Source organism: Bradyrhizobium sp. PUT101 (genome assembly GCF_052043945.1).
Lineage (GTDB): Bacteria > Pseudomonadota > Alphaproteobacteria > Rhizobiales > Xanthobacteraceae > Bradyrhizobium.
This window is the reverse complement of the sequence record NZ_CP197207.1, coordinates 7,377,814-7,434,103: the sequence shown is the minus strand read 5'-3', so window position 1 is coordinate 7,434,103 and position 56,290 is coordinate 7,377,814. Positions and strand designations below refer to the sequence as shown.

The following is a 56,290-nucleotide window of genomic DNA, read 5'->3' as shown; positions in this document are numbered from 1 at the left end:
GTCGGCCGAGGCGCGAATGTCCGCCAGCGTATCCATCTCGCCCTTGGGCGTGCGAACGTCGGCGTTGTGGACGCCGGCGCGCGACAGCCGCTCGTGGATCGGGGCGAGCTGGCGCTTGTCGCTGTCGGTCGCGATCAGCCGTCCCTTGCCCTGCATCATGGCCGCGAGCGCCAGCGTCTTGCCGCCAGCACCGGCGCAGAGATCGATCACCTGCTCGCCGGGCTTTGCCGCGGTAAACTGGGCCGCAAGCTGCGATCCCTCATCCTGCACTTCAATTGCGCCCTTGATGAAATCCTCTTCCGCCTGGATGCCAGGGTTGCGCGCATCGGCCGAAAGCTCGATGCGCAGGCCCGTTGCCGACCACGGCGTCGGTTTCGCATGAAGATGAGCAAGTGCACGCAGCACCTTGTCGCGATTGGACTTTAGCGTGTTGACGCGCAAATCGAGCGGCGCCCGGCTCGCCATCGCGGCCGCTTCCGCCGCGCGGTCCTCACCGAACACTTTTGCCAGATGCGGATCGAGCCATTCGGGATAGTCGCCGGCGACCGCGGCCGGCGCGTCCTTGAGGGAGCGCGAGGCGAGCGCGGCCTGCTCGGCCTCGGTCAGCGGCGCCGGCGCAAACCGGCTGCCGTCGAACAGCGCGGCCATGGTGGCCGTGTCCATATTGCGCTCGAGGCGGAGCATGCCGATCAGCCGCGCCCGCGCGGTATCGGAATCCATCAGGAACGCGCTCGAGGCATAGCGGCGCAGCACGTCCCAGACGAGACCGGCGATCGCGGCGCGGTCGCCCGAGCCGGCGAAGCGGTGCGCGGTGCCCCACTCCTTCAGCGCCTTGGCCGCGGGCACGCGGTCCCTCTCGATGGTGTCGATCAGTTCGATGGCTGCGGACAGCCGGGCAGCGGGGGTCATTTGAATTCTTTCAAGCGGCGCGCAAGCGCCTAGATCAGCAGCAAAAGCTTCAGCGCGAAGTACATCCACATCGCCAGCAGCACCAGCACGCCGGCAACCCAGACGGTGGAGCGCCGGCCCAGATCGTTCGAGGACACGAAGATCCCGGCATGGGCAAAGCGCGTCACGACGAACACCCAGGACATCAACACGATGAAGAGATCGGCGCGGCGCAAGGGCAACGCCAGCGCGATCAGGACGTAGAACAGCACCGGCAGCTCGAACTGGTTGCGGTAGCAATTGGCGATTTGTGTGGCGCCCTTCGGCCAGTTCGGCTCGCCCAGCGCAATGTCGCGAATCCTGGTTTCGCCGGAGACCAGCGTCTTGCGGCGCGCGACGACCATGCCGATCAAGAGCGCGAAGGTGAGAGCGACCTGCACGAAGACCGGCAGCAAAACCATTTGAACGGACATCGGAACTTTCCCGGCGGGCGAAATGCCTCCGACCGTCATTAGCCGCGCCTTCTGGCGCTGACAATGAACGACTTGAACCGACGTTCCCGGCCTTGCGACCAACCGCCGATAGCCAAAGCGATTTCGGCCCCTGGCACCTCGCCGACCGCATTGCCTCCCCGGTCGCGGGCGCCGTCGCACCGCAGGACGGCTACACGATCCGCTACCGCGTGCTTTAAACTTTGTTCGTTGCGATCCGTGCCCGCGCCGTCATCGTTCCGACGCGCGACGACGGGTAGGATGATCGCATGCCCGAATTTCACCTGACCCAGATTTCCGACACCCATCTCGGCCGGCGCTTTCCCGGCCTGATCGCCAACTTCCACCGCATCAGCGAGCACATCGACGCCGACAGGCCCGATCTCGTCGTCAACACCGGCGACGTCTCGTTCGACGGGCCGACCAGCCGCGACGACGTCGAATTCGCGAAAGGCCTGCACGACGCCCTGCCCGTCGCCTGCCGCTACCTGCCCGGCAATCACGACATCGGCGACAATCCGACCGCGATCGGGCCGGCGCCGAAGCCGCCGGTCAGCCCGGCTCACCGCCGGCAATTCTGCGACATCATCGGCGAAGACCATTGGTCATTCGAGGCCGCGGGCTGGCGCTTCATCGGCCTCAACTCGCTGGTGATGAATTCGGGGCTTGGCTTCGAGGCCGAGCAGTTCGACTGGCTCGCCTCCGAGATATCGCGCACGAACGGCAGGCCGGTCGCGCTGTTCCTGCACAAGCCGCTGTTTCTCAACCTGCCCGACGACCCCGAGACGCCGGAGACCTCGATCCGCTATGTGCCGCAGCCGGCGCGGGCGCGGCTGATCGAGATGTTCGGAAACGTCGACCTGCGTCTCATCGCCAGCGGTCACGTGCATCAGCGCCGCGACTTCACCTGGCGCCACACCCGCCACGTCTGGGCGCCCTCGGCGGGTTTCGTCATCAACGATCGGCGCCAGGACCGGATCGCGATCAAGGAAGTCGGGCTCGTCGAATACCGCTTCCAGCCCGACAATCTCGAGGTTCGCCACGTCCGCGCGGCGGGCCAGGTGGACGTCGACATCGAGGAGCTGCTCGCTCAGATGGGCGGCGAGCATTAGCTCGCGACTGGTTCTCAGGCGACGCTCTTGAGATCCTGCTGGATCGCGGCGAGCAAGGATTGCAGCGCCTCGCTGTTCACTGGTTTGGCCGCCAGATCATTGGCGGGCGGGTGCCCGGCAGCTTGCGCAACCTTGACCGGGCGCTTCGGGAACGGCGGCGGCGCCGGCATCGCGGCTTGCGTGAAATCGCCCCCGTCGTCGACGTGGACGAACTTGCCATGGATGACGTCGTCGCGACGGCCCATGACGAACATGGTCGCCCAATAGGCGGCGGCCAGCACAATGACGCAGAAAATACCAATCTCTAACATCGCAACACCTGAAATATGCGCGATGATTCAATGCCTTCATCGGCCCGTCAATCGACCGGCGTTCACACCTGCGGCTTTTGCGAGCAGGTGTGGCCGATCGGTGACTCTTTCTTAACCATTTCCGGCCCGCCGGGGACCGGAAACGGCGGCTCAGGCCTTGTCCGGCCCGACCCGCACCAGCTGCTTGCCGAAATTGGCGCCCTTCAGGAGGCCCATGAACGCGTCAGGCGCGCTCTCCAGGCCCTCGGTGACGAACTCCTTGTACTTGACCTTGCCCTCGCGGACCCAGGTGGACATGTCGCGAAGGAAGTCGCCATGGCGGGCGGCGAAGTCGGAAACGATGAAGCCGCGGAAAGTCAGCCGCTTGGTGAGGATGTTGCGCATCATCGCGCCGGCCCATTTCGGCGGCTTGGCCTCGGTGTCGTTGTAATGGGCGATCAGGCCGCAGACCGGCACGCGCGCGAACGGATTGAGCAGCGGGAACACGGCTTCGAACACGGCGCCGCCGACATTCTCGAAATAGACGTCGATCCCCTTCGGGCACGCCTCCTTGAGCCTGGCGGCGAGATCGGGATCGCGGTGATCGATACAGGCATCGAAGCCGAGCTCCTTCACCACGTAATCGCACTTGTCCTTGCCGCCGGCGATGCCGACCGCGCGTGCGCCCTTGATCTTGGCGATCTGGCCGACGGCCGAGCCGACCGCGCCGGAGGCGCCGGCCACGACGATGGTCTCGCCGGGTTGCGGCTTGCCGATGTCGAGCAGGCCCGTGTACGCCGTCATGCCAGGCATGCCGAGCACGCCGATCGAAGTCGAGATCGGCCCGAGCTTGGGATCGACCTTGATCAGGCCCTTGCCGTTCGAGATCGCATGCGTCTGCCAGCCGGAGCGGATGCGCACGATGTCGCCGACCGCGAAATCGGGATTGTTGGAGGCTGCGACCTCGCTGACCGCCTCGCCTTCCATCACCCCGCCGATCGGCACTGGTGCAGCGTAGGACGGCCCCTCGCTCATGCGTCCACGCATATAGGGATCGAGCGACAGCCAGATCGTGCGCAGCAGGACTTCACCCTGCCCGGGCGTCGGAACTGCGAATTCCTCCAGGCGAAAATCAGACGGCTTGGGCTCGCCGACCGGACGCGCGGCGAGAACGATGCGTTTGCCTTGGGACATGATGGCTTCCTCCAAATTTGCTTCGGCGCGAACGGAAGCGGAGGGAGCGAAGCGCGTCAATACAAAAGCGAAGGCGTGGACGGTCGCCGAGCCACGCGGCTCTCGTGTCCCGGCTCTGCGGCGCATCACCGAAGAGGTGCTGCGCTGCGTCCAGGGCACGAGACCGAGAACTAACCCCCGCCCGGATAATTCGGGCTCTCGCGCGTGATCGTCACGTCGTGGACGTGGCTTTCGCGCAGGCCGGCACCGGTGATGCGGACGAACTGGGCCTTCTCATGCAGCTCCTTCATGTCGCGTGCGCCGACATAGCCCATCGCGGCGCGCAGGCCGCCGGCGAGCTGGTGCATGACGTGGCCGACGGCGCCCTTGTAGGGCACCTGGCCCTCGATGCCTTCAGGCACGAGCTTGAGCGTGTCCTTGATGTCCTGCTGGAAATAGCGGTCGGCCGATCCGCGCGCCATCGCGCCGACTGAGCCCATGCCGCGGTAGGCCTTGTAGGAGCGGCCCTGCCACAAGAACACTTCGCCGGGCGTCTCGTCGGTGCCGGCGAGCAGCGAGCCCACCATGGCGATGTCGGCACCGGCGGCAAGCGCTTTCGCAAGGTCGCCGGAGTATTTGATGCCGCCGTCGGCGATGACCGGGATATCGGACTTCTTCGCCGCTTCCACCGCATCCATGATCGCGGTGAGCTGGGGAACGCCGACGCCGGCGACGATGCGGGTGGTGCAGATCGAGCCCGGGCCGATGCCGACCTTGATGCAATCCGCGCCTGCGTCGATCAGCGCCTGCGCGCCTTCGGTGGTGGCAACGTTGCCGGCGACGACCTGCACCGAGTTGGACAGACGCTTGATGCGGTTCACCGCGTGCAGCACGTGACGGGAATGGCCGTGCGCGGTGTCGACGACGACGAGGTCGACGCCGGCATCGATCAGGCGCTCGGTGCGCTCGAAGCCGGTATCGCCGACGGTGGTGGCCGCAGCGACGCGCAGGCGCCCTTGCGCGTCCTTGCAGGCGAGCGGATGGGCGACCGCCTTCTCCATGTCCTTCACGGTGATGAGACCGACGCAGCGATATTGCTCGTCGACGACGAGCAGCTTCTCGATGCGGTGCTGGTGCAGCATCCGCCGCGCCTCGTCCTGGCTGACATTCTCACGGACCGTGACGAGGTTTTCGTGCGTCATCAGCTCGGAGATTTTTTGCTGGCGATTGGTCGCAAACCGCACGTCACGGTTGGTGAGAATGCCGACCAGCTTGCCGGGGGTCGACTTGCCGGCGCCGGTGACGACGGGAATGCCGGAAATGCCGTGATCGCTCATCAGCTTCAGCGCGTCGTCGAGCGTGGCCTCGGGGCTGATGGTGAGCGGGTTCACCACCATGCCGGACTCGTAGCGCTTGACCTGCCGCACCTGGGCGGCCTGCCCTTCGGGATCGAAATTGCGGTGGATGACGCCGAGGCCGCCGGCCTGCGCCATGGCGATCGCCATACGGGCCTCGGTGACCGTGTCCATGGCGGAGGCCATGATCGGAATGTTGAGCGGAATGGCGCGGGTGACGCGGGAACGGATGTCGACCTCGCCCGGCATGACGTCGGACAGGCCCGGCTTCAACAGCACGTCGTCGAACGTAAAGGCTTCGCGGATGCCTTGAAGTTGCACCGTGGCCATATGCCAACTCCTTCCTGCGGCCCTGCCGCAAATGCTTATGGATGAGCGCCGCCCTCGGCGTACCTTGCGGCATCGCCGGAGAATCGGAGCCCATCGGTGGGGTTGACGCGGGTCGATAGCACGGCCGCGTGACGAATCAAAGCAATTCAGGCCGCCGGCCAGCCATGCACAGGCTTTTTACGTAAATTCGGCGGGGATAGCCCGTGCGCGGCCCACCCGCTGCCATTCCGGGGCGCGACGAAGTTGCGAACCCGGAATCCCACAGCGGCCCCGCGGCGCAATGGATTTCGGGCTGGCGCCAAGCGGCGCGCCCCGGAATGACGGAGACGGAGGGTCACACCGTTGTTACGCGGGATTTAGGTGCCATGCGTCGATCCGCAATGGTCTCCGCCTGGTGGCGGTGATAAGCCGCAACTCCGCCCTTCCTCCCGATTTCATTACCAATCCGTCATGGTCGAGAAGCAACGCGTCATTCCGCTGATCGTGGCCACTGCTCTCTTCATGGAGAACATGGACTCGACGGTGATCGCCACCTCGCTGCCGGCGATCGCGGCCGACATCGGCACCAGCCCGCTGACGCTGAAGCTCGCGATCACCTCCTATCTGCTGTCGCTCGCAGTGTTCATTCCGGCGAGCGGCTGGACCGCCGACCGCTTCGGCGCGCGCATGGTGTTCGCGATCGCGGTCGGGGTGTTCATGGTCGGCTCGGTCGGCTGCGCGCTCTCGACTTCGGTCACCGACTTCGTGTTCGCGCGCATCCTGCAAGGCATGGGCGGCGCGATGATGACGCCGGTCGGACGCCTCGTCCTGCTGCGCTCGGTCGACAAAAGCGCGCTGGTCAATGCCATGGCCTGGGTGACGGTCCCTGCCCTCATCGGCCCCGTGATCGGCCCGCCGCTCGGCGGCTTCATCACCACCTACGCGTCCTGGCACTGGATCTTCCTGATCAACATCCCGATCGGGCTGCTCGGCATCTTCATGGCGCTGCGCTTCATCGATCCGATCAAGAGCGACGAACGCGAGCCGTTCGATCTCTACGGCATGGTGCTCGCGGGCATCGGACTCGCAGGCATCGCCTTCGGCCTGTCGGTTGCGGGCCTCAATCTGCTGCCGTGGAGCACCGTCGCAGCGTTGATCGCGGGCGGTGCGATCTCGATGACGCTCTACGTCATCCACGCCCGGCGGACGGGATCGCCGGTGCTGGATTTCTCGCTTCTGAAGCTGCCGACGCTGCGCGCGGCCGTGTTCGGCGGCTTCCTGTTCCGGCTGGGCATCGGCGCGCTGCCGTTCCTGCTGCCGCTCTTGATGCAGATCGGCTTCGGCCTGTCGCCGTTCCATTCCGGCCTCGTCACCTTCGCCTCCTCGCTCGGCGCCATGGGCATGAAGACGCTGGCGGCGCGGATCATCCGCACCTTCGGCTTCCGCAATCTGATGACGGTGAATGCGATCGTCAGCGCGTTCTTCCTAGGCGTCTGCGCCCTGTTCACGGTGACGACGCCGCTGCTCATCATCATGGTCATCCTGGTGGTCGGCGGCTTCTTCCGCTCGTTGGAGTTCACCGCGATCAACACGGTCGCCTATGCCGACGTCGAGACCGCCCAGATGAGCCGTGCCACCACCCTCGTCAGCGTCAACCAGCAGCTCGCGGTCTCGGCCGGCGTCGCCGTCGGCGCAGCCTGTGTCGAGACGACGATGTGGTTCAGCCATGTCAGCGAGCTCAACGCCACCGTGTTCGCGCCCGCCTTCGTCGTGGTCGCGCTGACCTCGGCCGCTTCGAGCTGGTTCTTCTGGCAGATGCCCGCCGACGCCGGCAACGAGATCTCCGGCCGCAAGGCCGTGGAGATCGCGAGCCGCAAGGGCGCCGGCAAAGGCGCGGCGAAAGCCGCCGTCAAGGCGGCAAGCGAGGATACGCAGGACGTGCGGGATCAGCGGCTGGGATGATTGGCGACGAATGACACCACGCATTCAGTGTCGTCGCTTCGAACGCAGGGACCCATAACCACAGAAAGGAGTCGTAGTGCGAGGCTCCCACTCCGAGTTTTCGCCAAGCTTCTCCCTGTGGATGGATCCCGGATCGGCGCTCCGCTCCAAGCAGCGCTTCGCGTTGCCTGGAGCTACGCTTGTCCGGGACGACATCGAGATTGGCTCAGGTCCCGCCCCGAAATCCCGTCGCCAGCACGTAGCGCTCCGAGGAATCCTGCCGGCTCGCGGCGGGCTTGACGTGGCGCACCGTCGCAAAGTCGCGCTTGAGCTGGGCCAGCAGCTCGGCGTCGGCGCCGCTCTGGAACGTCTTGGCGAGGAACGCGCCGCCGGGCTTGAGCACGTCGCAGGCAAACGCTGCGGCGATTTCGACCAGGCCGACGATGCGGAGCTGGTCGGTCTTGCGGTGACCGGTCGTGTTGGCGGCCATGTCGGACATCACGACGTCCGCCTTGCCGCCGAGCATCGCGGTGAGCTTTTCCGGCGCGTCATTGTCCATGAAGTCGAGCTGCGCGAAATCGACGCCGGGGATCTCGGGCATCTCCAGCAGGTCGATCGCGACGACCCTGCCCTTGCCCTCCGCGGAGCCGACGCGCTTGGCGGCGATCTGGCTCCAGCCGCCGGGCGCGGCGCCGAGGTCGACCACGGCCATGCCGGGCTTCAACAGCCGATATTTGTCGTCGATCTCCAGGAGCTTGAACGCCGCGCGCGAGCGATAACCTGCCGCCTTGGCTTTCGCGACATAGGGATCGTTGAGCTGCCGCTCCAGCCAGAGCTTGGACGACAATTTGCGCTTGCCGCCGGTCTTGACCTGGACGTGCAAGCGGCCGGTGGTGTCCTTGGCCATCTCACCAGCTCCTGAGCGCGCCGTCCTCGCGCATCATCTCGACCAGCATGCCTTCGCGCAGGCCCCGGTCGGCGACGCGCAGGCGCGGTAGCGGAAAGGCGCGGCGGATGGCATCGAGGATGGCGCAGCCGGCGAGCACGAGGTCGGCGCGCTCGACGCTGATGCAGCTGTTGTTCGCGCGCTCCTCGTAGCTCATGCCGAGCAGCTTGTTGATGGTCGCGGTGATGTCCGTATCGTTCATCCAGATGCTGTCGATACGGCGGCGGTCGTAGCGCGGCAGGTCGAGATGGATGCCGGCGAGCGTCGTCACCGTGCCGGACGTGCCGAGCAGGTGCATGTCGGTGAGATCGCGGCCGTGCTCCTCCGCGAACGGGGCGACGTGGCGCGCAACCTCCTGCTCCATCGCGGCATAGATCTCGGTCGTCACGTCGCGGCCGCCGAACTGCTCGGCGAGCGTGACCACACCGTACGGGATCGACATCCAGGCCTTGATGCGCGGCTCCGGATTTGCGGGATCGCGCTCGATCCGCACCAGTTCGGTCGAGCCGCCGCCGATGTCGAACAGGATCGCGCCGCGTCCTCTGGGGTCGACCAGCGGCGAGCAGCCGAGCACGGCGAGCGAGGCCTCGGTCTCCCGGTCGATCACCTCGAGCTCGATGCCGGTCTCGGCCGCGACGCGGCTCCGAAAGCCTTCCGCGTTCGAGGCCGCGCGGCAGGCTTCGGTCGCGATCAGCCGCAACCGCCGCGCCTTCCGCAGATTGATCTTGTCGCGGCAAATGCTGAGCGCCGCAATGGCGCGCTCGATCGCGGCCTCGCTGATGCACCCGGTCGCGGAGACGCCCTCGCCGAGCCGGATGATGCGCGAGAAAGAATCGACCACACGAAAACCGTCGTGGGTCGGACAGGCGATCAGCAGCCTGCAATTGTTGGTGCCGAGGTCCAGCGCCGCATAGACGCCGGTTCCCGGCGCTCGCGCGCCAACGGCCGGATCAGCGGCCAACGCCACCGCCGCCATCGACCCCTCCAGCTCGCCGTGCGGCCCATGGCCGTCGCGGAGCCGCGTGTGGTCATTCATACAAACTGTCTTTCCGCGGCCGGTCGGGCCGGTCTGGAATTGATTTTTCGCCTGAAACATTAGCAGCGCGGCAGGCCTGCGCAACAACGCATCACATGGGACCATGCCCATTCGTGCGTTGTCGTGAACGGGGTGGTGGGTTATCTGAAGGACTCCGGTCCCCCGCTGCCGCGAAAAATGCGCAAATACCGGCTTTTCAGGTCAATTCCATGCAAGAACACACCAAATCGTCCACGCTCGAGAACGCTATTGCACTGCAAAAATATGGCGTCGGGCAACCGGTCCGCCGCAAGGAGGACGACACGCTGGTGCGCGGCAAGGGCCGCTACACCGACGATTTCAACCTGCCCGGCCAGGCCCATGCCGTAATCGTCCGCTCCACCCACGCCCACGGCGTCATTCGCGGCATCAACAGCGAGGCCGCCAAGGCGATGCCGGGCGTGCAGGGGGTGTGGAACGGCAAGGATCTCGATGCCGCCGGTTATGGCCCCTTCACCTGCGGGCTGCCTCTGAAGAGCCGTGACGGCTCGCCCCTGCTCCAGACCAACCGCCAGCCGCTCGCGACCGACAAGGTCCGCTTCGTCGGCGATCCCGTCGCCTTCGTGGTCGCGGAGACGCTGGCGCAGGCGCGCGACGCCGCCGAGGCGGTCGAGCTCGACATCGAGCCGCTGCCCGCGGTGACGGATCCCGAGGACGCCGCCAAGCCCGGCGCGCCGCAGCTTTACGACCACATCCCTGATAACGTCGCGCTCGACTACCATTATGGCGACATGGACAAGGTCAACGCGGCCTTTGCCAGCGCCGCCCATGTCACCAAGCTCGACATCGAGAACACCCGCGTCGCCGTGGTCTCGATGGAGCCGCGTGTTGGCCTTGCCTCCTACGACAAGAAGACTGAGCGCTACACACTTCAGGTGCCGACGCAGGGCGTCGCCGGCAATCGCGCCAATCTCGCCAAGAACCTCAACGTGCCGAATGAGAAGGTGCGCATCCTCACCGCCAATGTCGGCGGTTCCTTCGGCATGAAGAACATCAACTATCCCGAATACATGTGCATCCTGTACGCGGCCAAGGCGCTGGGGCGTCCGGTGAAGTGGCTGGATGAGCGCTCCACCAGCTTCCTCTCCGACAGCCACGGCCGCGCTCAAAAGATTCATGGCGAGCTCGCGCTCGATGCCGAAGGGCATTTCCTCGCGGCGAAGCTTTCCGGTTACGGCAATCTCGGCGCCTACATCACCGGAGTCGCGCCGGGGCCGCTCTCGCTCAACACCGGCAAGAATTTCTCCAGCGTCTATCGCACGCCGCTGATGGCGGTCGACATCAAGACGGTGCTGACCAACACCACGTTGATGGGCGCCTATCGCGGTGCCGGCCGGCCCGAGGCGAACTACTACATGGAGCGGCTGATCGACCGCGCCGCCGACGAGATGGGCATCGACCGGCTGACCTTGCGCAAGCGCAACTTCATCAAGCCGAACCAGATGCCGTTCCCGGCCTCCTCCGGAGTCACCTATGACAGCGGCGACTTCCAGGCCGTGTTCGACAAGGCGCTCGAAATCTCCGACCACGAGAATTTCACCAAGCGCAAGAAGGAGAGCAAGAAGGCCGGCAAGCTGCGCGGCATCGCGATCGGCTCCTATCTCGAGGTCACCGCGCCGCCGAGCCCCGAGCTCGGCAAGATCGTGTTCGATCCGGACGGCACCGTGCAGCTCATCACCGGCACGCTCGACTACGGGCAGGGTCATGCGACGCCGTTCGCGCAGGTGCTGTGCCAGCAGCTGGGCGTCCCCTTCGAGAGCGTCAAGCTCGTACAGGGCGACAGCGACATCGTCCACACCGGCAATGGCACCGGCGGCTCGCGCTCGATCACCGCGAGCGGCATGGCGATCGTGGGCGCCGCCAAGCTCGTGATCGAGAAGGGCAAGCGCGCCGCCGCGCATATGCTGGAGGCCTCCGAAGCCGACATCGAATTCGCCGACGGCAGCTTCACCATCGCCGGCACCGACCGCAGCATCGACATCATGGAGCTGGCCAAGCGCCTGCATGACGGCAAGGTGCCGGAGGGCGTGCCCGACAGCCTCGACGTCGACCATACCAGCGAGCCGGTGCCGTCGGCCTTCCCGAACGGCTGCCACGTCGCCGAGGTCGAGATCGATCCCGAGACCGGCGTTGTGCAGATCGTGCGCTATAGCGCAGTCAACGACTTCGGCACGGTGATCAATCCGCTGCTGGTCGCGGGCCAGCTCCATGGCGGTGTGGTCCAAGGCATCGGCCAGGCGCTGATGGAGCACGTCCGCTACGACGAGAGCGGCCAGCCGATCACGGGTTCGCTGATGGACTACGCCCTGCCCCGCGCCGAGGACGTGCCGAACATGACGGTCGGCGACCACCCGGTGCCGGCCACGACCAATCCGCTCGGCAGCAAGGGCTGCGGCGAGGCCGGCTGCGCCGGCAGCCTGTCGACGGTGGTGAATGCGGTGATCGATGCTCTCTCGGAGTACGGCATCAAGCACATCGACATGCCGCTGACTCCGGAGCGCGTGTGGCGCGCGATCCAGGAGGCCAGGAGGAACGCGGCGTAAGGGCCGCGCTTTTTCTCGGTCGTCATGGCCGGGCTTGTCCCGGCCATCCACGCCTTACCACGAGGCATGAAGAACGTGGATGCCCGGGACAAGCCCGGGCATGACGATGTGGCGACGGGCGTGCCCCTTCCGCTACGCCGCCGCCTGCTCACGCGGCTGGTAGATCGCGGTGTGCTGGCAGTGCGCGAGCGGCGTCGTGCCGTTGGCGACGACCAGTGCGTCGAGCTCGACGAAGCGGTGGCCCTTCTTTTCGTAGTTTGCGATTACCCTGGCCCGCGCAGCGATCTCGTCACCGACGCGCGCGGCTGACAGCAGCTGCATGCGGCTGCCGACATGAATCCAGGGCCCCAGAATGGTGTTGTCGACGAGGACGCGGTTCATGACGCGCTGGATCAGTCCGGGATGGCCGAGGTCCTCGCGCGTGAAGATCGGGTCGGTCTCCCTGATGTCGGCGAGATAATCATTGGCGTCCTGCCCGGCCCAGCGTCGGGGCGTCGTGCCGAGCCATTTGCCTGTTTCGAACGTCGCGGGGCTGACCGGCTTGCGCTCGGCGACGGCTGGGACCGCAACATAGTCACTCAATGACACCGCAGGCGCCTTCGCCGGCAGCGACGCCGTCCCCGTGGCGCACAGCTCGGTGCGACTGAACACCTCGATTGTGAGCAGGCCGTTGTGCTCGGTGGCATCGACATCGGCGGTCTCGCCGTCATAGACCGGCTTGATGAAGCGGGCCTCGACCAGCCCGCGCGACAGAAAATCGCGCCCCCAGCGCGCGATCGGCACGTGCATCATGTAGGCGAACACATCGACGCCGGGGACCAGTCCGCCGGAAAAGCCGAAGCGGCGTGCCACCGTGTCGTCATGCATCTTGTTTTCGGACTGCTTGGCGGTGTTGTAGGCCTCGACGCGGTAGGTCTCGAGACGGTTCGGCATGGGCATCTTCCCTGTTTTCTTGTTGTTCAGGGCGATCGTAGGGCCTGAGGAACCAGGGTCAATCCCCTCGCCTTTGGGGCCCGAATGGGGTACCACGCGGCGAATGACTGACACCCCCACCCGCATTTATGTCGACGCCGACGCCTGTCCGGTGAAGGACGAGATCTACCGCGTCGCGCTCCGGCACGGCGTGCCCGTGAGCGTCGTCGCCGGCAATTTCATTCGCGTCCCACAGGACCCGCTGATCGAGCGCATCGCCGCGGGTGCCGGCATGGACGCCGCGGACGACTGGATCGCGGAGCGCGCCAGGCCCGGCGACGTCGTCGTGACATCCGACATTCCGCTGGCGAGCCGGTGCGTGAAGGCGGGCGCCGACGTGATCGCGCCGAACGGCAAACCGTTCACGGAAGAATCAATCGGGATGACACTGGCGGTGCGCAATCTGATGACTGACCTGCGATCGGCCGGCGAAGTCACCGGCGGACCGCGATCGTTCGCGCCGCGTGACCGCTCCGCCTTCCTCTCGGCGCTCGACCAGACGCTGCGCCGGATCCAGCGCCGCCGCACGGATGCGGCCGCCACGAGTCAGGGCTGACCATGGCGCCGCCGCTGATCCAGTTGAAAGACATCAGGCTGACCTTCGGCGGCACGCCGCTGTTGTCAGGCGTGGAGCTCAACGTCGCGCCATCCGAGCGCGTCTGCCTGATCGGCCGCAACGGCTCAGGCAAATCGACGCTGCTCAAGATCGCGGCCGGCCTCGTCGAGCCCGACTCCGGCACGCGCTTCGTGCAGCCGGGCGCCACGGTTCGCTACCTGCCGCAGGAGCCCGACTTTGGCGAGCACAAGACCGTCCTTGCCTATGTCGAGGCCGGCCTCGCCCCCGGCGACGATCCTTACCAGGCGCGCTATCTGCTGGAGCAGCTCGGGCTGACCGGCAACGAGAACCCGCACAATCTCTCCGGCGGCGAGGCCCGCCGCGCGGCGCTGGCGTATGTGCTCGCGCCCTCGCCCGACATCCTGCTGCTGGACGAGCCGACCAACCATCTCGATCTCGCCACCATCGAGTGGCTGGAAAAGGAGCTCGACAGCCGCCGCAGCGCGCTGGTGATCATCAGCCACGACCGCCGCTTTCTCAGCAATCTCTCGCGCTCCACCGCCTGGCTCGACCGCGGCAAGATCAAGCAGATCGACCGCGGCTTTGCCTCGTTCGAGACGTGGCGCGACGAGGTGCTCGCGGAAGAAGAGCGCGACCAGCACAAGCTGGACCGCAAGATCGTCGACGAGGAACACTGGCTGCGCCATGGCGTCTCCGGCCGCCGCAAGCGCAACGTCAAGCGGCTCGGCAATCTGCACGCGCTGCGTGACCAGCGGCGCAATTATCGCGGCACGGCGGGCACCGCCAGCCTCGCCGCCGCCGAAGCGGAGCAATCCGGCAAGCTGGTGATCGAGGCGAAATCCATCACCAAGGCCTATGGCGAGCGCATCATCGTCGACCATTTCTCGACCCGCATCCAGCGCGGTGACCGGCTCGGCATCGTCGGGCCGAACGGCGCCGGCAAGACTACGCTGGTCAACCTGCTCACCGGCGGCATGCAACCTGATTCCGGTACGGTGCGGTTGGGTGCCAATCTGGAGATGGCGACGCTCGACCAGCACCGCGAAAGCCTCGATCCCAAGTCGACGCTGGCGGAAGCGCTGACCGGCGGCCGCGGCGACCAAATCATGGTCGGCGGCAAGCCGAAGCATGTCGTCGGCTACATGAAGGACTTTCTGTTCGCGCAGGAGCAGCGCGGCACGCCGCTCGAAGTGCTCTCGGGCGGCGAACGCGGCCGGCTGATGCTGGCGCGCGCGCTGGCAAAGCCATCGAACCTCCTGGTGCTGGACGAGCCGACCAACGATCTCGATCTCGAGACGCTCGACGTGCTCGAGGAGATGCTCGGCGATTACGAAGGCACAGTGATCCTGATCAGCCACGACCGCGATTTTCTAGACCGCGTCGTCACCTCCGTGATCGCGCCTGAGGGCAACGGCAAGTGGGTCGAATATGCCGGCGGCTACAGCGACATGCTGGCGCAGCGCGGCGCCGACCTCAAGCGTGAGACGGCGAAGGCGCAAGCCCCGGCGGAGAAGAAAGAGGAGCGGCCTGCTGCTGCCTCATCGGCGCCGAAACGGAAGCTGAGCTTCAACGAGAAGCACGCGCTGGAAACGCTGCCGAAGAAGATGGAGACGTTGCAGGCCGATATTGCAAGATTGCAGCGCGTGCTCGACGATCCCGATCTCTACACCAGGGATCGCGGGAAATTCGACGACACCTCCGCCGCGATCGCCAAGGCGCACGAAGAACTGTCCGCCGCCGAAGAGCGCTGGCTCGAACTCGAAATGCTCCGCGAAGAGATTGAACAGGCTTAAATCATGACCACGCCCCTCGCCGCCAAAATCGCCCGCGAATACGGCACGCCCTGCGCCGTCATCGACATGGACAGGGTCGAGCGCAACATCGCGCGCATCCAGAAGGCCTGCGACGACGCCGGCATCGCCAACCGCCCCCACATCAAGACGCACAAGAATCCGACGATCGCCAAGATGCAGGTCGCGGCCGGTGCAAAGGGCATCACCTGCCAGAAGCTCGGCGAAGCCGAGATCATGGCCAATGCCGGCATCGACGACATCCTGATCAGCTATAACCTGCTCGGCGAGGAGAAGATGGCGCGCCTCGGCGCGTTGCAGGCGAAGGCCAACATGACGGTGGCCGCCGACAATTCGACCGTCGTCGCCGGCCTGCCGAAGGCTGCGGCGGCGTCGGGCCGCCCGCTTTCGGTCGTCGTCGAATGCGACACCGGCCGCAAGCGTGCGGGTGTCGAGACGCCGGCCGAGGCGATTGCGCTGGCGCGTGAGATCGCAGCCTCCAAGGGACTCGAGTTCGCCGGCTTCATGCTTTATCCGACCGAGACCGGCTGGGCTGAGGCACAGAAGTTTTATGACGAGGCGCTGGCCGGCGTGCGGGTGCACGGGCTCGATGCCAAGATCGTCTCGACCGGCGGCACGCCGAATCTCGTCAATATCGGCAAGCTCAAGGGCGGCACCGAGCATCGGTTCGGCACCTATATCTACAACGACCGCATGCAGGTTGCCGCCGGTGTCGCCAGCTGGGACGATTGCGCGCTGCACATCTATTCGACCGTGGTGAGCCGCGCCGCGCCCGAGCGTGGCATTCTCGACGCCGGCTCCAAGACGCTGACGTCAGATACCGGCGGCCTCGATGGCCACGGCCTGATCCTGGAGCATCCCGAGGCCAAGATCGCGAAGTTCGCCGAGGAGCACGGCTTCCTCGACCTCTCCCGCAGCAACACGCGGCCGAATGTCGGCGACGTCGTCCGCATCGTGCCGAACCATGTCTGCGTCGTCGTCAACATGATGGACGAAGTGGTGCTGGTGCGCGGCGAGGAGATCATCGGCACGCTGCCGGTGGCCGCGCGAGGGAAGCTGCGATAGGCGCGCTGCTCCCACAGCCGTCATTGCGAGGAGCCCGCGACCAAAATTGCGAAGCAATCCAGACCAGCTCCGAGAGGGATTCTGGATTGCTTCGCTGCGCTCGCAACGACGATGGTTAGCGGCTGAGCCAGTCCAATACGCCCCTTCCCGCTGCAGCTCCCGTCGCGAACGAGGCCTGCAGCAGATAGCCGCCCGTCGGCGCTTCCCAGTCCAGCATCTCGCCGGCAGCGAACACGCCGGGCGATTTGCGCAGCATGAAATGCTGGTCGAGCTCATGGAAGGCAATCCCGCCCGCGGTCGAGATCGCGCGATCGATCGGGGCGACGCCGGTGAGCCGAACCGGAATTGCATTGATCAGGCGCGCGAGCTCGGCCGGTGAGAACGACGCCAGCGGCCGGCCGGATGCGATGGCCGCCTCCTGCATCAGGCCGATTCCGACCGGCGACAATTGCGCCGCCTTGCGCAGGAAGTTTGCCAGCGATTGCTTGCCGCGCGTGCCCGACAGGCGCGTCGTCAGGTCGGCGACGGCAAGGTCCGGCCGCAGTGCGATCATCAGCGTCGCCTGCCCGAGACCCAGCACCGCCTCGCGCAGCTCGGCCGACAGCGCGTAGATCGCACCGCCTTCGATGCCGCTGCGCGTAATCATCGCTTCGCCGCGGACCGTGTGTGCATCAATCGTCAGCGCCACGCCCTTGAGCGGCTGGCCCTCGAAACGGTCGCGAAACACATCGGACCAAGCCACAGTGAAGCCGGAATTCGCCGGCCGCAGCTTCGAGACGGCAATGCCCTTTGCGGCGAGAAGATCGACCCAGCCGCCGTCCGATCCGAGCCGCGGCCAGCTTGCGCCGCCGAGGGCGAGCACCGCTGCCCTGGCCTCGATCGACCGCTCGCCGCCGCCGGTACGAAACAGCAAGCGGCCGTGCTCGTCCCAGCCGATCCAGCGATGACGAAAAGCAAAGCGCACGCCGGCGGCATCGAGCCGCCGCAGCCAGGCGCGCAGCAAGGGCGAGGCCTTGAACGCTTTCGGAAACACCCGACCGCTGGAGCCGACGAAGGTCGGTTCGCCCAGCGCCTCGCTCCAGGCGCGCAGCGCGTCCGGCGGGAACGCCTCGATCGCCGCTTGCAGCCTCGGTGCCGCCTCGCGATAGCGTGCCATGAACTGCGGCAGCGGCTCGCTGTGGGTGAGATTGAGGCCGCCGCGGCCGGCCATCAGGAATTTGCGGCCTGCCGATGGCATGGCGTCATAGACGGTGACGCGGATGCCGTCCTGCGCCAGCACCTCCGCCGCCATCAGCCCGGCAGGACCGGCGCCGATGATGGCGACGTGGGGTTCAGATGAGGTCATGGCGGGAGTTTAGGCCAAGCTGGACACCAAGGAACAGGTCGTCATGGCCGGGCTTGTCCCGGCCATCCACGAAAGCCACGCGCGTGGTGCCAAGAACGTGGATGGCCGGGACAAGCCCGGCCATGACGGAAGGTACGTTCCGGGCCAGCCGTTCGCATCGCCCGGGAATGACGGCGTGGCTAAAGCTTGATCCCCGCCCTTGCCGCGGCCTGCGCCACATATTTCTGCGTCTGCTCGAACGCACCCGTCAGCGCCCTGGCCTTCGACATGTCGCTGATCTCGGCGAAATGCGCAGCGACCGCATCGGGCGTCCACTCGCTCTCCGGCAGGTTGATGCCTTCGCTCTCCAGAATCTTGATCACGGCGAAGGAGCCGGCGCCGGCGCCCATGATGGTGCGGGTTGGCGCATCCTCGCTGAGCATATACTCGACCGCCGGCGTGATCGCGTTCGGCTTCATCAGTTGCAGCGCCTGTGGCGGCAGCAGCTCTTCGGTCATGCGGGTCGCCGCCGTCGGCGAGATGATGTTGACACGGATGTTGTTCTTGCGGCCCTCCTCGGCGAGCACGTTCATGAGGCCGACCATGCCGGATTTCGCCGCGCCGTAGTTGGCCTGGCCGAAATTGCCGTAGAGGCCGGAGGACGACGTCGTCAGCACGATGCGGCCGTAGTTGCGGTCGCGCATACCGGCCCAGGCCGCCTTGCAGCAATAGAAAGTACCGAAGAGGTGCACGTCGAGCACCTTCTGGAAATCGGCTACCTCCATCTTGCCGAACGACTTGTCGCGCAAAATGCCGGCATTGGCGCACAGGAGATCGACGCTGCCCCACTCCTTGGTGGCGCGCTCGACCATGGCGGTGACCTGCTCAAAATTCGACACGTCCGCGCCGTCGGCCATCGCGGTGCCGCCGGCTTTGCGGATCTCCTCGACCACAGCTTCGGCGGGCGAGAGCGAGCCGCCGCTGCCGTCACGCGCGCCGCCGAAATCGTTGACCACGACCTTGGCGCCGCGGCTGGCCAAACCCAGCGCATGCGCGCGCCCCAGACCATTGCCCGCGCCGGTGACGATGGCGACGCGTCCGTCGAACCTGATTGCCATGTTTGCGTTTCCTGGATGCTAGTTCGTGATGGCCGGGCTTGATCCGGCTATCCATCAAAATCGAAGAGCTTTTGAGCAGCGATGGGTTGCCGGGTCAAGCCCGGCAACGACACGCGGTGTCAGGCGAAATAGATCAACCCGAGCCAATCCGCCACCAGCGCGGGCTTGTCCTCGCCTTCGATCTCGACCGTGACGTTGGTGCGGGACTGCAGTTCATTGGGCTTGCGCAGCTTGGCTTCCGCCAGCACGAAACGCCCGCGGACGCGCTTGCCTGATCGGACCGGGGAGATGAAGCGCAGCCTGTCGAAGCCGTAGTTTACGCCCATCGTGGTGCCGGCGATCACCGGCATCACCTCGTAGGACATGATCGACAGCAGCGACATCGTCAGAAAACCGTGCGCGATGGTGGTGCCGAAAGCGGTTTCCTTCCTGGCTCTTTCAGGGTCGACATGGATGAACTGGTGATCCTCGATCACGTCGGCATAGGTGTCGATACGGGGCTGGTCGATCAGGTGCGACGACGATACACCGATCTCTTTGCCGACCATGGCCTGATAGGCCTGAAGCGTAATCGGCGGCTTCTTCCAGACTTCGTTCACTTAGGTCTCGCTCCGTGTCTTTGCCAGCTCCGGAAAATCCTCCTCGCGGAATTCCCGGCCGCGCAGCGGATCGTCGCGATCATTGTCGCGTTCCAGCCGTCGTAGCTGGACGCGACGGATTTTTCCAGAGATCGTCTTCGGCAGCTCGGTGACGATTTCGAGACGGCGGATGCGCTTGAACGGCGCGAGGCGCGTGTGCAGATGCCTGAAGATGGAGAGCGCAGTCTCGGGTGAACGCTCCGCGCCCGACGTCAGCAGCACGAAGGCCTTGGGAATGGCGAGCCGGATCGGATCCGGGCTCGGCACCACCGCAGCTTCCGCGACCAGCTCATGCTCCATCAGCACGCTCTCGAGCTCGAACGGACTGATGCGGTAATCCGACGACTTGAACACGTCGTCGGAGCGGCCGACGAAGGTGAGATAGCCCTCGTCGTCTTCGAAGACGACGTCGCCGCTGCGATAGAGTTCGCCTTCGGCGCCGGACAGTTTGCCGTCATCACTTTGATAGCCCTGCATCAGGCCGGCCGGGCGCTCAGTCCCGAGCACCAGCGTGACCTCGCCTTCCTTCGCCGGATTTCCGTCGGCGTCGCTGATCTGCACGCGATAGCCCGGCAGCGGCCGGCCCATCGAGCCGACCTTGATCTTCTGGCCCGGCGAGTTGCCGGCGAGCGCCGTGGTTTCGGTCTGGCCGTATCCGTCACGGATGGTGAGGCCCCAGGCCGCCCGCACCTGATCGATCACTTCAGGGTTCAACGGTTCGCCGGCGCCGCAGACCTCGCGCAAGGCCACGTTGAACGATGCAAGGTTCTCCTGGATGAACAGCCGCCATACGGTCGGCGGCGCACACAGCGTGGTGACGCCGCAGCGGCCGATGGTGGCGAGCAGCGCCTTGGCATCGAAGCGCGGCTGGTTGACCACGAACACGGTCGCGCCGGCATTCCACGGCGCGAAGAAACAGCTCCAGGCGTGCTTGGCCCAGCCGGGCGACGAAATATTGAGATGGATATCGCCGGGCTTCAGACCGATCCAGTACATGGTCGAGAGATGGCCGACCGGATAGCTGCGCTGGCTGTGCCGCACCAGCTTTGGTTTTGCCGTCGTGCCCGAGGTAAAATAGAGCAGCATCGGGTCGTCGGCATTGGTCAAGCCATCCGGCGTGAAGCCCTCCGGCATTTTGGCCGCCTCGTCATAGGCGAGCCAGCCGTTGGAAGCCGCGCCGACCACGATGCGAACGACGTTCTCGGCGCCGAGGCTCGCGAATTTTGCGACCTGATCCTCGGCGGCCACGACCGCCTTCGCCTTCCCGCGATCGAGCCGGTCGCGCAGCTCGTCGGCGGTGAGCAGCGTCGTCGCAGGAATCACGACGACGCCGAGCTTCATCGCCGCCAGCATCGTCTCCCACAGCGAAACCACGTTGCCGAGCAGCAGCAGAAGGTGGTCGCCGCGCTTCAAGCCCTTCGCGCGGAGGAAGTTGGCGACCTGGTTCGAGCGCCTCGAGAGCGCCGCGAAGGACAGTTTTGTCTGCTTGTCCTGTGCGGCATCGACAATCCAGAGCGCCGGGCGGTCCTTGCTGTCCGCATTCGCCGCCAGCTCGGCGTCGAACCAGTCGAGCGCCCAGTTGAAAGGAGCCGGATCGGGCCAGCGGAAACCTTTGACCGCGGCCTCGTAATCCGTGCGGTGCTTTAGCAGAAACGCGCGTGCTTCCTGGAATGTCGTCATCAAGCTTTCCCGGCCAGACTCCTAACGTGCTTGATAATTCCGGAAAAATCCACCCCGCCCTGCCCGGCTGCGTCGAAAGATTGATAGATCTCCTGCGCATGCTTGCCGAGCGGCGTCGCCGCGCCCGCAGCCTTCGCCGCGTCCTGCGCCAGCGTCAGATCCTTCACCATCAGGGCCGAGGCGAAGCCCGGCTTGTAGTCGTTGTTCGCCGGCGAGGTCGGCACCGGGCCCGGCACCGGGCAATAGGTCGTCAGCGACCAGCACTGGCCGGACGAGGTCGAGGCAACGTCGAACAGCGCCTGGTGCGAGAGCCCGAGCTTTTCACCGAGCGCGAAGGCCTCGCTCACCGCGATCATGGAAATGCCGAGGATCATGTTGTTGCAGATCTTGGCCGCCTGCCCCGCGCCGGCACCGCCGCAATGGACGATCTTCTTGCCCATGCTTTCGAGCACCGGCTTGGCGGCTGCGAACGCCTTCTCGTCGCCGCCGCACATGAAAGTGAGCGTTGCGCCCTTGGCGCCGCCGGTTCCGCCGGAGACCGGCGCGTCGACCGAGAGCACGCCATGCTTGGCGGCCAGCGCGTGCGCCTGCCGCGCGCTTTCGACGTCAATGGTGGAGGAGTCAATGATCAGCGCGCCCTTGGTCATGGCGGGAACGACCTCGTTCCAGACGCCGAGCACGTGCTTGCCGGCCGGCAGCATGGTGACGACGACATCGGCGCCCTTCACCGCGCCCGCAGCGCTGTCGGCGATGCCGGCGCCGTCGGCCTTGGCCTGATTGCGGGAGGCCTCGACGAGGTCGAACGCCACCACCTTGTGGCCGGCCTTGACCAGATTGGCGGCCATCGGGCCGCCCATGTTGCCGAGACCGATGAATGCGATCGTGGCCATTGTCGTTTCCTCCGCTGCAGTGTTGATTAGTTGAACTTCAGTTCGTCGGCGCCGATCTCGGCGAGATACGGCGCAAGCATCTCTGGCGTCACATCCTCAATCCGCGGCGGCGACCAGGCCGGATTGCGGTCCTTGTCGATCACCGCGGCACGCACGCCCTCGCGGAAATCGTCGCTGCGGAAGACTTCCAGCGCGGCGCGGTATTCGCGCACCAGGCACTCCTCCAGGTTCGACGCCGTGCGCGCGAGCCGCAGCAGTTTCAGCGTCACCACCATGCCGCGCGGCGACTTTTCGTTGAGCGTCTTCAGCGTGGCCTGTGCGAATTCGGAGCCGTCACGCCCCAGCGCCGCGACGATGTCCTCCATGCGGTCGAAGCCGAACAGAGCGTCGATGGCCGCTTGCTTGGCCGCAACCGGTCCTGCAGCTTCGCCGGTGCTAAAGCCATTGATGAGCTTGCTCACCTCGGCGGCGGTCGCGCCCTGACCAACCTTGGTCAGCGCCTCGCGCAGCTCCGGCCATTTCGCCGCCGGCACCACGGCGTCCGCGAACTTCGCGTGGATTGCGTCCGGCCCGTTCATGGTCTGGCCGGTCAGGCCGAAATAAGTGCCGATCTCGCCGGGCGAGCGCGACAACAGCCAGGTGCCGCCGACATCGGGGAAGAAGCCGAGCCCGACTTCGGGCATCGCAAGCTTGGTGCGGTCGGTGACGACGCGATGGCTGGCATGGCCGGAGAGGCCGACGCCGCCACCCATGACGAGTCCATCCATGAACGCGACGTACGGCTTCGGATATCTCGCGATCCGCGCATTCATGACGTATTCCTGGCGCCAGAACCGCGCGCCGAGATCGCCGCCCTCGCGCGAGCTCTCCCAGAGGCCGCGAATGTCGCCGCCGGCGCAGAGGCCGCGCTCGCCGGCGCCTTCCAGGATGATCAACGCGACTTCGAGATCGGTCTCGAACCGGTCCAGCGCCGCATCGATGCCGATGGACATCTCCAGCGTCATGGCATTAATCGCCTTCGGACGGTTGAGCCGGATCACGCCCGCTGCGCCCTCGCGGCGAACGATGAGATCGCCCTCTTCCGCCGAGTTCATCGCGCGCCCTCGATCAGCTTGCGCGCCACGATGAGCCGCATGATTTCGTTGGTGCCTTCGAGGATCTGGTGCACGCGCAGATCGCGCACGATCTTCTCGATGCCGTACTCGCTGAGATAGCCATAGCCGCCGTGAAGCTGGAGGGCGTGGTTGGCGACTTCGAAGCCAACATCGGTGCCGAAGCGCTTGGCCATCGCGCAGAGCATGGTGGCATCGGGGTCCTTCCGATCAAGCGCCGCAGCGGCGCGCCAAAGGAAGGTGCGGGCGGCCTCGAGCTCGATCGCCATGTCGGCGAGGCGGAATTGCAGCGCCTGGAACTCGTCCAGCCGCTTTCCGAACGCCTTGCGCTCCTTCATGTAGCTGCGCGCCTTGTCGAGCGCGGTCTGCGCACCGCCGAGCGAGCATGCCGTGATGTTGAGCCGGCCGCCATCGAGACCGGCCATCGCGATCTTGAAGCCAATACCCTCCTCGCCGAGGCGATTAGACACCGGAACGCGGGCGTTCTCGAACATCACCGCGCGGGTCGGCTGCGCGTTCCAGCCCATCTTGCGCTCGTTGGCTCCGAACGAGACGCCCGGGGTCTTGCCGTCGACAACGAGGGTCGAGATACCGCCGGGGCCGTCGCCGCCGGTCCTGACCATCGCGACCAGGAGATCGGTGCCGCCGGCACCCGAGATGAACTGCTTCTGGCCGTTGAGGACGTAGTGGTCGCCGTCGCGCACCGCGCGGGTGCGCAAGGCCGCCGCATCGGAGCCCGCGCCCGGCTCGGTCAGGCAGTAGCTCGCGATCAGCTCCATGGTGCAGAGCTTTGGCAGCCATGTGTGGCGCTGGGTGTCGCTGCCGAAGGCATCGATCATCCAGCTCGCCATGTTGTGGATGGAGATGAAGGCCGAGGTGGTCGGGCAGCCCGTCGCCAGCGCCTCGAAGATCAGCGCCGCGTCGAACCGCGTCATGGCGGAGCCGCCGACATCGTCGCGGATGTAGATGCCGCCCATGCCGAGCGTGGCGGCCTCGCGCATGACGTCGACAGGGAAATGCTTCTCCTCGTCCCAGCGCAACGCGTGCGGCGCGATCTTTTCCGCCGCAAACGCCAACGCCATGTCGCGAACCGCGATCTGATCCTCGTTCAGAGCGAACTGCATCTCAATGCCCCCGGCCGGCTTGGATCACCTCTCCCCTGCGGGGAGAGGTCGATTTGCGCAGCAAATCGGGTGAGGGGGCGCTGCTCAGACGAGAGACCGCAACCCCTCACCCGGCGCTTCGCGCCGACCTCTCCCGAAGGGAGAGGTGATTTCCCGATGCCGCTGGAGCTCACACCAATCGCACTACTTCATCAGCGGGATCGAGAACTCCGCACCTTCCTTGACGCCGGACGGCCAGCGCGAGGTCACCGTCTTGGTCTTGGTATAGAAGCGGATCGAGTCCGGGCCGTGCTGGTTGAGATCGCCGAAGCCCGACTTCTTCCAGCCGCCGAAGGTATAATAGGCGATCGGAACCGGGATCGGCACGTTGATGCCGACCATGCCGACGTTCACCTTGGCCGCGAAGTCGCGCGCGGCGTCGCCGTCGCGGGTGAAGATGGCAACGCCGTTGCCGTAGTCATGGTCCGACGGCAGCGCCAGCGCTTCCTTGTAGTCGTGCGCGCGCACCACCGAGAGCACCGGGCCGAAGATCTCTTCCTTGTAGATCCGCATGTCCTTGGTGACGTTGTCGAACAGCGAACCGCCGAGATAGAAGCCGTTTTCGTAGCCCTGCATCTTGAAGCCGCGGCCGTCGACGGCCAGCGTCGCGCCTTCCTTGATGCCGATGTCGATGTAGCCCTTGACCTTCTCGACCGCCTCGCGTGTGACCAGCGGGCCGTAATCGGCCGACGGATCGATCGAGGTGCCGATCTTGAGGCTCTCGACACGCGGGATCAGCTTTTCCATCAGCCGGTCCGCGGTGGACTTGCCGACCGGCACCGCGACGGACACGGCCATGCAGCGCTCGCCGGCCGAACCGTAACCGGCGCCGATCAGTGCGTCGACCGCCTGGTCCATGTCGGCGTCTGGCATGATGATGGCGTGGTTCTTGGCGCCGCCAAAACACTGGCAGCGCTTGCCGGTCTGCGCCGCGCGCTCATAGATATACTGCGCGATCGGCGTGGAGCCCACGAAACCGATGGCCTTGATGTCGGGATCGTCGAGGATGGCGTCGACCGCCTCCTTGTCGCCGTTGACGACGTTGAGGATGCCGGCCGGCAGGCCCGCCTCCATCATCAATTCGGCCAGCAGCATCGGCACGCCGGGATCGCGCTCCGAGGGTTTCAGGATGAAGGCGTTGCCGCAGGCGATCGCGGGGGCGAACTTCCACATCGGGATCATTGCCGGGAAGTTGAACGGCGTGATGCCGGCGACAACGCCGAGCGGCTGGCGCATCGAATAGATGTCGATGCCGGGGCCGGCGCCTTCGGTGTACTCGCCCTTCATCAGATGCGGGATGCCGCAGGCGAACTCGGCGACCTCGAGGCCGCGCTGGATGTCGCCCTTGGCATCGGGCACGGTCTTGCCGTGCTCGCGGGCGAGCAACTCGGCGAGCTTGTCGTAATCGCGCTGCACCAGCTCGACGAACTTCATCATGACGCGGGCCCGGCGCTGCGGGTTGGTCGCGGCCCACTCGGGCTGTGCTGCGCGCGCGTTCTCGACGGCGGCGCGAACCTCGGCCTTGGACGCCAGCGCCACCTTGGCCTGGACGTCACCGGTCATCGGCTCGAAGACGTCGGCGGTGCGGCCCGAGGTGCCCTTGACCTCCTTGCCACCGATGAAATGTCCGATTGAACGCATGGATGATCTCCTTCAGGCCGAGCGTGGTCACTTTGACAAATCCTATTGACCTGCATTTTATAGGATTCAAGTCTGAGATAATGCACCATAGATGTGCGAAAATGCTGGATCAAGGCGCTATCGACTGGGACGACTTCCGCTTCGTGCTGGCCATCGTGCGGGGCGGCTCGGTATCGGCTGCCGCAAAACAGCTCGGCGTCGACCACGCCACGGTGATCCGCCGCGTCGATCGGCTGGAAAAGCACCTGTCGGCCAAGCTGTTCGACCGGCGCAAGACCGGCTATCTCCTCACCGAGGCAGGCCAGCGCGTCGCCGACAGTGCGGAAGCGATGGAATCGACCATCGTTGCCAACCAGGAGCAGGTCGGCGGCTCGGTGGCACGGCTGACCGGCACCGTGCGGATCGGCGCGCCCGACGGGTTCGGCACCGCCTTCCTGGCGCCACGGCTCGCCCCCTTCGCCGACCGCTATCCCGATCTCGATTTGCAACTTGTGGCAACAGCGCGGCTATTCAGTCTCTCCAAGCGTGAGGCTGATATAGCCATCAGCCTGACCATGCCGAAGGAAGGCCGCATCGTCGGCCGCAAGCTGCTCGACTACCGCCTCGGGCTGTATGCCGCGCCAGCCTATCTCGACCGCTTTCCCAGGATCTCGTCACGGCAAGACCTGCCGCAGCACCGCTTCGTCGGCTACATCGAGGAGCTGCTGTTCACGCCGGAGCTCGACTATCTGCCGCAGGTGTCGCCGCGGATTTCCGCGCGCTTTCGCAGCGCAAATCTGATCGCTCAGCTCAATGCTACGCTCTCAGGCTTCGGCATTGCGGTGCTCCCGCATTTCATGGCCAGCGATCATCCGCAGCTTGTCGCAGTGTTGCCGGACGACATCTCGATCATGCGAACATTCTGGATGCTGATGCACGCCGACAGCAAGGACCTCGCGCGGATCAGGGCGGTGGCGGACTACATCAGCGAGATGGTCGAGCGCGAACGGGCGCTGTTTGCGGGACGGTGAACGCCACTGCCGAGCTAGGCCTAACTCTGCTTCACCTTCTTCGCCGCAGGCACCTTCGGCTCGCGCTTCACACCATCGAGCGCGCGATCCCGGCCCGCCTTCAGCACCTCATCCGACAATTCGTTCGATCCGGCGGTGCGCGCCAGCAGCATGGTGCCGACCATCGTCGCCAGAGTCGCGATCGCCTGCCTGCGCGCGGCCTTGCGCGGCATGTTCGGGATATAGTCGGTCATCATCTCGATCATCTGGTCGAGCTTGCCGGCAAAGGCCTTGCGTGTCTTCGGGCTCTCGCGGGCGATCTCGGCGCCCAGCGCGGGAATCGAGCAGCCATGGCCGGGATTGTCGCGATGCAGCGTGGAGAGATAGCTTTCCGCGATCAGCGCCAGGCGCTTTTCAGGAGCGGCCTCGCCGGTGAGCTTGCGCCAGTGCTCCATCGAGCGGTCCATGGCATAGCCAAAGGCCTCGATCACCAGCGCCTCGCGGGAATCGAAATGCGCATAGAAGCCGCCATGGGTCAGGCCCGCCTCCTTCATGAGATCGGCGACGCCGATGCCGTGGGCACCCTTCTCCCGCAGCCGCACGGAGGCCTTCTTCACGATGCGGTCGTGGGTTTCCTGCTTATGTTCCCGGGAGTAGCGCATGCGGATCTCATTGAATGTCGGAGATCATCTCATAGCACGGAAGTCGACCGAACGGTGCATTAATTCATGTTAAGTTGTTGCCTATCATCGAGAAGGTTGCAGTTGCATGCACTGCCAGGGCCCCCTTCCCGTCGCGGACGAAACCTTCGGTGTAGCTGGTCTGGCGTCCCAGCTTGATGACCTTGCCTTCGGCCGAGATCAGCCCGGAACGAACCGACAGCGGGCGAAGGAACGTCATTTTCAGGTCGAGCGTCACCGAACTCTGCCCCGCTTCCAACCGGGTCGAGATCGCGCATCCCATGGCGGTGTCGAGCAGAGCCGCTGCGGTCGCGCCGTGCAGGAGGCCGATGGTATTTTCGAGATCTTCGCGCGGCTCCAGTTCCATGACGATCCGGCCCGGCTCGACAACGGCCATGATGAACCCGATCAGTTTCGCAAAAGGCGGCGGCGGCAGCCGGCCGTCGCGAATGCCCAGCATGGCGTCCATGCCCGACAGGCCCATCGCCACTTTCGCGACTGGCGCCGGCACCTGCCAGTCCACCACGCGCTCACGCCGCTGCGCCGGCGAAAACAGGGCGATTTGATCGATGTCGGTCATGGCCACCTCATAGTATGATGTACATCATACTATGTCACGGACTTCGCGCTGGCAACTCGGTCTCATGGGCCCCGCTTGACAAGCCGGCCGTTTCGGCCCGGAAGTGATCCCGACCAGTGCGCCTCGCACGCGTCCACGAAACCTTCGAGATGCCACGATGGAAATGCTCAACAACCACTGCGGCGTGACGCGCGACACGCGCGGCGTCGTTCACGTCGCCATCTGCAACGCCGGCCCGCTCAACATTCTCGGCTCGCCCGTCACCGATGCTGTGCGCGAAGGCCTCCAGCAGCTCGCATCCGACCGCAGCATCCGCGTCGTGGTGCTGCGCGGCCAGAGCGAGAAGAGCATGATCGGCGGCGCAGACATCAAGGAGATGGCCAAGCTCGACCAGAAATCCGCCGAAGCCTTCATCAGCCGACTGCGCGATCTCTGCGAGGCGGTGCGTTCCTTCCCCGCCCCCGTGATCGCGCGCATGCCTGGCTGGTGCCTCGGCGGCGGCCTCGAAGTGGCGGCGGCCTGCGACTTCCGGATCGCGGCGCATGATGCGCATTTCGGCATGCCGGAGGTGCGCGTCGGCATCCCCTCAGTGATCCATGCGGCCCTCTTGCCGCGCCTGATCGGCTGGGCCCGCGCGCGCTGGCTGGTGATGACGGCGGAGAACATCGATGCTCCGACCGCGCTGGCCTGGGGACTGATCGACAAGGTCGCGCCGGAAGGCGAACTCGATGCCGTGATCGCGCATACCGTGAAGGCGCTGCTCGAATGCGGCCCCGAGGCGCTGCGATCGCAAAAGGCGCTGCTGCGGCAATGGGAGGAATTGCCGCTGACGGAGTCGGTGAACCTCAGTGTGAAAGTGTTCGGCGAGTCGTTCCTGACCGACGAGCCGACGCGGCTGATGCAGGCATTTGTGAACCGGAAGCGGTAGGCTCCGGTAACCGAGTCACGCCCCGCGAAGGCGGGGCAATGACGCCCAGGTGCCGGGTGGCCGCTACCGCTACACAACAATTTTGCCCCATCCTCCTCCAATCGAACGACCAAATCTCATCTGAGCCACGACATTTTCTCATCCCTGGCGCGGTTGCATTTTTTGCGTCGCATCATATGATGATCATAATCTTACCCGTCATCGCAGGGAGTTCCGTCATGGCCGAAGCCGCCGATTCCGTCGTCATCGTCTCCGCCGCCCGCACCCCGCTCGGCCGCTTCATGGGCGAATTATCGCCGCTCCCCGCCCACAAGCTTGGATCGCACGTGATCGGCGCGGCGCTCGAGCGCGCCAATCTCGCACCGGGGAAGGTCGACGAGGTTTTCATGGGCTGCGTGCTGCCGGCCGGACAAGGCCAGGCGCCGGCGCGCCAGGCGGCACGCAGCGCCGGTCTGCCCGATGCCACCGGCGCGACCACGGTGAACAAGGTCTGCGGCTCCGGCATGAAGGCGACCATGCTGGCGCACGATATCATCCGCGCAGGCTCGGCAGAGATCGTGGTCTCCGGCGGCATGGAGAGCATGAGCAACGCGCCCTATCTGCTCGCCAAGGCGCGCGGCGGCTATCGCGTCGGCCATGACCGCATCATCGACCACATGATGATGGACGGGCTCGAAGACGCCTACGAGACCGGCCGCTCCATGGGCGATTTCGGCGAGGCCACGGCTGAAGCCTATCAGTTCACCCGCAAGGACCAGGACGCCTATGCCATGGAGACGCTGAGCCGCGCGCGCAAGGCGGTCGAGAGCGGCGCGTTCAAGGCCGAGATCGCGCCGATCACGCTGACCGAGAAGGCCGGCCCGCGCGTCATCGCCAATGACGAGCATCCGCTGAAGGTCGATCCCGCCAAGATTCCCGGATTGAAGCCGGCATTCCGCGCCAACGGCACCATCACGCCGGCGGCCTCCTCCGCCAATGCCGACGGCGCCGCTGCGCTGGTGCTGACAAAGCGCTCGCTCGCCGATCGGGGCGGCCTGCCTGTTCTCGCGGAGATCAAGGGCCACGCCACTCACAGCCAGGAGCCGCAATGGTTCACCACGGCGCCGATTCCGGCGATCCGCAAGCTGCTCGACAAGGTCGGCTGGGCTGCCTCCGATGTCGACCTGTTCGAGATCAACGAGGCGTTCGCCGTGGTGGCGATGGCGGCGCAGCGCGATCTCGGCATTCCCAGCGAGAAGCTGAACATCAACGGCGGCGCCTGCGCGCTCGGCCATCCGATCGGCGCCACCGGCGCGCGGCTGATCGTGACGCTGCTGCATGCGCTCGAGGCGCAGAACCTCAGACGCGGGATTGCCGCGCTCTGCATCGGCGGCGGCGAAGCCACGGCCATCGCGGTGGAGCGGCCGGCGCACTAGCCGTTCGCAATGGCCGAAATTGAGGGAAGTCTGTCATTTCTGCCTTCCCTCGCCTGTGCCGGAGTGTAACGATGACGCGAGTCTCCCGGGGCTCGCAAACCAAGATTGAGGCCCAATGATCTCGAACTGGCTCGCGGCAGCGCTTTCCCGCCGCAACATTCACTACGGCTGGGTGATGGTCGGCGTGACCTTCCTCGCCGCGCTGATCAGCGCCGGCACGGTCGGCGCGCCCGGGGTGTTCATCGTGCCGCTTCAGAAGGAGTTCGGCTGGAGCACGGCGGAAATCTCCTCCGCGCTGTCGATCCGCTTCATCCTGTTCGGGCTCATGGCGCCGTTCGCGGCCGCCCTGCTCAACCGCTACGGCCTGCGCAACGTCACGCTCGTCGCCCAGCTGATCGTGGTCTCGGCGCTCGTGCTCTCGCTCGGCATGACCGAGGTCTGGCAGCTCATCGCCCTCTGGGGCGTGGTGATCGGGATCGGCACCGGCATGACCGCGCTGGTGCTCGGCGCAACCATTGCCACGCGCTGGTTCGCAGCACGACGTGGCCTCGTCGTCGGCATATTGACCGCGAGCGTCGCCACCGGCCAGCTCGTGTTCCTGCCGCTGCTCGCAAGCCTCACCGAGCGCTACGGCTGGCGCCTGGCGCTTGGCTTCGTCTGCGTCATGCTCGGCGTCTCCGCAGTGGCGGTGCTGCTCGCGATGCGCGACCGCCCCAGCGATGTCGGCCTGCGGCCGTTCGGCGACGAGGGCACCGAGCCCCTGCCCGCCCCGCCGGTGAGCCACGGCTCGATCACGGGCGTTGCGCTCGGCACGCTGCGCGATGCCTCGAAATCGACGGCGTTCTGGATCTTGTTCGCGACCTTCTTCGTCTGCGGCGCTTCGACCAACGGCCTCGTCCAGGTGCATCTGATCCCGATGTGCCTCGATTTCGGCATCCCGCAGGTTCAGGCGGCGAGCCTGCTGGCTGCGATGGGCATCTTCGACTTCTTCGGCACCATCATGTCGGGCTGGCTGTCGGACCGCTACGACAATCGCTGGCTCCTGTTCTGGTATTACGGCCTGCGTGGGCTCTCGCTGATCTTCCTGCCCTTCAGCGATTTCTCGTTCTACGGCCTCTCCATCTTCGCGATGTTTTATGGTCTCGACTGGATCGCCACGGTGCCGCCGACGGTTCGCCTCACCGCGCAAAGATTCGGACCTGAGCGCGCCAATCTGGTGTTCGGCTGGATCTTCGCCGGCCATCAACTCGGCGCGGGCGCAGCGGCTTTCGGTGCCGGCTTCTCGCGGACGGTCTATCAGAGCTACCTGCCTGCGTTCTTCATTGCCGGCGCGCTGTGCGTGTTCGCCGCGCTGATCGTGCTGGCGCTGTCGCGGCAGCCCAAACCGCAGCCTGCGATGGCGTAGTATCTCATCGTGCTGGTGACGCCGAACACGGCGGCGTCACCAATCCGCTCAAGCCGGTGAACCCATCGAGCACACAGCGCGTCGCAGAGGCGGAGAGCGATAGCTGTGCATGGACGATTGCTACCGCACGGGGATCGGCGTCATTTCGAATCCTTGTTCAATTCGATCGCGACCTCCGACATCCAGGAGCCCGGCGCCTCCATCAGGAAGGATTGACGATTGCTCTTGGTCTGGATCGTCACCAGCGCGGCCACCGTATTTCCCTCAATTCGCGCCTCGATCAGGCCATCCTTGTTCGTGCCGTAGACCTTGCCGCCTTGTCGGTATTCGCTCTCGAACCAGTTGCCGGAGAGCTCCGTCCCGCTCTGCTCGATGTTCGCGGACAGGACCATCTTGTACGCATCGCTTGCGCAGCGCAGATTAAGGGTCAACGAACGTCCCGGCCTTGTGACGTCGTACGCCACTTTGCAGCGGACCTTCTCGCGCGGTCCATCGGACGGCTTCATCGTGCCGACGCCCGACCAAGCGCCGGCCAAGCCGTCGAACACCGGCTCTGCGCGCAACGGGCTGATGCCGACGAGCACGAGGCAGGCCGCGCCAATGCCCATGCGCGCAGCCGAAAACTTCAATAGCATTCTTCCGATCCTGATCCGCAAAGTCTGGGCGCGTCCTACGCTCGAACAGCCACGGGATGTTGGCGAAGATGTTTAGAAATGTTGCAAAGATTGCCTGAACGTTGCCGGGATCGGATAAGGCCGTAGGCCCGGCGTCCGTACGTCTCGCAAAACAACTGAAACAAGATCGAGGGCGGCGATACACGCCGAAGAAGAAACACCCGGGTCCGGCCTCGATGACCGGCGCGCCTCATTGCGTCGTCGCTGCAGCACCGATCCTGCCCGGCCCGGGGCGTTGGTCACGCACCCGTGTGGGTCCACAGGTTCGGGCCACATTCCCGTTAGACTCCGCAGCCCAAACGTGGACAATAGCCTCCGCACGTTACGTGCGCAGTGCACACCAAGATGCGCCAGAGGAAACAAAATGCCGGCTGCCTTCCTATCCTCCGATCCCATCATACCGACCGCTCCTTTGACCTCCGAGATGCGCGATGCGTTGAGCGCGATCGTGGGCGAGAAGGGCCTGATCGAGGACGAGCACGGCAAGCAGCCGTTCGTGACGGATTGGCGGGGATTGCTGGTCGGCGGTGCCGGCGCCGTCGTTCGTCCCGGCAGCACCGAGGAGGTCTCGAACGTGGTCCGGCTCTGCCATCGGCACGGCGTCGCGATCGTGCCGCAGGGTGGCAACACCGGCCTGATGGGCGGGGCGACGCCCTGGCCTGCGCATACCGGCATCGTGCTGTCGATGGGCCGCATGAACCGCGTGCTGGACATCGATCCCGTCGGTTACGCGATGACGGTCGAGGCCGGCTGCGTGCTGCAGACCCTTCAGGAGACAGCCAGCGAACACGACAGGTTCCTGCCTCTCAGTCTTGGCGCCCAGGGGTCGTGCATGATCGGCGGCAATCTCTCGACCAACGCCGGCGGCGTGCAGGTGCTGCGCTATGGCAATGCCCGCAACCTCGTGCTGGGGCTCGAAGTCGTGTTGCCCACCGGCGAGGTCTGGGATGGATTGCGCGCGCTCAAGAAGGACAACACCGGCTACGACCTCAAGCACCTCTTCATGGGCGCCGAAGGCACGCTGGGCATCATCACCAAGGCGGTGCTCAAGCTATGGCCGGCGCCGAAGGACGTCTGCACCGCATGGCTGGCGATCCGGGATCCACGCGCGGCCCTGGAGATCCTGTCCGAAGCCCATAGCGCCTCCGAAGACAATGTCGGCTCATGCGAGCTGATGAGCCGCAGCGCAATCGACATGGTGCTGCGCCATATTCCCGGCACCCAGGATCCGCTCAAGGCGGAGACGCCATGGTATCTTCTGCTCGAGTGGTCGTCCGCGCGGGCACGCCGGGATGGGACCGAGGGCATGTCCGAGAAGCTGGAGCAGTTTCTCGCCGATCAGCTCGAGGCCGGCCGCGTGCTCGATGCCGCGATCGCTCACACCGTCGGCCAGTCACGCAACATGTGGCGGATCCGGGAGGGTGTGGCCGAGGCCTCCCGGGCCGAAGGACCGGGGCTGAGCTACGACGTCTCGGTGGCGATCTCCCGTATCCCGGAGTTCATCGACAAGGGGACCAAGGCGGTGCTCGACATTCTCCCGAGTATCAGGCCCTACCCGCTCGGACACATCGGCGACGGCAATCTGCATTTCTCGTTCATGGGGCCGGTCGGCATGGATCAGCAGACACTGATCCAATACAAGGGCGCCATCACGCGGGCCGTGAACGATCTCATCACCTCCATGGGCGGCTCGATCTCGGCGGAGCACGGCATCGGCATCGACAAGCTCGATGAGCTCAGCCACTACCGGTCGAAGACCGAGCTCGACATCATGCGCACCATCAAGCGCGCGCTCGATCCGCAGAACATCATGAATCCCGGCAAGGTGCTGCGGCTGTGACCGAAGCTGGGCCCAGCGCCAACGATTGGTCCAGCGTGGCAGGGTCGCAAAGATGTTGCGACCCGTCCGTGGTCTTGTCGAGCGTGGTGTTCGCTGCGCTCAAGCCACCGAACCGCCGCGGGGATTGACGATCGTATACCCTCGCAATGAACGTGCGTGGATTCGCGTCGCGCGCCCGCCCGAGTTGGCGTCATAGGCCATCCAGACGTCGCCCCCGAGGTGCTGCTCCAGGACGAAAACGTGTCCTCGTCGCGCAGCAACCATTCCTGGTGCGGGTGATGTCCGCGGAAAGCGCAGCCAGTTGGACGCAAGATTCAATTCCGGCACAATACGGCCAAACACGCGCAGGGCCGCGCCGCAGCCGCAGAAGGACGAAGGACAACCGGCCGGGCGACCACCGACAACGCGAGCGCCGGAGACGTTCACCGGCGTGGCGGTGCCCCCTGCATCAGTCACTGTCAGTTGCGTCGAGCGGTAGGCTTGCAGCGAGGACCTTTGCAGCGAGGACTCGGAAACCGGTGAATATCTGGAAGCCAGTGAGGATCTCGAAGTCCGCTCGCGCCGCGTCTGCGAATACGAGAAGTCGCAGGGCATGGTGACATTGCATTCAGGGGCTTGCTGAATGCGATAAGGCCGTGCTTCCGAAGCGACAGAACCCAGGACAACGAAGACGCACGCAGAAAATACTCGCTTGAACATTGCAAGGACTCCAAATGAGAGACCCTGCCCCGGATGATGAGAAACAAATACAGTTTGGCTGAAATGGGACTAAAGGCCGGCTGAAAACTGATTGCATTACGCGACACGGCCGGCAATCGTCATAGCCTACACGTAGCGACCGAGATGATTAACTCGCAGCGCACGAATGCCCGCTCAGCGGGTCAAGCTTGCGGCATGCAATCAAGTCAGATTCGCATTTGGAGCGTTGCGAAGGCAGAACCCGCTGCCGCTCACTGCATCATCGCGGCTGCGATCTTCTCCGCCGACATCAGCACCGGAAAATTGGTGTTGGCGCATGGCACCACCGGGAAGATCGAGGCGTCGACGACACGCAGGCCCTGCACGCCCTTGACGCGGCCCTGATTGTCGACCACCGCCATCGGATCGTCGGCCCGGCCCATGCGGCATGAGCATGAGGCGTGCCAGACGCCGATCGTCGCCTTGCGCACGAAGGCTTCCAGCGCCTCGTCGTCGTTCATGACCTGATCGAAAGTGAAACCCTCGACCACAAAATTGTCGATCATGTAGTGACGCAGTGCCGCCGGCCCGTCCATCAGGGCCGCAGCGATCGTGGTGAGAATCCTGTTCCTGGTGTTGACCACGCCGATCTTGCGGACGCGATCGGTATAGGCGGCCGGGAACGGCTTGTCCGTCACCTTCCTGACGACTTCGCTCATCTGCACCGCCGCCATCCTGCGGAAGCCGCTCATCAGGCGATCGAGGTCGCGCCGGTCGGACAACAGGTTGAACTCGACGATCGGCTCTGCCGAGGGATCGCGCGAGGCCAGCTTGACCTGTCCGGTCTCGGAATAGGTCTTGTTGACGAAGGTCAGGAGCGAACCGATCTGTGCCCCGACGGCGTGCCAGGCCGATTTGCTGATGACGACGACGAACATGTCGCCCTTCGGCACGCCCGGCAGGCCCGACGAATAACGCAGGCCGAGCTGCATGTGGCGCCTGGTGTGCTCGTTCATCCGCGCGCCGCGGCGGACAAAGGACGACAGCGAGATCGAGGGATGATCCATCAGGCGCTGGCCGACGCCCGGCAAGCCCATCAGCACGGGAATGCCCATGTCCTTGAGGTGACCGACCGGGCCGATGCCGGCGCGAAGCAGGTGCGCCGGCGAATGGATGGCGCCGCTGGAGAGAATGATCTCGCGTCCGCGGAATTCCTGCTCGCGTCCGTCAACCGTCGCCTTCACGCCGACGCAGCGCGTGCCTTCGAACAGCAACTCTCGCACTTGCGTGTTGGTGGAGATCGTGAGGTTGGTGCGTTTGCGGGTGTCGCGATCCAGATACCCCATGGCAGCCGAGACGCGCTGCTCGGCCTGGTTGGAATGCGTCACCGGGAAATAGCCGTCGACGAACTCGCCGTTCTGGTCCGGCAGAAACCGGTGACCGGCCTGCTGGAAGGCTTGCGCGAACGCCTCCGAATGCTGCGTCCAGTGCTCCCGCGGAATGCGGCGGACCGGGATCCTGCCGTCCTTGCCATGGTACGGTCCATCGAAATCGAGGTCGTGCTCGACCTTCCTGAAGAAGGGCAGCACGTCGTTCCAGCGCCACCCGTCGGCGCCCCGCGCCTCCCATTCGTCGTAATCGGTCGGCGCGCCGCGATTGGCCATTTGGCCGTTGATCGACGAGCCGCCGCCCAGCACGCGCGCCTGTTCGTATTTGCGCAAAGGCGGACGCGATTCGGTTGGATTGTTGTGGCTGACGACCTGAGTCGTCACCTTGAGCTCGGTCCAGTGGAAGCGCGGATCGAAATAGGCCGTACCGGGATAGCTGTCCCTGATCTCGGCCGGCTCGTTGCCGGGCGGTGTGTCCTGTCCGGCCTCGCACAGCAGGACCTTGTTGGCGCTTCTTGCGGACAGCCGGTGGGCCAGCACGGACCCCGCCGAGCCGCCGCCCACGATGATGAAGTCGTACACGATTGGCGCTTCCTCTTTTTTGTCCAGGGAACGTAGCGCGTTCCTGTTTTGAGGTCACGCCACGGCTGCCCGACAAGCTCCGCGCAGTCGCACTGACGGGCGAACCTCAGGGCCTGATCGTCATGTTCTCCGGCGGACCGGCCTTTCGCAGCGGCTCGGCGAGGCGTGAGAACTCGCACAGCAGCGACCGCGTCTTCCTGGGATCGATGATCTCCTCGACCCAGAATTTTTCGGCCGAGCGGAATGGCGAACGCAGCCTGTTGAGCCGCTCCTCGATCTCCTTCAGCTTCGCCGCTTTGTCTTCCGCCGTGTCGATGTCGGCGCGGTAGGCGGCCTCGATGCCGCCTTCGAGCGGCAGCGAGCCCCAATAGGCCGACGGCCAGGCGTAGCGGATCGAGAAGCGATCGGCGGGCTGATGCACCACGCCGGCGACACCGAAGGCGTTGCGCAGGATCACGGTACACCAGGGCACGGTGGTCTGGTTCACCGCCGCCATGACGCGGACGCCGTGCCGGATGGTGGCGGCCTTCTCGGCATCGAGGCCGATCATGAAGCCGGGGCAGTCCATGAGATAGACGATCGGCAGATGGAAGGTTTCCGCGAAATCGACCCAGCGCACCACCTTCTGGCAGGCATCGGCCGTCCAGGAGCCGCCATAGTGAAAGCTGTCGCTGGCCAGCAGCAGCACCGCCCTGCCCTCGAGCCGCGCGAGGCCGACAATGACTGGCTTGCCGAAATTCTTGGCGACCTCGAAGAACGAGCCCTTGTCGACGACGGACTCGATGATCGGCCGCATCTTGTAGACCTGCTTGCGGTTGCGCGGCACCGCATTCATCAGCGCTTCGTCGCTGCGCTCCGGATTGTCGGTGCACGGCAAGGTCGGCGGCAGCTCGTAGACCGACGACGGCAGATAAGAGAGGAAACGTCGCGCGCAGGCGAACGCCTCCTCCTCGGTATCGACGGCGTGATCGACTGCGCCGGCGCGGGTCTGGATGTCGGCGCCGCCGAGTTCCTCCTTCGTGAGATCCTGACCCAGCGCCTTCACCACCGGCGGGCCAGCGACGAACATCGCGGACTTCCGGGTCATGATGGAATAGTGGCTGGCGGCAAGACGCGCCGCACCCAGGCCCGCTACCGAGCCGAGGCCGAGCGCGACCACGGGCACCCGCGACAGATTTTCCGTCGTGAAGCGATACCAGCGCGTGCCGCCGATGCCGCCCGGCAGGTTCGCTGCGCCCTTGGTCTCGATGGTCTTGACCGAACCGCCGCCGCCGGAGCCCTCGATGATGCGGACGATGGGCAGGCGAAAATCGTGCGCCATCTCCTCCGCCATCAGCGGCTTTGCGGAGATCGACGCATCGGCCGAGCCGCCGCGCACCGTGAAATCGTCGCCTACCACGACCACGGTGCGGCCGTCGACGCGCGCGCGGCCGAACACGCAGTTCGCCGGGGTCAATTTCTGCAGCTCGCCGCTGGAATCGTATTCACCGATGCCGGAGACGGCACCGATCTCGTGAAAGCTGCCTCTGTCGATCAGCTTGTCGATACGTTCCCGAACAGTCAGCCGGCCCTGGTCATGCTGTCGCTTGACCTTGTCAACGCCGCCCATCTCCCGCGCGAAGGCTTCGCGCCGGGCGAGCTCGTCGAGTTCCGGCTTCCAGTTCATTCACTCCCTCCGAATTGATCGGCTTGTTATTGTTGTGCACGGCCATGGCGACCGGTTTGCGCGAGATGCGGTTGTTGAAGGCGTCGCCTTCTGCGCCTTCCATCAGGCTGCCGAGCGAGCGGCCAAGCTCGAGCATCGACGGGGCGACTTCGTCATGCAGACGCTGCTCGTCATACATCGCAGACAGAAGGCCGATCGTGACGACCACGAAGGTCTGGTATTGCGGCGACCAGACCGGCACCGCGAGGCCGTTGATATGCGGGCTCCAGAGGCCGCAGGCGACGACATAGCCGCGCTCGCGCAACGACTCCCGGTTGGCCTCGATGCGGGGCCTGAGAATTTTCGCGGCCTCGGGGGCTTCCCGCTCCATGTCGGCGACAAAGGCGTCGCCGACTTCCGGCGCCAGGGCCGCGGTGTAGGCTGCGCCCGCGGCGGTCGACGCCATCGAGATGCGGCTGCCGGTGCCCTCGTGCAGGCCGAGTGCGCTCGTCGAGCGCGCGAACAGCAGATAAACGAGATGGAAGCGATCGGGGACGACGAAGCCGACGGTGCCCGGCAGTTGCTCGGCCACTTCCTGCAGCCGCTGGCGGATCATGCTGCGCAGCTGCGCGCCCTTCATCATCGAGGCGCTCATCGCCACCGCGCTCGGGCCGATGCGATATTTCTGATCGCGCGGCAGATAGACGAGCTGGCCCATGCGGGTCAGCGTGTGCGTGAGCCGCGACACCGTCGAGCGCGGCAGACCGCAGCGGTTTGAAATCTCGAGATTGCCGAGCCTGCTATCGTGGCCCTCGAAGCATCGCAACACGTCGAATGCGCGCGAGACCACCTGGATGACATCTCCCTCACCGGCATCGCCAGCGAGCGCGCCTTGCCTACTCAACCGCTCCGAACGTCGTCCCATGTTCCCTACCGCCTGTTCCGCTATGCGGAATTAAATTCCACTTGCAGACGACGCTACCTCAGGCATTTTGCGACGACAACAAAAAGGCGATGGCATGCCAGAAATTAAGATCGTCACGGAGATCGCGGGACGCGTCTGCGCAACTCCCGTGCAAGTTGGAGGAACCGTCGCAGATGGCGATGACGTTGTAGTTGTCGAAGCGATGAAGATGGAGATCCCGGTGCCCTCGCCCGCGAGCGGCACCATCACATCGCTTCTGGTGAAGCTCGACGACGTCGTTGCCGAGGGACAGGCGATCGCAATCGTCAGGAGTTGAACTGAATTATCCGTCGTTTCCGCGACAATCTGTCAGCCTCTTTCCTGCATTCGCGGTACGGCGTTGCCATCGCGGATGCCCGGTGACATGATCCGATTCAAGCAAGAATATCTTCGCGACTAACGCGAGGATGATGGAGGGAAACATGCTTCGTGCGCTGCTCGTGCTGGCGCCTGCCTTGGTGGCGGGCATTTCTTTTGCGTCTACACGCTACTCGTTCGCCGAAGACATCAAGCTGCCGGCGACATTGACCTTCACGGCCTATGACACCGGAACCGCCGGCTTCAACATCGCGGTCGGCGTCGGCAAGATGATGAAGGACAAGTACGGCACCGACGTGCGCGTGCTCCCCGCAGGCAATGACGTCGCACGCCTCGCGCCGCTGCGCGCCAAGCGCGCAGCCTCGGCGGCGATGGGATCGGGCACCTACTTCGCGCAGGAAGGTGTGTTCGAGTTCGGCTCGAAGGAATGGGGGCCACAGGCGCTCCAGATCCTGCTCTCGAGCGTCGACTGCAATTGCGGCTCGCTCGGCGTCGCCGCCGACACCGGCGTGAAGGAGCTGAAAGATCTGAAGGGCAAGCGTGTCGGCTTCGTGGTCGGCTCGCCCGCGCTGAATCAGAATTCGCTCGCCGTGCTCGCTTTCGCCGGGCTGACAGAGAAGGACGTCAAGGCCGTCGAGTTCGCCAGCTACGGCGCAATGTGGAAAGGGCTGATCAACAACGATGTCGATGCCGCCTTCGGCACCACCATCACCGGTCCCGCCAAGGAGGCCGAGACCTCGCCGCGCGGATTGATCTGGCCGCCGCTGCCCGCCAAGGACAAGGAAGGCTGGGCGCGGATGCAGAAGGTCGGCTCGTTCTTCTTCCCGCAACTTGCGACCTGCGGCGCCGGCATCTCGCCGGAGAAACCGGTCGAGCTCGGCAACTATCCCTATCCGATCTTCGTCGCCTACGCTTCGCAACCGGCCGATCAGGTCTATGCGATGACCAAGGCGATGATCGTGAACTACGACGCTTATAAGGACTCCGCGCCCGGCGCAGGCGGACTCGCGGCCAACCGCCAGACCAAGAACTGGGTGGTGCCGGTGCATCCCGGCGCGGTGAAGGCGCTGAAGGAAGCCGGGCAATGGAGCGATGCGCAGGAAGCGCACAACAACAAGCTGATCAAGCGCCAGGAGGTGCTGGCGGCCGCGTGGGCCGATTACGGCAAGTCCAATCCAGCGTCGGACGACAAGGCTTTCCTGGACGGCTGGATGAAGGCGCGCGCCGCCGCGCTTGCCAAGGCCGGCATGCCCAACGGGTTCGAGGAATAGCGTGCTGAGACCGAGCCTGATGCGCGCTCCCTCTCCCGCTTGCGGGAGAGGGTTGGGGAGAGGGTGTCTCCACGGTGGGATTCCCCCAGAGGAAAGAGCCCTCACCCGGCGCTGCGCGCCGACCTCTCCCGCAAGCGGGAGAGATTGAGCCCGCGGCGCAATCGATTCAAACAACTGTCATTCGCATAATCTGCGTTCAACTGCCCACGCGCGGGATCGATGATGTCTTCTTCCACCACCACCGCCCCGCAAGACGAGACCAAGCGGGTCGTGTTCGACGATCCGCATGGCGCTGCCGGCAACATGCAGGAGGCGGAGGTCACGCGCGTGCGCGCACTTCGCGGCGCCTGGCGCTGGGCGCTGGTCGCCGCGACCGCGGCGACCATCCTGCTCTGTATCAATCAGCAATTCTCGCTGCGCTTCTTCATCGGCTTCACCCAGCTCAACACGGAGTATTTCTACCTCCTGATCGCGTTGATGCTGCCGTTCACCTTCCTGATCTTTCCGGGCACGTCGCGTGCGCCGCTCGATCGCATTCCCTGGTACGACCTCGTCCTGTTCGTCGCGACCTTCGCGGCAGCGCTCATGCTGATGTTGAACGTGCGCAAGGCGGCGGAGGCCGGCTGGGAATTCGGCGGCGCGCCGACCAGCGTGATCGCCGCCGGCCTCGTGATGTGGACGATGCTGATGGAGGCGCTGCGCCGCACCGGCGGCTGGAGCCTGCTCTTGAGCGTCTTGCCCTTCACGGTCTATCCGCTGTTCGCCGAGGCCGGCTGGCTCGGGCCGTTCCGCGGCACGCAATCGACGCTGGAGCAGGCGACTGCCTATCACGTGCTGTCAGGCGAAAGCCTGCTCGGCATCCCCATTCAGGCCTTTGCGGACACCGTGATCGGCTTCCTCGTGTTCGGCACCGCGCTGATGATGACGGGGGCCGGCAAGTTCTTCATCAACCTCGCCTTCGCGCTGTGCGGCACGTTCCGCGGCGGTGCAGCAAAAGTCTGCATCTTTGCCAGCGGCCTGCTCGGCATGATGTCGGGCTCGATCATCTCCAACGTGCTGACCGCCGGCACCATGACAATCCCCGTCATGAAGAAGAGCGGTTTTCGCGCCTCCTATGCTGCCGCGATCGAGGCCTGCGCCTCCACCGGCGCGGTGCTGGCGCCGCCGGTGATGGGCGCCACCGCCTTCGTGATCGCGCAGTTCCTCAATGTCAGTTACGCCGACGTCGCAATCGCCGCCATCATCCCCGCCGTGCTCTACTATATCGGCCTGTTCATGCAGGTCGACGCCTATGCGGCCCGCCACAAGCTGAAGGGCATCCCGCGCGCCGAGCTGCCGCGGATCATGGATACGATCAAGGACGGCTGGTACTACGTCTTCGTCATCGCGCTCCTGATCGTGATGCTGCTCTACTTCAAGCGTGAGAGCCACGCGCCGTTCTATGCGACCGCGCTGCTCCTGGTTCTCAACCAGTTCTTCTCCAAGGACACGCGCTGGACGCTCGGCACGATCGGCAAATTCCTTGAGGTGAACGGACGCACCTTCGTGGAGCTCGTCGGCATCCTCGCCGGCTGCGGCCTGCTGATCGGCGCCTTCTCGATGACCGGCGTCGTCTCGAGCCTCGCCAACGACCTCTTGCATATAGCCGGTGACAATCCCTTCCTGCTGCTGGCGATGTGCGCCCTCACCAGCCTCATTCTCGGCCTCGGGCTGACGACGACCGCCTGCTACATCTTCCTCGCCATCCTGGTCGCGCCCGCGCTGGAGAAGCTCGGGCTCAACCGCATGGCGGTGCACATGTTCATCTTCTACTGGGGCATGTTGTCGTCGATCACCCCGCCGGTCGCGATCGCCTCGTTCGCGGCCGCAGGCATCGCAGGTTCGCCGGCGATGAAGACGGGCTGGGAATCGATGTGGGTCGGCAGCATCATCTATTTCCTGCCGTTCTTCTTCGTGCTCAATCCGGCGCTGGTGCTGCAAGGGCCGAGCCCCTATCTCGCCGGCCTCGGCCTGATGGGGCTCGCCGCCTTCGGCACGCTGTTCATCTGCGGCGGCATCCAGGGCTACCAGCCCTTCGTCGGCGATCTCCGCGGGGCCGGCGCGCTGGAATGGCCCATTCGCGTGCTGCTCGTGATCGGCGGCTTCGTGGTGGCGACCCCCGGCGGCGGAATCATGCCGCTTTCGCAGATGCAGGTCACGATGCTGGGGCTGGCGATTCTGCTGCCGACGCTTCTGCTTGCCCTGCTGCTGCGGCGGCAGACCATCGTTCCGGACGGGTTGCGCATGCCCTGATTGCGTTGCACAAGAGAGGCGATGACGCCACATTCGCCTCTCGAAACCGCCTGGACCCGCTCGAAACCGCCTTTGCTGCGGTTTCTGAACAATTGCCTGAGCGAGTTCGCCGCCGAGACCTCAGGCAAGGTCGCCGACTACATTCCCGAGCTCGGTAAGGCCGATCCTGCCCATTTTGGCATCAGCCTGGCGACCCTGGACGGCCATGTCTATGAAGTCGGCGACAGCCGGGTGCCCTTCACCATCCAGTCGATGTCGAAGCCCTTCGTGTTTGCACTGGCGCTGGACCTGCTCGGTGCCGGCCGGGTCGAGAGCGCGATCGGCGTCGAGCCCTCGGGCGACCCCTTCAACTCGATCCGGCTCAATTCCGAGAACCATCCGTTCAACCCAATGGTCAATGCCGGCGCGATCGCCTGCACCGGGCTGATCTACGACAGCAAGGGCACGGACGCCTTCGAGCAGATTCGTGCCGCGCTCAGCCGCTTTGCCGGACGCGACCTCGCGCTCGACGAGGCCGTCTATGCCTCCGAAAGCCAGACCGGCGACCGCAACCGCGCCATCGGCTATCTGCTGAAGACCAATGCGGTGATCTCGGACAATGTCGCCGGCGTCCTCGACGTCTATTTCCGCCAATGCGCCGTTCTGGTCACCGCGCGCGACATCGCGGTGATGGCGGCGACGCTCGCCAATCGCGGCATCAATCCCGTGACGGGCGAGCAGGTGCTGAGCGCTTACGCGATCTCGCGCACGCTCTCGGTGATGACGTCGTCGGGCATGTACGACTATGCCGGCGAGTGGATCTACCGGATCGGCATTCCCGCCAAGAGCGGCGTCGGCGGCGGCATTTTGGCCGCCCTCCCCGCCCGTCTCGGTCTCGGCAGCTATTCGCCGCGCCTCGACAAGCATGGCAACAGCGTGCGCGGCATCAAGGTCTGCGAGGCGCTGTCCTCGCATTACGATCTGCACATGCTCAACCGCAGCGACGACGCGCGCAACGCCGTCATCGCGGACTACGATATCGGCAAGAGCCCGTCGCGCCGCGTGCGCCGCCCGCAGGAGCGTGAGATCCTGGCGGCGCACGAGCAGGAGGTGCGGATCATCGAGCTGGTCGGCACGCTGTCGCTGTCGGCCGTCGACTACGTCTCGCGCCGGCTCGCAGGCCGGCCGCGACCGCAATTCGTGATCTTCGATCTCCACCGCGTGACCTCGACCACGCGCGCCGGCGCGCGGCTGGTCGCCGAAGCGTTCGAGGAGCTTGCCGCGCTGAACGTGACCGTCGTGCTGTCAGGCGTCAGGCGTGCCTCGAAGGAATGGAACACGTTGCGCGAATGGACCGCCGAGCTGAAGAACGTCCGCGATTTCTACCTGCTCGACACCGCGATCGAATGGGCCGAAGACCAGATCGTGTATCGCTACGGCGGCTCGATCGATTTTCACGAGACCACCGAGCTCGCCGAGCAACCATTGCTGGCAGGGTTGAGCGAGGAAGAGCTGACCGATCTGGCCTCGCTCTGCGCCGTCAGGACCTATCAGTCCGGCGCGAAGATTCTCACGACCGGCGATCCTGCCGATGCCCTGTACTTCCTGCGCAGCGGCGCGGTGCACGTCACCTTGCCCGACGGCATCAGGCTGGCGACGCTCACCGCCGGCATGGCGTTCGGCGAGATGGCGCTGCTGGAGCAGATCCGCTCCGCCGACGTCTTCGCCGACATGGCGGCAACCGCATTCGAGGTGCCGCTGAAGGATTTCGAGCGCTTCCGCAAGCAGCACCCACGCGCCAGCGAATGCATCATGCGCAACCTCGCCCAGCTTCTGGCCGACCGCCTGATCGTCGCCAACGCCAAGGTCGATATTTTGACGGCGACGTGAGAAGCCTAGCGGCTCGCCGCTTCGCTCAGCCGCCGCTTGACTTTTGCAGCGCTGGCCTCGAGCAATTCGGATGGTTTCTGGCCGGTCGCGGCACACAGGCAGGCCCAGTAGTAGATGACATCGCCAAGCTCATCGACGAGGCCCGCCTTGTCGAGCCAATCATCGCGCAGGAGCTTCTTGATGTGGTCGGCGACCTCGCCGGATTCACCGGCAAGGCCAAGACCGAGGTAGGACAACCGCTCGTTGGACGGATGCTCGTCGACTTTGGCAACACCAGCGGCCCAAGCCGCATATTCATCGATCGTCATCGGCTTCCCTCGCCGCTTCTGTCTGATCAGCCCACCACTTCAGTGACCGGCTGAAGGTCGATCTCGAACGTCTCGAGGAATTTCGAAGTCATGATGTAGAAGCCGACCGAGAGCTGCAATTCGACCAATGCGGCCGGCGTCAGCTTCGATGCGATCGCCTTGAAGGTCGCATCCGTCGGCTTCTTCAGCTTCACGATCTCGTCGGTGAAGGCGAGCGCGGCGCGCTGCACCTCATTGAAGCAAGACGCGGCCTGCCAGTTCTCGAGCGCCTCGTTCTGCTCGTCGGTGACGCCGACGTTCTTGCCGATGCGCTTGTGCGCGACGATCTCGTACGGCGCCTCGCACAAGATGCCGGTGCGCGTGATCGCAAGCTCGCGCACGATGGGATCGAGCTCGCCCTTGTGCCTGATAGCGCCCCCTAGGCGGCAGTACTGCTCGAAATAGCTCGGCGAGTGCGCCATCATGCGGAAGATGTTGGCATGACGATTCTTGTCGAGGATTTCGCGCGTGCGGTCGGACGCCTTGGACGGATCGCAGTAGGTGATGCGGGCCATGATTTTCCTGAAGTTTTCCCTGAGCTTTTGATGCTTGTTGTCGTCTTGGGGATAAGTTCCCAAAGACTCTATTCGCGGGCGGACGCAGGAGCAACATCATCGAGTCAAATTGCCGCCGCATTGCTGATCGACCCTGAGATAATCGATATTCGCCGCGTGGGGACAAGTCGCGGTGAATACTCGAGAAGTGGGGTGTTCCGAGTAAAACAATTGGCCGTCGGGTGCGCTAGCCGCGCGCAACGATGAGTCACGCCCAAGTCTAGGGAGAAAACGGCATGAAGGAAGCCACCAAGGGGGCGGCCTCGGGAGCGCTTGCGCATATGCTGGCGGTGACGGCGATGCTCGTCATCGCCAGCATCTTGTTCTACGGGCGCTAGAGCAGAGTTTCGTCATTCCGGGGTGGCCCTCGCACAGGCCAGGCCCAGAATACCCGTTCCAGGCTCGGTCCTATGACCGCCCCCGAATGACGAATCCCTCTACGTCCCCTTCGTGAAGAACGGCACCAGCTTGCCGGCAAAGGACTTGAAACTCGCGGCGACCTCGTCGCCGATGGCGAGATCGCTCGCGCCATGCGCCATCATGCGAAATCCCTCGGCGCAATCGACCAGCACAATGTTGTAGGGCACGTGGGCGCGCGTCTCGGGCGTTGCGGCACGGCAGACCAGCGAGGTCGCGTACACCCTGCCCTTGCCGCTGGCGCGCTGGTCGCGCGGGCCAGATGCACCGCAGGCCGCGCAGAAGGCACGATGAAAATACTGCACGTGACTGCATGAGGTGCAGACCTGGTAGGTGATGGCCTCTTCGCCCTTGGTCCAGTCCGCAAGACGCTCGCTCATCGCACCCGCTCCAGGAACATGCTCACGTGGGACGACAGCACGCCGCCGTCGCCGTGCAGCAGTGCAATGGACGCATCCCGCACCTGGCGATTCGCCGCCCGAGCCGTCATCTGCAAATGGGCCTCGACCAGATGCGCCATGGCGCCGCCGACGCCGCAATGGCCGTAGCTGAGCAGGCCGCCGTGGGTGTTGAGGGGCATGGCGCCGTCGCGGCCGAAATGGCCGGCACGGACGCGCGCGGCCGCCTCGCCGCGGCCGGCAAGCCCGAGGTCTTCCAGCAGCATCGCGAGCGTGATGGTGAAGCTGTCGTAGATCGCGGCGTAACGCACGTCGGAGATCGCAAGGCCCGTCGCCTCCCTGGCGCGCGCGATGGATATCTCGGCACCGAGTTCGCTGAGACCAGGTGCGGCCGTGACATGCTGATGGGTATGCGCTTGGGCACAGCCGCGGATGCGCACGCCCGCTTCCCCTGTCCGCTCGCGGCTGATGACGAACGCCGCACCGCCGTCGGAGACCGGGCAGCAGTCGAGCAGCTTGAGCGGCATCGCCACCGGTTTCGAAGCCATGACGTCGGCGACCGTGATGGGATCGTGGAATTGCGCGCCGGGATGGGTGCAGGCGTGGCTGCGCATCAGCACCGCGAACTCGGCGAGGTCCTCTTCGGTCACGCCATATTCGTGCATGTAGCGGTTCGCGACGAGGCCGTAATAGGCGGGAATGGTCGGGCCGAGCGGCACCTCGTAGTCGGGATGGCCGACCTGCGCCAGTGCCTGGATCGAGGCATCGCGGCTCTGCCCCGTGAGACGGTTCTCGCCGGCGACGACGAGCACGTGGCGCGCGACGCCGGCGTCGACGAGCTGATGCGCGAGCATCGTCATCGCGAGACCCGTGGCTCCGCCCACCTGCACGGCGTGGGCGTAAGACGGGCGGATGCCGAAATGCTCGGCGAAGACGGTGGCCAGCATGATGTGCGGCGACACGGTGGAGTAGCCGCAGAGGATGCCGTCGATGTCCGAGCGTTTCAGCCCGGCATCGTCGAGCGCGGCTTGGGCAGCCTTGCTCATCAGGTCAAGCGAGGACAAGCCTTCGTGCTTGCCGAACGGCGTGAGGCCGACGCCGGTGATGAAGCTCATGTGACGACCTCTCCGCTGTCATTCCGGTGCGCGACGAAGTCGCGAGCCCGGAATCCATCGCGCGGCCTCACTCGATGATGAATGGATTCCGGGCTCGCGCCCAAGTGGGCGCGAGCCGGAATGACGGATGAGAGAGGTTGCGCCATCACTTCTTCCCCTACTCAGGCGCCGTTCGCGTGACGCCATCGCGGACCATGGCGGCGATCTCGTCGGTGGAGTAGCCGATCTCATGCAAAATCTCCGCGCCGTGCTCGTTGAGCCGCGGCGCCAACCGCACGGGCTCGGCCTCCGACTCCGACCAGGTCGCCGTCACCTTCATGCTCCGGATCGGGCCCTCGGTCGGATGAGTTACCACCGGAAAAAAGCCGGTCGCCTCCAGGTGCTCGTCGTGCAGGATCGACGCGAGGTCGTGCATCGGCATGACCGGCACGTCGGCCTTGGTGAGCAGGTCGATCCACTCGGCCGTGGTGCGCGTCTCGAAGATGCGCGCAAGCTCGGCGTAGACCACATCGATGTTGGCGGCGCGGCCGGCGAAAGTCGCGAATTTGGGATCGGCGCGCAGATCGTCGCGCCCGGTGGCCTTGAAGAAGTTCTCCCACTGCTTGTCGTTGTAGACGATGACGCTGAGATAGCCGTCCGAGGTCTTGTAGGGCCTGCGGTCACGCGAGAGGTGGCGGGCATAGCCGCCCTTGTCGAGCGGCGGTTCGAAGGTGAGCCCGCCCATGTGATCGCCCATGACGAAGCCGGCCATGGTCTCGAACATCGGGATGTCGACGCGCTGGCCGCGGCCGGTACGGTCGCGGTGCACGAGGCTGGCACAGATCGCCCCGACGGCGGTGAGGCCGACGATGCGATCGACCAGCGCATTCGGCACGTAGCGCGGCACGCCGTCACCGGTCTGCGCCATCAGCGCCGGAAGCGCGGTGGCGCCCTGGATCAGATCGTCATAGGCAGGTTTCGCGGCATAGGGCCCGTCCTGACCGAAACCGAACACGCCGGCATAGACCAGGCGCGGGTTGATGGCGGAAACGACATCGTAACCGAGCTGAAGCCGCGCCATGGCCTGCGGACGGACGTTGTAGACAAGCACATCGGCGTCCTTGAGCAGCCGCAGCACGGCCTCGCGGCCGGCGGGCTTTTTCAGATCGAGGCAGATCGAGCGCTTGCTGCGGTTGGTGTTGAGAAACACCGGTCCCATCCCGGCGTGTCGCATCGGACCGATCAGGCGGGTGACGTCGCCGTCCAGCGACTCCACCTTGATGACATCGGCGCCGTAGTCGCCCAGCATCTGGGTCGCATAAGGACCCATCAGCACAGTGGTCATGTCGATGACCTTGATGCCCTTCAGCGGCCCCATCGTTCGCTCCCGATTGCGCGAGGCTCAAGGCGCGGCCCGCGATTTCGACCCAGCTAACGGTAGTGCCGCCGCTCGCGCAAGGGCGGGCGGCGTATGGCGGCATGCGCGGCGCGGCGATATCGGCCGCTATTTCTTCTGGCGGGATTCCCGGATCTTCAGGAGCCGGTCGAGCTCTTCGTTCTGCTGGCTGATCCGGTCGGCGATGCGCGACTCGTTCTGCTCGCCCGAGGCGGCGGCCGCCTGCTCGATGAGCTGGCGGATATTGTCCTCGAGGATCGCGATGCGGTCGTTCAGCGCGTCCATCGACAGCGATTCTTCGTAGTCATTGCTCATGATATATTCCCTGCCAATCAATCAGGAGCATTAACGGGTCCAGATCAGCCCACTATGATCTAGCGCAAAGGCAGTAGTGGTGGGTTACGCTGGCAGACTGCGCTTCGCGCATCCGCCAGCTAACCCACCCTACAGGACCTATTTCAGCGGCTCCAACACGGAAACGTAGTTGGCAACGGCCGCACCGCCCATGTTGAAGATGCCGCCGAGCTTGGCGTTCTTGAGCTGCATGCCCTCGGGCGCCTGCCCTGCGAGCTGCATCGCGGTCATCACATGCATCGAGACGCCGGTGGCGCCGATCGGATGACCCTTGGCTTTCAAACCGCCGGAGGGATTGACCGGCAGCTTGCCGTCCTTGAGCGTCCAGCCTTCCTTGATGGCGCGGGCGCCCTGCCCCTTCGGCGTCAGGCCCATCGCTTCGTACTCGATCAGCTCGGCAACCGTGAAGCAGTCATGGGTCTCGACAAAGGAGAGATCGGACAGCGTCACACCGGCCTTTTCCAGGGCTCGCTGCCAGGCGACCGTGCAGCCCTCGAACTGGAGGATGTCGCGCTTGCTCATCGGCAGGAAGTCCTGGGCGTGCGCGGTGGCGCGGAAGCCGATCGACTTGGTCATGCCCTTGGCGGTCTCGGCATCGGCCAGCACCAGCGCCGCGGCGCCATCGGAGACCAGCGAGCAATCGGTGCGCTTCAAGGGGCCAGCCACGTAAGGATTCTTCTCGCTCTCGGCGCGGCAGAAGTCGAAGCCAAAGTCCTTGCGCATCTGGGCGAAGGGATTGGCGACGCCGTTCTTGTGGTTCTTGGCCGCGATCAGCGCCAGCGCGTCGGACTGGTCGCCGTATTTCTGGAAATAGGAACTGGCGATTTTGCCGAACACGCCGGCGAATCCGCCGACCGTGTCGCCGTCCTCGGGGAGATAGGACGCCTTGAGCAGGTTCTTGCCGATCTCGGGGCCAGGGGTACGCGTCATCTGCTCGACGCCGACGACCAGCACGATCTTGGCGGCCCCTGCGGCAATCGCGCGCAGGCCCTGGTGCACGGCGGCAGACCCGGTGGCACAGGCGTTCTCGACCCGGGTCGCCGGCTTGAAGCGCAGCTTCGGATCGGCCTGGAGCACCAGCGAGGCGGTAAAGTCCTGCGGCGAGAAGCCGGCGTTGAAATGGCCAAGCACGATCTCGTCGACGTCGCCAGCCGAAATGCCGGCATCCGCCAGCGCCTCGTTGGCGACCCGCACGACGAGGCTTTCCACGGTCTCGGTGTCGAACTTGCCGAACGGCGTATGCGCCCATCCGACGATGCTGGCGGTCATGGTCTTTTCTCCCTGAGGTCTCTTACCTGAACTAAATCTTAGCGCAGGGATGGCAAGACTTCACGCGGCTTTCAGGGCCTGGAGGGTCCGCTGGCAGATGGCAGTTATGCCGGCCCAGTTCCCGGCCCGGATCTCCGCCGTCGGGCACAACCAGGAGCCGCCGACCGCAACCACGTTGGGCTCCGCCAGCCAGCTCGCCGCATTGGCCTCGCCGACGCCACCGGTAGGGCAGAACCGCACGTTCGGGAACGGCCCGCCAAGGGCGCGCAGGCCCTTGATGCCGCCGGCCTGCTCGGCCGGGAAGAACTTTGCGACGTCGAAGCCGTAGGACAGCGCCATCATCAGCTCGGAGGCCGTGGCAATGCCCGGCGCGAACGGCAAAGAGCTGTCGGTTGCGGCCTTGAGGAGATCGGGGGTCAGGCCCGGGCTGATCCCGAATGCGACGCCAAGCTTCTCGACACGGGTGAAGTCGGCCGGATTGAGAATGGTGCCGATGCCGACGATCGCCTCAGGTACTTCGGCCATCATCGCCCTCGCGGCCTCGATCGCAACGGGGGTGCGCAGGGTCACCTCCAGCGTGCGGACGCCGCCGGCAACCAGCGCACGCGCCAGCGGCACCGCATCCTGGATTCGCTCGATGGTGAGGACCGGAATGACGGTCGCCGCCTTGAACAGCGAGACGAGGTGGTTCTGTTGGGCAGTCGTGGTCATTGGTCTCGATTCATTTGGTCACTTGGCGAGAGGCCGTCGGCCGGTGCCGCTTCTTCGGCGGCATGGCATAACCCGGGATGATGGCACCGGGATAGCAGATCACGAGGCTGGCGAGGCGATGTCCGGCCTGGGCGGCCTCGGCCGGACCGGAACCGGCGAGCCGCGCCGCGATATAGGCCGCGGCAAAGCTGTCGCCGGCAGCGGTGGTGTCGACGACCGGCTTCGTCATGGGTTCGGCGCGAACCTCGCTGGTTCCGCCGGGAAAGCGCAGTACGCTGACGGGCTCGGCGAGCCGGAACACCAGCTCCGGGCTCGGGATACGCGCCATCAGCTGGTCGTGGCTCTCGCCGGGATAGAGCGCGAGCAGATCTTCGGTCGAGGTCAGCACGATGTCGGCGGTCGCGAAGGCTGCGGCGAAGATCTCGCGGGCGACATCGCGATCCGGCCAGCCCCGCGCGCGAAAATTGGTGTCGAACACGAAGCGGGTGCCGAGCAGGCGCGCGCGCTTGATCGCCGCGAACAGGCGCTCGCGCCCGACCGCATCATAGATCGAGAGCGTGATCGCGGAGAGATAGACGATGTCGTAGCTCATCAGCGAGTTGAGGATTTCGTCCGTCTCCGGCAGGCTCATCAGCTGCCGCGCCGCCGCGCTGTCACGCCAGTGGAAGAACTGGCGCTCGCCCTTCGCATCCAGCTGGATCATGTAGAGGCCGGGCAGCTTGCCCGCCAGCCGCACGACACGCCGCGTGCCGACGCCCTCCGCATTCCAGGCCGCGATCATCTCGTCGCTGAGACCGTCATCGCCGAGCGCGGTGAGATAGTCGACCTTGACGTCGAGCCGCGCCAGATAGACGGCGGTGTTGAGGGTATCACCGCCGAAGCCGCGTGAGTACAGGCCGCCCCCCTGCCCGGCAGACGCGCCTCCTTGCGCCTGCCTGAGCTCGACCATGCATTCGCCGATGCAAGCAACGCTCGCCATCACCAGGGCCCGCTCAGTCAGAGGTCAGGCGACGAAATTGCCGCCGAGCTCGTCTTCGATGTGAATGCGGATGATGTCGTCGAAGGTCTTCTCGGCGGTGGTGAAGCCGAGCTCGCGCGCACGCTTTGGATCGAAATTGCGCGGCCAGCCGCCGACGATGCCGACGATGAAAGGATCCGGCTCGCGCTTGATGCGGGCGGCGACCGTTTCGCCGGCAACCCGCTTCAAGGCGGCGATCTGCTCGCCGACCGTCGCCGACAGGCCCGGCATGGTCAGATTGCGGCGCGGGCCGACGGTGGCGAGGTCCATGGTGCCGGCGTGAAGCAGGAAGCCGACGGCCGAGCGCGGCGTGGCGTGCCAGTGGCGGACGTCCTCGGACACCGGCAGGATCGCTTCCTTGCCGGCGAGCGGCTCGCGCAGGATGTTGGAGAAGAAGCCCGATGCGGCCTTGTTGGGCAGGCCGGGGCGGATGCAGATGGTCGGCAGGCGGATGCCGATGCCGTCGAGGAAGCCGCGGCGCGAATAGTCGGCGAGCAGCAATTCGCCGATCGCCTTCTGGGTGCCGTAGCTGAGCAGCGGCGTGTGGAAGAACTCGTCGCCGATCGCATCCGGAAACGGGGCACCGAACACCGCGATCGAGGACGTAAAGACCACGCGCGGCTTGTAGCCGCCGCCGACGAGCCTGATCGCGTCGAGCAGCATCCGCGTGCCGTCGAGATTGATCCGATAGCCCTTGTCGAAATCCAGCTCGGCCTCGCCCGAGACGATCGCGGCGAGATGGAAGATCACGTCGGGGCGGCCGGCGATCAGCTTTTCGGCCGCGCCCGGCACGGCGAAATCGCCCGACACGGTCTCGATCGGGAAACCGGCCTTTTCCGGCTTCTTCGGCTCGACCACGTCATGCATGGTCAATTTCGTGATGTCGCTCTTGCCGAGCCGGCCGTCGCGCAGCAGTCGTTCACAGAGTTTGCGGCCGACCATGCCGGCGGCGCCCAGAACCAGAATGTGCAAGAGCCTACTCCTTCTTATTGGCTGGAGCGCACCGCTCCTGATGCGCCCTCGGCAAGCCCCGCGATCATTCCTTCACGGCGCCGGTCATCGCCGACACATAATGCTCCACGAAGAAGGCGTAAAGGATCACGAGCGGCAGCGAGCCGGCCAGGGCTCCGGCCATCAGCGACCCCCAGCGGTAGATGTCACCGTCCACGAACTCGTTGACGATCGCGACGGGCACCGTCTTGTTGCTGGTCGACTGCAGGAAGGTCAACGCATAGATGAACTCGTTCCAGCAAAGCGTAAAGCAGAAGATGAAGGCCGAGATCAGGCCGGGAATCGCGAGCGGCACCACGATCTTGATCAGGATCTGCCAGCGGCTCGCCCCGTCGATCAGCGCGCATTCCTCGAGCTCGAAGGGGATGGTCTTGAAGTAGCCCATCAACAGCCAGGTTGAGAACGGGATCAGGATCGTCGGATAGGTCAGGATCAGCGCCAGCGGCGAGTCGAACAGACCATACTGATACACCACGGTGGCGAGCGGAATGAACAGGATCGACGGCGGCACGAGATAGGCGAGGAAGATCAGTCCCCCGACGAGATTGGCGCCCTTGTAGCGCAATCGCACGATGGCGTAGGCCGCGAACACCGATGCGACGATCGAGAGCACCGTGGCGCAGATCGCCACGTACATCGTGTTCCAGAGCCAATACGGATAATAGCTCTCGAACAGCAGCTTGTGGAAGTGCTTGAACGTCGGATTCCAGGTCCAGAACGGATTGTACTTGTCGAGATCGAGCAGTTGATCGTCGGGCTTCACCGACGTCAGCGCCATCCAGTAGAACGGGAACAACAGAACCACGACGATGATCGTGAGCGGCAGATAGAGCGTCACGAGCCTGCGCGGCACCGACTGCAGATAGCTCATGCCCTCGCTGTTGTCGACGCGCGACGGCGCCGATATGACGGTCTTGAGATCGACTTTCGAGGCAGGAAGATCAGTCATTGCTTTCCCCCTGCTGCCACTTGCGACGCTGCAGGCCGAACCAGGACACCATGATCGCAGCGAGCAGGAATGGAATCATGGCGCTCGAGATCGCGGCCCCCTCGCCCAGCTGCCCGGCGATGATCGCGCGCTGATAGGACAGCGTGGCCATCAGGTGGGTGGCATTGACCGGGCCGCCACGCGTCATCGCCCAGATCAGCTGGAAGTCGGTGAAGGTAAAGAGCACGGAGAAGGTCATCACGACGGCGATGATCGGAGTCAGCAGCGGATAGGTGATGTAGCGGAAATTCTGCCACCGCGTCGCGCCGTCGAGCGTTGCCGCTTCATAGAGCGACGGCGAGACGGTCTGCAGCCCCGCGAGCAGCGTGATCGCGACGAACGGCACGCCGCGCCAGACATTGGCGAAGATCACGCAGATCCGCGCCCAGGTGGTGTCGCCGAGGAAGTTGATGTTCTGGCTGATCAGTCCGAGGTGCTTCAGCGACCAGGAGATGATCGAGAATTGCGAGTCGAAGATCCACCAGAATGCGAGTGCCGACAGCACGGTCGGAACGATGAAGGGGATGAGCACCATCGCGCGCAGCATCGCCTTGAAGGGCATGTGCTCGTTGAGCAGCAGCGCAAGGTAAAGCCCGATACCGAATTTGAAGGCGCTGGCAACGAAGGTGTAGAGCAGCGTGTTGAACACCGACAACCAGAAGATGGAGTCGTCCCAGAGCCACTCATAGTTCTCGGTGGCTACGAACTGCCCGACCCTGCCGATACGGGTGTCCGTGAACGACAGCCAGATGCCGAGCCCGAGCGGATAGGCCAGGAAGAAGATCAGGAAGGCCATGGCCGGCACCATGAACCAGAAGCCGAGCCAGTTGCGATTGTATTTGAGCTGGGTCCAGGCGCTTGCCTCGCGCATCTGAGGCTTGGCCCGGGGAATTGCGACATCAGCCATGCCCGATATCCCTGATCGAAATGTTGACGAGCGGGCGGCCGGAGGGCCGCCCGCCCCGTGACCGTCAGCGATAGATGCGCTTCAGCTGGCGCTCGGCTTCCGCCATCGCCCCCTTCGCATCCTTGGCGCCGGCGCAGTAGTTGGCGAACATGTCGACGACGATGAAGTCGGCGATTGCGGTCGCCGCCTTCTCG

Annotated in this window: 51 protein-coding genes and 1 pseudogene (2 of these 52 running past the window's edge); 16 read left to right on the top strand and 36 right to left on the bottom strand. The window is 65.2% G+C overall.

Annotated elements, in window-relative coordinates; genetic code table 11:
• A protein-coding gene (locus ACSHT2_RS35140) for an RsmB/NOP family class I SAM-dependent RNA methyltransferase (protein ID WP_440639730.1) crosses the window boundary here: on the bottom strand, positions 1 to 909 show its 5' portion. It extends 393 nt beyond the left edge of the window; the window shows 909 of its 1,302 coding nt (coding positions 1–909); it begins with the start codon at positions 907 to 909; its stop codon lies beyond the left edge, outside the window.
• A gap of 29 nt (positions 910 to 938) precedes the next feature.
• Complete coding sequence (locus ACSHT2_RS35135; RefSeq protein ID WP_440639729.1) at positions 939 to 1,361, bottom strand: MAPEG family protein; 423 nt, start codon at positions 1,359 to 1,361, stop codon at positions 939 to 941.
• 122 nt (positions 1,362 to 1,483) lie between these two features.
• Here ACSHT2_RS35135 and ACSHT2_RS35130 point away from each other — a divergent pair.
• Positions 1,484 to 1,579 (top strand): annotated as a pseudogene (locus ACSHT2_RS35130) (acriflavin resistance protein); the annotation flags it as partial.
• Between the two features lie 69 nt (positions 1,580 to 1,648).
• Positions 1,649 to 2,491 carry a metallophosphoesterase family protein gene (locus tag ACSHT2_RS35125; RefSeq protein ID WP_440639727.1) on the top strand — a complete coding sequence of 281 codons (843 nt, stop codon included), beginning with the start codon at positions 1,649 to 1,651 and terminating at the stop codon, positions 2,489 to 2,491.
• A 14-nt stretch (positions 2,492 to 2,505) separates the two neighbouring features.
• Here ACSHT2_RS35125 and ACSHT2_RS35120 read toward each other — a convergent pair whose 3' ends face one another.
• From ACSHT2_RS35120 to guaB, 3 genes are all read right to left on the bottom strand, one after another.
• Positions 2,506 to 2,802: a hypothetical protein gene (locus ACSHT2_RS35120; RefSeq protein WP_440639725.1), complete on the bottom strand. Its 297-nt coding sequence runs from the start codon at positions 2,800 to 2,802 to the stop codon at positions 2,506 to 2,508.
• A 150-nt stretch (positions 2,803 to 2,952) separates the two neighbouring features.
• Positions 2,953 to 3,975, bottom strand: coding sequence for an NADP-dependent oxidoreductase (locus tag ACSHT2_RS35115; protein ID WP_440639724.1), 1,023 nt, complete (start codon positions 3,973 to 3,975; stop codon positions 2,953 to 2,955).
• 170 nt (positions 3,976 to 4,145) lie between these two features.
• Positions 4,146 to 5,639, bottom strand: coding sequence for an IMP dehydrogenase (gene guaB, locus ACSHT2_RS35110; RefSeq protein WP_440639722.1), 1,494 nt, complete (start codon positions 5,637 to 5,639; stop codon positions 4,146 to 4,148).
• 450 nt (positions 5,640 to 6,089) lie between these two features.
• Here guaB and ACSHT2_RS35105 point away from each other — a divergent pair, with 450 nt between their 5' ends.
• Complete coding sequence (locus tag ACSHT2_RS35105) at positions 6,090 to 7,580, top strand: MFS transporter (RefSeq protein ID WP_440639721.1); 1,491 nt, start codon at positions 6,090 to 6,092, stop codon at positions 7,578 to 7,580.
• Between the two features lie 205 nt (positions 7,581 to 7,785).
• On the opposite strand, the gene ACSHT2_RS35100 is transcribed toward ACSHT2_RS35105, so the two are convergent.
• Together ACSHT2_RS35100 and ACSHT2_RS35095 are read right to left on the bottom strand one after the other, a co-directional pair.
• The gene (locus ACSHT2_RS35100) at positions 7,786 to 8,466 is read right to left on the bottom strand and encodes an RlmE family RNA methyltransferase (protein WP_319329156.1); all 681 of its coding nucleotides are present in this window, start codon (positions 8,464 to 8,466) and stop codon (positions 7,786 to 7,788) included.
• A 1-nt stretch (position 8,467) separates the two neighbouring features.
• A complete protein-coding gene (locus ACSHT2_RS35095; protein WP_440639719.1) occupies positions 8,468 to 9,541 on the bottom strand; it encodes a Ppx/GppA phosphatase family protein in 1,074 nt (357 codons plus the stop codon).
• Between the two features lie 209 nt (positions 9,542 to 9,750).
• Between ACSHT2_RS35095 and ACSHT2_RS35090 the strand changes: the two genes are divergently transcribed.
• Positions 9,751 to 12,123 carry a xanthine dehydrogenase family protein molybdopterin-binding subunit gene (locus tag ACSHT2_RS35090; protein WP_440639717.1) on the top strand — a complete coding sequence of 791 codons (2,373 nt, stop codon included), beginning with the start codon at positions 9,751 to 9,753 and terminating at the stop codon, positions 12,121 to 12,123.
• A 132-nt stretch (positions 12,124 to 12,255) separates the two neighbouring features.
• Here the strand turns inward: ACSHT2_RS35090 and ACSHT2_RS35085 are convergent, their stop codons facing one another.
• Positions 12,256 to 13,056 carry a hypothetical protein gene (locus tag ACSHT2_RS35085; protein ID WP_440639715.1) on the bottom strand — a complete coding sequence of 267 codons (801 nt, stop codon included), beginning with the start codon at positions 13,054 to 13,056 and terminating at the stop codon, positions 12,256 to 12,258.
• 103 nt (positions 13,057 to 13,159) lie between these two features.
• Between ACSHT2_RS35085 and ACSHT2_RS35080 the strand changes: the two genes are divergently transcribed.
• Genes ACSHT2_RS35080 through ACSHT2_RS35070 form a run of 3 tightly spaced genes read left to right on the top strand, consistent with a single transcriptional unit; the run spans position 13,160 to position 16,548 of the window.
• Positions 13,160 to 13,651 (top strand): YaiI/YqxD family protein, encoded by a 492-nt coding sequence (locus ACSHT2_RS35080; protein ID WP_271529002.1) that lies wholly within the window; start codon positions 13,160 to 13,162, stop codon positions 13,649 to 13,651.
• A gap of 2 nt (positions 13,652 to 13,653) precedes the next feature.
• The gene (locus tag ACSHT2_RS35075; RefSeq protein WP_440639713.1) at positions 13,654 to 15,465 is read left to right on the top strand and encodes an ABC-F family ATP-binding cassette domain-containing protein; all 1,812 of its coding nucleotides are present in this window, start codon (positions 13,654 to 13,656) and stop codon (positions 15,463 to 15,465) included.
• Between the two features lie 3 nt (positions 15,466 to 15,468).
• Entirely contained in the window at positions 15,469 to 16,548 is a 1,080-nt protein-coding gene (locus ACSHT2_RS35070; RefSeq protein ID WP_440639711.1) for a D-TA family PLP-dependent enzyme, read from the top strand.
• Positions 16,549 to 16,663: 115 nt separating this feature from the next.
• On the opposite strand, the gene ACSHT2_RS35065 is transcribed toward ACSHT2_RS35070, so the two are convergent.
• From ACSHT2_RS35065 to ACSHT2_RS35030, 8 genes are all read right to left on the bottom strand, one after another.
• On the bottom strand, positions 16,664 to 17,893 hold the full coding sequence (locus tag ACSHT2_RS35065) for an NAD(P)/FAD-dependent oxidoreductase (protein WP_440639710.1): 1,230 nt from the start codon (positions 17,891 to 17,893) through the stop codon (positions 16,664 to 16,666).
• 179 nt (positions 17,894 to 18,072) lie between these two features.
• Positions 18,073 to 18,990 (bottom strand): SDR family NAD(P)-dependent oxidoreductase, encoded by a 918-nt coding sequence (locus ACSHT2_RS35060; protein ID WP_440639709.1) that lies wholly within the window; start codon positions 18,988 to 18,990, stop codon positions 18,073 to 18,075.
• Positions 18,991 to 19,109: 119 nt separating this feature from the next.
• Positions 19,110 to 19,589 (bottom strand): MaoC family dehydratase, encoded by a 480-nt coding sequence (locus ACSHT2_RS35055; protein WP_440639708.1) that lies wholly within the window; start codon positions 19,587 to 19,589, stop codon positions 19,110 to 19,112.
• Positions 19,590 to 21,308: an AMP-binding protein gene (locus tag ACSHT2_RS35050; protein WP_440639707.1), complete on the bottom strand. Its 1,719-nt coding sequence runs from the start codon at positions 21,306 to 21,308 to the stop codon at positions 19,590 to 19,592.
• The gene (gene mmsB / locus ACSHT2_RS35045) at positions 21,308 to 22,225 is read right to left on the bottom strand and encodes a 3-hydroxyisobutyrate dehydrogenase (RefSeq protein WP_440643002.1); all 918 of its coding nucleotides are present in this window, start codon (positions 22,223 to 22,225) and stop codon (positions 21,308 to 21,310) included. The genes ACSHT2_RS35050 and mmsB overlap by 1 nt, the downstream gene beginning before the upstream one ends.
• Positions 22,225 to 23,292: an enoyl-CoA hydratase/isomerase family protein gene (locus ACSHT2_RS35040; protein WP_440639706.1), complete on the bottom strand. Its 1,068-nt coding sequence runs from the start codon at positions 23,290 to 23,292 to the stop codon at positions 22,225 to 22,227. Before ACSHT2_RS35040 ends, mmsB begins: the two co-directional genes overlap by 1 nt.
• Positions 23,289 to 24,434, bottom strand: coding sequence for an isobutyryl-CoA dehydrogenase (locus tag ACSHT2_RS35035; protein WP_440639704.1), 1,146 nt, complete (start codon positions 24,432 to 24,434; stop codon positions 23,289 to 23,291). Before ACSHT2_RS35035 ends, ACSHT2_RS35040 begins: the two co-directional genes overlap by 4 nt.
• Positions 24,435 to 24,617: 183 nt before the next feature.
• Positions 24,618 to 26,114: a CoA-acylating methylmalonate-semialdehyde dehydrogenase gene (locus tag ACSHT2_RS35030; protein ID WP_061026429.1), complete on the bottom strand. Its 1,497-nt coding sequence runs from the start codon at positions 26,112 to 26,114 to the stop codon at positions 24,618 to 24,620.
• 101 nt (positions 26,115 to 26,215) lie between these two features.
• Here ACSHT2_RS35030 and ACSHT2_RS35025 point away from each other — a divergent pair, with 101 nt between their 5' ends.
• Entirely contained in the window at positions 26,216 to 27,124 is a 909-nt protein-coding gene (locus ACSHT2_RS35025) for a LysR family transcriptional regulator (RefSeq protein ID WP_440639703.1), read from the top strand.
• Positions 27,125 to 27,144: 20 nt separating this feature from the next.
• On the opposite strand, the gene ACSHT2_RS35020 is transcribed toward ACSHT2_RS35025, so the two are convergent.
• Complete coding sequence (locus ACSHT2_RS35020; protein ID WP_440639702.1) at positions 27,145 to 27,765, bottom strand: TetR/AcrR family transcriptional regulator; 621 nt, start codon at positions 27,763 to 27,765, stop codon at positions 27,145 to 27,147.
• Between the two features lie 64 nt (positions 27,766 to 27,829).
• Positions 27,830 to 28,363, bottom strand: a complete 534-nt coding sequence (locus ACSHT2_RS35015) for a PaaI family thioesterase (protein WP_440639701.1) — start codon at positions 28,361 to 28,363, stop codon at positions 27,830 to 27,832.
• Between the two features lie 157 nt (positions 28,364 to 28,520).
• Between ACSHT2_RS35015 and ACSHT2_RS35010 the strand changes: the two genes are divergently transcribed.
• The 3 genes from ACSHT2_RS35010 (at position 28,521) to ACSHT2_RS35000 (ending at position 32,111) form a co-directional block, all read left to right on the top strand.
• Positions 28,521 to 29,291, top strand: coding sequence for an enoyl-CoA hydratase (locus ACSHT2_RS35010; RefSeq protein ID WP_440639700.1), 771 nt, complete (start codon positions 28,521 to 28,523; stop codon positions 29,289 to 29,291).
• 218 nt (positions 29,292 to 29,509) lie between these two features.
• On the top strand, positions 29,510 to 30,706 hold the full coding sequence (locus ACSHT2_RS35005) for an acetyl-CoA C-acyltransferase (protein ID WP_440639699.1): 1,197 nt from the start codon (positions 29,510 to 29,512) through the stop codon (positions 30,704 to 30,706).
• Positions 30,707 to 30,821: 115 nt separating this feature from the next.
• Positions 30,822 to 32,111, top strand: coding sequence for an MFS transporter (locus tag ACSHT2_RS35000; protein WP_440639698.1), 1,290 nt, complete (start codon positions 30,822 to 30,824; stop codon positions 32,109 to 32,111).
• Positions 32,112 to 32,251: 140 nt separating this feature from the next.
• On the opposite strand, the gene ACSHT2_RS34995 is transcribed toward ACSHT2_RS35000, so the two are convergent.
• Entirely contained in the window at positions 32,252 to 32,746 is a 495-nt protein-coding gene (locus ACSHT2_RS34995) for a hypothetical protein (protein ID WP_319331389.1), read from the bottom strand.
• 403 nt (positions 32,747 to 33,149) lie between these two features.
• On the opposite strand from ACSHT2_RS34995, the gene ACSHT2_RS34990 reads away from it, so the two are divergent.
• On the top strand, positions 33,150 to 34,625 hold the full coding sequence (locus ACSHT2_RS34990; protein WP_440639696.1) for an FAD-binding oxidoreductase: 1,476 nt from the start codon (positions 33,150 to 33,152) through the stop codon (positions 34,623 to 34,625).
• 99 nt (positions 34,626 to 34,724) lie between these two features.
• Here the strand turns inward: ACSHT2_RS34990 and ACSHT2_RS34985 are convergent, their stop codons facing one another.
• The 4 genes from ACSHT2_RS34985 to ACSHT2_RS34970 form a co-directional block, all read right to left on the bottom strand.
• The gene (locus ACSHT2_RS34985) at positions 34,725 to 35,324 is read right to left on the bottom strand and encodes a hypothetical protein (protein ID WP_440639694.1); all 600 of its coding nucleotides are present in this window, start codon (positions 35,322 to 35,324) and stop codon (positions 34,725 to 34,727) included.
• A 251-nt stretch (positions 35,325 to 35,575) separates the two neighbouring features.
• A complete protein-coding gene (locus ACSHT2_RS34980) occupies positions 35,576 to 37,273 on the bottom strand; it encodes a GMC family oxidoreductase (RefSeq protein ID WP_440639692.1) in 1,698 nt (565 codons plus the stop codon).
• A gap of 106 nt (positions 37,274 to 37,379) precedes the next feature.
• The gene (locus tag ACSHT2_RS34975; RefSeq protein WP_440639690.1) at positions 37,380 to 38,939 is read right to left on the bottom strand and encodes an acyl-CoA carboxylase subunit beta; all 1,560 of its coding nucleotides are present in this window, start codon (positions 38,937 to 38,939) and stop codon (positions 37,380 to 37,382) included.
• Positions 38,869 to 39,843 (bottom strand): IclR family transcriptional regulator, encoded by a 975-nt coding sequence (locus ACSHT2_RS34970; protein ID WP_440639689.1) that lies wholly within the window; start codon positions 39,841 to 39,843, stop codon positions 38,869 to 38,871. Before ACSHT2_RS34970 ends, ACSHT2_RS34975 begins: the two co-directional genes overlap by 71 nt.
• Positions 39,844 to 39,937: 94 nt before the next feature.
• Here ACSHT2_RS34970 and ACSHT2_RS34965 point away from each other — a divergent pair, with 94 nt between their 5' ends.
• From ACSHT2_RS34965 to glsA, 4 genes are all read left to right on the top strand, one after another.
• A complete protein-coding gene (locus ACSHT2_RS34965; RefSeq protein WP_440639688.1) occupies positions 39,938 to 40,159 on the top strand; it encodes an acetyl-CoA carboxylase biotin carboxyl carrier protein subunit in 222 nt (73 codons plus the stop codon).
• A 145-nt stretch (positions 40,160 to 40,304) separates the two neighbouring features.
• Positions 40,305 to 41,471 carry a TAXI family TRAP transporter solute-binding subunit gene (locus ACSHT2_RS34960; protein ID WP_440639687.1) on the top strand — a complete coding sequence of 389 codons (1,167 nt, stop codon included), beginning with the start codon at positions 40,305 to 40,307 and terminating at the stop codon, positions 41,469 to 41,471.
• A 219-nt stretch (positions 41,472 to 41,690) separates the two neighbouring features.
• Positions 41,691 to 43,763, top strand: coding sequence for a TRAP transporter permease (locus tag ACSHT2_RS34955; RefSeq protein WP_440639686.1), 2,073 nt, complete (start codon positions 41,691 to 41,693; stop codon positions 43,761 to 43,763).
• A 21-nt stretch (positions 43,764 to 43,784) separates the two neighbouring features.
• The gene (gene glsA / locus ACSHT2_RS34950; RefSeq protein ID WP_440639685.1) at positions 43,785 to 45,632 is read left to right on the top strand and encodes a glutaminase A; all 1,848 of its coding nucleotides are present in this window, start codon (positions 43,785 to 43,787) and stop codon (positions 45,630 to 45,632) included.
• A gap of 5 nt (positions 45,633 to 45,637) precedes the next feature.
• Here the strand turns inward: glsA and ACSHT2_RS34945 are convergent, their stop codons facing one another.
• The 13 genes from ACSHT2_RS34945 to ACSHT2_RS34885 all read right to left on the bottom strand — a co-directional run.
• The gene (locus tag ACSHT2_RS34945; RefSeq protein ID WP_124158777.1) at positions 45,638 to 45,940 is read right to left on the bottom strand and encodes a nucleoside triphosphate pyrophosphohydrolase family protein; all 303 of its coding nucleotides are present in this window, start codon (positions 45,938 to 45,940) and stop codon (positions 45,638 to 45,640) included.
• 26 nt (positions 45,941 to 45,966) lie between these two features.
• The gene (locus ACSHT2_RS34940) at positions 45,967 to 46,494 is read right to left on the bottom strand and encodes a carboxymuconolactone decarboxylase family protein (protein WP_440639682.1); all 528 of its coding nucleotides are present in this window, start codon (positions 46,492 to 46,494) and stop codon (positions 45,967 to 45,969) included.
• A 476-nt stretch (positions 46,495 to 46,970) separates the two neighbouring features.
• The gene (locus ACSHT2_RS34935) at positions 46,971 to 47,330 is read right to left on the bottom strand and encodes a Zn-ribbon domain-containing OB-fold protein (protein ID WP_440639680.1); all 360 of its coding nucleotides are present in this window, start codon (positions 47,328 to 47,330) and stop codon (positions 46,971 to 46,973) included.
• On the bottom strand, positions 47,327 to 48,463 hold the full coding sequence (locus ACSHT2_RS34930; protein ID WP_440639678.1) for a thiolase family protein: 1,137 nt from the start codon (positions 48,461 to 48,463) through the stop codon (positions 47,327 to 47,329). The genes ACSHT2_RS34935 and ACSHT2_RS34930 overlap by 4 nt, the downstream gene beginning before the upstream one ends.
• 157 nt (positions 48,464 to 48,620) lie before the next feature.
• A complete protein-coding gene (locus tag ACSHT2_RS34925; protein WP_440639676.1) occupies positions 48,621 to 49,820 on the bottom strand; it encodes a CaiB/BaiF CoA transferase family protein in 1,200 nt (399 codons plus the stop codon).
• 126 nt (positions 49,821 to 49,946) lie between these two features.
• The gene (locus ACSHT2_RS34920) at positions 49,947 to 50,153 is read right to left on the bottom strand and encodes a hypothetical protein (protein WP_440639675.1); all 207 of its coding nucleotides are present in this window, start codon (positions 50,151 to 50,153) and stop codon (positions 49,947 to 49,949) included.
• Positions 50,154 to 50,291: 138 nt separating this feature from the next.
• The gene (locus ACSHT2_RS34915) at positions 50,292 to 51,461 is read right to left on the bottom strand and encodes an acetyl-CoA acetyltransferase (RefSeq protein WP_440639674.1); all 1,170 of its coding nucleotides are present in this window, start codon (positions 51,459 to 51,461) and stop codon (positions 50,292 to 50,294) included.
• A 60-nt stretch (positions 51,462 to 51,521) separates the two neighbouring features.
• Positions 51,522 to 52,172, bottom strand: a complete 651-nt coding sequence (gene eda / locus ACSHT2_RS34910; RefSeq protein WP_440639673.1) for a bifunctional 4-hydroxy-2-oxoglutarate aldolase/2-dehydro-3-deoxy-phosphogluconate aldolase — start codon at positions 52,170 to 52,172, stop codon at positions 51,522 to 51,524.
• A gap of 10 nt (positions 52,173 to 52,182) precedes the next feature.
• Positions 52,183 to 53,151 carry a sugar kinase gene (locus tag ACSHT2_RS34905; RefSeq protein ID WP_440639672.1) on the bottom strand — a complete coding sequence of 323 codons (969 nt, stop codon included), beginning with the start codon at positions 53,149 to 53,151 and terminating at the stop codon, positions 52,183 to 52,185.
• A 24-nt stretch (positions 53,152 to 53,175) separates the two neighbouring features.
• On the bottom strand, positions 53,176 to 54,162 hold the full coding sequence (gene denD / locus ACSHT2_RS34900; protein WP_440639671.1) for a D-erythronate dehydrogenase: 987 nt from the start codon (positions 54,160 to 54,162) through the stop codon (positions 53,176 to 53,178).
• A gap of 64 nt (positions 54,163 to 54,226) precedes the next feature.
• Positions 54,227 to 55,150 carry a carbohydrate ABC transporter permease gene (locus tag ACSHT2_RS34895; RefSeq protein WP_440639670.1) on the bottom strand — a complete coding sequence of 308 codons (924 nt, stop codon included), beginning with the start codon at positions 55,148 to 55,150 and terminating at the stop codon, positions 54,227 to 54,229.
• A complete protein-coding gene (locus ACSHT2_RS34890; RefSeq protein ID WP_440643001.1) occupies positions 55,143 to 56,060 on the bottom strand; it encodes a carbohydrate ABC transporter permease in 918 nt (305 codons plus the stop codon). The genes ACSHT2_RS34895 and ACSHT2_RS34890 overlap by 8 nt, the downstream gene beginning before the upstream one ends.
• A gap of 100 nt (positions 56,061 to 56,160) precedes the next feature.
• Positions 56,161 to 56,290, bottom strand: partial view of an ABC transporter substrate-binding protein gene (locus ACSHT2_RS34885; protein ID WP_440639668.1) — the final stretch only. 1,190 nt of this gene lie beyond the right edge of the window; 130 of the gene's 1,320 nt are visible here — the last part of the coding sequence; its start codon lies beyond the right edge, outside the window — the gene reads right to left on this strand; its stop codon occupies positions 56,161 to 56,163.

Coding starts and splice junctions, on each gene's coding strand:
- ACSHT2_RS34915 (WP_440639674.1), bottom strand. CDS start 51,461: ATGACCGCCAGCATCGTCGGATGGGCGCATACGCCGTTCGGCAAGTTC.
- ACSHT2_RS34945 (WP_124158777.1), bottom strand. CDS start 45,940: ATGACGATCGATGAATATGCGGCTTGGGCCGCTGGTGTTGCCAAAGTC.
- ACSHT2_RS35095 (WP_440639719.1), bottom strand. CDS start 9,541: ATGAATGACCACACGCGGCTCCGCGACGGCCATGGGCCGCACGGCGAG.
- ACSHT2_RS35080 (WP_271529002.1), top strand. CDS start 13,160: ATGACTGACACCCCCACCCGCATTTATGTCGACGCCGACGCCTGTCCG.
- ACSHT2_RS34920 (WP_440639675.1), bottom strand. CDS start 50,153: ATGAGCAATGACTACGAAGAATCGCTGTCGATGGACGCGCTGAACGAC.
- ACSHT2_RS35075 (WP_440639713.1), top strand. CDS start 13,654: ATGGCGCCGCCGCTGATCCAGTTGAAAGACATCAGGCTGACCTTCGGC.
- ACSHT2_RS34930 (WP_440639678.1), bottom strand. CDS start 48,463: ATGAGCTTCATCACCGGCGTCGGCCTCACGCCGTTCGGCAAGCACGAA.
- ACSHT2_RS34890 (WP_440643001.1), bottom strand. CDS start 56,060: ATGCGCGAGGCAAGCGCCTGGACCCAGCTCAAATACAATCGCAACTGG.
- ACSHT2_RS35115 (WP_440639724.1), bottom strand. CDS start 3,975: ATGTCCCAAGGCAAACGCATCGTTCTCGCCGCGCGTCCGGTCGGCGAG.
- glsA (WP_440639685.1), top strand. CDS start 43,785: ATGACGCCACATTCGCCTCTCGAAACCGCCTGGACCCGCTCGAAACCG.
- ACSHT2_RS35050 (WP_440639707.1), bottom strand. CDS start 21,308: ATGACGACATTCCAGGAAGCACGCGCGTTTCTGCTAAAGCACCGCACG.
- ACSHT2_RS34975 (WP_440639690.1), bottom strand. CDS start 38,939: ATGAACTGGAAGCCGGAACTCGACGAGCTCGCCCGGCGCGAAGCCTTC.
- ACSHT2_RS35030 (WP_061026429.1), bottom strand. CDS start 26,114: ATGCGTTCAATCGGACATTTCATCGGTGGCAAGGAGGTCAAGGGCACC.
- ACSHT2_RS35065 (WP_440639710.1), bottom strand. CDS start 17,893: ATGACCTCATCTGAACCCCACGTCGCCATCATCGGCGCCGGTCCTGCC.
- ACSHT2_RS35070 (WP_440639711.1), top strand. CDS start 15,469: ATGACCACGCCCCTCGCCGCCAAAATCGCCCGCGAATACGGCACGCCC.
- ACSHT2_RS34925 (WP_440639676.1), bottom strand. CDS start 49,820: ATGGGGCCGCTGAAGGGCATCAAGGTCATCGACATGACCACTGTGCTG.
- ACSHT2_RS35015 (WP_440639701.1), bottom strand. CDS start 28,363: ATGACCGACATCGATCAAATCGCCCTGTTTTCGCCGGCGCAGCGGCGT.
- ACSHT2_RS34995 (WP_319331389.1), bottom strand. CDS start 32,746: ATGCTATTGAAGTTTTCGGCTGCGCGCATGGGCATTGGCGCGGCCTGC.
- ACSHT2_RS35060 (WP_440639709.1), bottom strand. CDS start 18,990: ATGGCAATCAGGTTCGACGGACGCGTCGCCATCGTCACCGGCGCGGGC.
- ACSHT2_RS34940 (WP_440639682.1), bottom strand. CDS start 46,494: ATGGCCCGCATCACCTACTGCGATCCGTCCAAGGCGTCCGACCGCACG.
- ACSHT2_RS34985 (WP_440639694.1), bottom strand. CDS start 35,324: ATGTTCAAGCGAGTATTTTCTGCGTGCGTCTTCGTTGTCCTGGGTTCT.
- ACSHT2_RS34895 (WP_440639670.1), bottom strand. CDS start 55,150: ATGACTGATCTTCCTGCCTCGAAAGTCGATCTCAAGACCGTCATATCG.
- ACSHT2_RS35020 (WP_440639702.1), bottom strand. CDS start 27,765: ATGCGCTACTCCCGGGAACATAAGCAGGAAACCCACGACCGCATCGTG.
- ACSHT2_RS35025 (WP_440639703.1), top strand. CDS start 26,216: ATGCTGGATCAAGGCGCTATCGACTGGGACGACTTCCGCTTCGTGCTG.
- ACSHT2_RS35135 (WP_440639729.1), bottom strand. CDS start 1,361: ATGTCCGTTCAAATGGTTTTGCTGCCGGTCTTCGTGCAGGTCGCTCTC.
- ACSHT2_RS34905 (WP_440639672.1), bottom strand. CDS start 53,151: ATGGCGAGCGTTGCTTGCATCGGCGAATGCATGGTCGAGCTCAGGCAG.
- ACSHT2_RS35085 (WP_440639715.1), bottom strand. CDS start 13,056: ATGCCGAACCGTCTCGAGACCTACCGCGTCGAGGCCTACAACACCGCC.
- ACSHT2_RS35035 (WP_440639704.1), bottom strand. CDS start 24,434: ATGCAGTTCGCTCTGAACGAGGATCAGATCGCGGTTCGCGACATGGCG.
- ACSHT2_RS34965 (WP_440639688.1), top strand. CDS start 39,938: ATGCCAGAAATTAAGATCGTCACGGAGATCGCGGGACGCGTCTGCGCA.
- ACSHT2_RS35120 (WP_440639725.1), bottom strand. CDS start 2,802: ATGTTAGAGATTGGTATTTTCTGCGTCATTGTGCTGGCCGCCGCCTAT.
- ACSHT2_RS34960 (WP_440639687.1), top strand. CDS start 40,305: ATGCTTCGTGCGCTGCTCGTGCTGGCGCCTGCCTTGGTGGCGGGCATT.
- eda (WP_440639673.1), bottom strand. CDS start 52,172: ATGACCACGACTGCCCAACAGAACCACCTCGTCTCGCTGTTCAAGGCG.
- ACSHT2_RS34935 (WP_440639680.1), bottom strand. CDS start 47,330: ATGAGCGAGCGTCTTGCGGACTGGACCAAGGGCGAAGAGGCCATCACC.
- ACSHT2_RS35125 (WP_440639727.1), top strand. CDS start 1,649: ATGCCCGAATTTCACCTGACCCAGATTTCCGACACCCATCTCGGCCGG.
- ACSHT2_RS35040 (WP_440639706.1), bottom strand. CDS start 23,292: ATGAACTCGGCGGAAGAGGGCGATCTCATCGTTCGCCGCGAGGGCGCA.
- ACSHT2_RS35005 (WP_440639699.1), top strand. CDS start 29,510: ATGGCCGAAGCCGCCGATTCCGTCGTCATCGTCTCCGCCGCCCGCACC.
- ACSHT2_RS35100 (WP_319329156.1), bottom strand. CDS start 8,466: ATGGCCAAGGACACCACCGGCCGCTTGCACGTCCAGGTCAAGACCGGC.
- ACSHT2_RS35000 (WP_440639698.1), top strand. CDS start 30,822: ATGATCTCGAACTGGCTCGCGGCAGCGCTTTCCCGCCGCAACATTCAC.
- ACSHT2_RS35105 (WP_440639721.1), top strand. CDS start 6,090: ATGGTCGAGAAGCAACGCGTCATTCCGCTGATCGTGGCCACTGCTCTC.
- ACSHT2_RS35090 (WP_440639717.1), top strand. CDS start 9,751: ATGCAAGAACACACCAAATCGTCCACGCTCGAGAACGCTATTGCACTG.
- guaB (WP_440639722.1), bottom strand. CDS start 5,639: ATGGCCACGGTGCAACTTCAAGGCATCCGCGAAGCCTTTACGTTCGAC.
- ACSHT2_RS34955 (WP_440639686.1), top strand. CDS start 41,691: ATGATGTCTTCTTCCACCACCACCGCCCCGCAAGACGAGACCAAGCGG.
- ACSHT2_RS35010 (WP_440639700.1), top strand. CDS start 28,521: ATGGAAATGCTCAACAACCACTGCGGCGTGACGCGCGACACGCGCGGC.
- ACSHT2_RS34990 (WP_440639696.1), top strand. CDS start 33,150: ATGCCGGCTGCCTTCCTATCCTCCGATCCCATCATACCGACCGCTCCT.
- ACSHT2_RS34970 (WP_440639689.1), bottom strand. CDS start 39,843: ATGGGACGACGTTCGGAGCGGTTGAGTAGGCAAGGCGCGCTCGCTGGC.